The 56,999-nt window shown below is 69.0% G+C and carries 53 protein-coding genes (1 of these 53 running past the window's edge); 25 read left to right on the top strand and 28 right to left on the bottom strand.

Features of this window, described 5'->3' with window-relative positions:
- Positions 1–153: 153 nt before the first annotated feature.
- Positions 154–930 (bottom strand): hypothetical protein, encoded by a 777-nt coding sequence (locus DMC64_RS43025; RefSeq protein WP_233629870.1) that lies wholly within the window; start codon positions 928–930, stop codon positions 154–156.
- Positions 931–1,332: 402 nt separating this feature from the next.
- On the opposite strand from DMC64_RS43025, the gene DMC64_RS30045 reads away from it, so the two are divergent.
- On the top strand, positions 1,333–2,292 hold the full coding sequence (locus DMC64_RS30045) for a pseudouridine synthase (protein ID WP_125736290.1): 960 nt from the start codon (positions 1,333–1,335) through the stop codon (positions 2,290–2,292).
- Between the two features lie 32 nt (positions 2,293–2,324).
- Here DMC64_RS30045 and DMC64_RS30050 read toward each other — a convergent pair whose 3' ends face one another.
- On the bottom strand, positions 2,325–2,930 hold the full coding sequence (locus tag DMC64_RS30050) for a hypothetical protein (protein WP_125736291.1): 606 nt from the start codon (positions 2,928–2,930) through the stop codon (positions 2,325–2,327).
- 30 nt (positions 2,931–2,960) lie between these two features.
- Between DMC64_RS30050 and DMC64_RS30055 the strand changes: the two genes are divergently transcribed.
- On the top strand, positions 2,961–3,644 hold the full coding sequence (locus tag DMC64_RS30055) for a hypothetical protein (protein ID WP_233629871.1): 684 nt from the start codon (positions 2,961–2,963) through the stop codon (positions 3,642–3,644).
- Here the strand turns inward: DMC64_RS30055 and DMC64_RS30060 are convergent.
- Entirely contained in the window at positions 3,616–4,395 is a 780-nt protein-coding gene (locus DMC64_RS30060) for an alpha/beta fold hydrolase (protein WP_233629872.1), read from the bottom strand. The genes DMC64_RS30055 and DMC64_RS30060 overlap by 29 nt on opposite strands.
- Before the next feature lie 100 nt (positions 4,396–4,495).
- On the opposite strand from DMC64_RS30060, the gene DMC64_RS30065 reads away from it, so the two are divergent.
- Positions 4,496–5,122 (top strand): alpha-ketoglutarate-dependent dioxygenase AlkB, encoded by a 627-nt coding sequence (locus DMC64_RS30065; RefSeq protein ID WP_125736293.1) that lies wholly within the window; start codon positions 4,496–4,498, stop codon positions 5,120–5,122.
- A 4-nt stretch (positions 5,123–5,126) separates the two neighbouring features.
- On the opposite strand, the gene DMC64_RS30070 is transcribed toward DMC64_RS30065, so the two are convergent.
- Positions 5,127–6,401: a cytochrome P450 gene (locus DMC64_RS30070; protein ID WP_199755149.1), complete on the bottom strand. Its 1,275-nt coding sequence runs from the start codon at positions 6,399–6,401 to the stop codon at positions 5,127–5,129.
- Between the two features lie 256 nt (positions 6,402–6,657).
- Here DMC64_RS30070 and DMC64_RS30075 point away from each other — a divergent pair, with 256 nt between their 5' ends.
- The gene (locus tag DMC64_RS30075) at positions 6,658–9,783 is read left to right on the top strand and encodes an AAA family ATPase (RefSeq protein WP_125736294.1); all 3,126 of its coding nucleotides are present in this window, start codon (positions 6,658–6,660) and stop codon (positions 9,781–9,783) included.
- Positions 9,784–9,807: 24 nt separating this feature from the next.
- Here DMC64_RS30075 and DMC64_RS30080 read toward each other — a convergent pair whose 3' ends face one another.
- The 5 genes from DMC64_RS30080 to DMC64_RS30100 all read right to left on the bottom strand — a co-directional run bounded on the left by DMC64_RS30080 (position 9,808) and on the right by DMC64_RS30100 (position 14,621).
- Positions 9,808–10,659: an ABC transporter permease gene (locus tag DMC64_RS30080; RefSeq protein ID WP_125736295.1), complete on the bottom strand. Its 852-nt coding sequence runs from the start codon at positions 10,657–10,659 to the stop codon at positions 9,808–9,810.
- Positions 10,656–11,636 carry a daunorubicin resistance protein DrrA family ABC transporter ATP-binding protein gene (locus tag DMC64_RS30085; protein WP_037344160.1) on the bottom strand — a complete coding sequence of 327 codons (981 nt, stop codon included), beginning with the start codon at positions 11,634–11,636 and terminating at the stop codon, positions 10,656–10,658. The genes DMC64_RS30080 and DMC64_RS30085 overlap by 4 nt, the downstream gene beginning before the upstream one ends.
- 23 nt (positions 11,637–11,659) lie before the next feature.
- Positions 11,660–12,214, bottom strand: coding sequence for an NADPH-dependent FMN reductase (locus DMC64_RS30090; RefSeq protein ID WP_125736296.1), 555 nt, complete (start codon positions 12,212–12,214; stop codon positions 11,660–11,662).
- Positions 12,215–12,315: 101 nt separating this feature from the next.
- On the bottom strand, positions 12,316–13,215 hold the full coding sequence (locus tag DMC64_RS30095; protein ID WP_125736297.1) for an ROK family protein: 900 nt from the start codon (positions 13,213–13,215) through the stop codon (positions 12,316–12,318).
- Entirely contained in the window at positions 13,212–14,621 is a 1,410-nt protein-coding gene (locus DMC64_RS30100; RefSeq protein ID WP_125736298.1) for an APC family permease, read from the bottom strand. Before DMC64_RS30100 ends, DMC64_RS30095 begins: the two co-directional genes overlap by 4 nt.
- A gap of 217 nt (positions 14,622–14,838) precedes the next feature.
- On the opposite strand from DMC64_RS30100, the gene DMC64_RS30105 reads away from it, so the two are divergent.
- Both DMC64_RS30105 and DMC64_RS30110 read left to right on the top strand, forming a co-directional pair.
- Complete coding sequence (locus DMC64_RS30105) at positions 14,839–15,336, top strand: hypothetical protein (protein ID WP_125736299.1); 498 nt, start codon at positions 14,839–14,841, stop codon at positions 15,334–15,336.
- Positions 15,333–16,256 carry a hypothetical protein gene (locus DMC64_RS30110; RefSeq protein WP_125736300.1) on the top strand — a complete coding sequence of 308 codons (924 nt, stop codon included), beginning with the start codon at positions 15,333–15,335 and terminating at the stop codon, positions 16,254–16,256. Before DMC64_RS30105 ends, DMC64_RS30110 begins: the two co-directional genes overlap by 4 nt.
- Positions 16,257–16,262: 6 nt before the next feature.
- Here DMC64_RS30110 and DMC64_RS30115 read toward each other — a convergent pair whose 3' ends face one another.
- Complete coding sequence (locus DMC64_RS30115; RefSeq protein ID WP_233629873.1) at positions 16,263–17,096, bottom strand: S9 family peptidase; 834 nt, start codon at positions 17,094–17,096, stop codon at positions 16,263–16,265.
- Positions 17,097–17,280: 184 nt separating this feature from the next.
- On the opposite strand from DMC64_RS30115, the gene DMC64_RS30120 reads away from it, so the two are divergent.
- Positions 17,281–18,360: a DnaJ domain-containing protein gene (locus tag DMC64_RS30120; RefSeq protein WP_037344146.1), complete on the top strand. Its 1,080-nt coding sequence runs from the start codon at positions 17,281–17,283 to the stop codon at positions 18,358–18,360.
- 331 nt (positions 18,361–18,691) lie between these two features.
- Here DMC64_RS30120 and DMC64_RS30125 read toward each other — a convergent pair whose 3' ends face one another.
- Entirely contained in the window at positions 18,692–21,190 is a 2,499-nt protein-coding gene (locus DMC64_RS30125; protein WP_125736302.1) for a M14 family zinc carboxypeptidase, read from the bottom strand.
- A gap of 235 nt (positions 21,191–21,425) precedes the next feature.
- Here DMC64_RS30125 and DMC64_RS30130 point away from each other — a divergent pair, with 235 nt between their 5' ends.
- Both DMC64_RS30130 and DMC64_RS30135 read left to right on the top strand, forming a co-directional pair.
- Entirely contained in the window at positions 21,426–22,115 is a 690-nt protein-coding gene (locus DMC64_RS30130) for a DUF998 domain-containing protein (RefSeq protein ID WP_125736303.1), read from the top strand.
- 92 nt (positions 22,116–22,207) lie between these two features.
- Complete coding sequence (locus tag DMC64_RS30135) at positions 22,208–22,873, top strand: trans-aconitate 2-methyltransferase (protein WP_199755151.1); 666 nt, start codon at positions 22,208–22,210, stop codon at positions 22,871–22,873.
- Here the strand turns inward: DMC64_RS30135 and DMC64_RS30140 are convergent.
- Entirely contained in the window at positions 22,779–23,423 is a 645-nt protein-coding gene (locus DMC64_RS30140; protein WP_125736304.1) for a hypothetical protein, read from the bottom strand. The two genes, DMC64_RS30135 and DMC64_RS30140, sit on opposite strands and share 95 nt — an antisense overlap.
- 692 nt (positions 23,424–24,115) lie before the next feature.
- Here DMC64_RS30140 and DMC64_RS30150 point away from each other — a divergent pair.
- The 10 genes from DMC64_RS30150 (at position 24,116) to DMC64_RS30195 (ending at position 33,873) form a co-directional block, all read left to right on the top strand.
- Entirely contained in the window at positions 24,116–25,429 is a 1,314-nt protein-coding gene (locus DMC64_RS30150) for a helix-turn-helix transcriptional regulator (protein ID WP_125736306.1), read from the top strand.
- Positions 25,426–26,130, top strand: coding sequence for a hypothetical protein (locus tag DMC64_RS30155; protein WP_125736307.1), 705 nt, complete (start codon positions 25,426–25,428; stop codon positions 26,128–26,130). The genes DMC64_RS30150 and DMC64_RS30155 overlap by 4 nt, the downstream gene beginning before the upstream one ends.
- A complete protein-coding gene (dcd, locus tag DMC64_RS30160) occupies positions 26,121–26,717 on the top strand; it encodes a dCTP deaminase (RefSeq protein ID WP_125736308.1) in 597 nt (198 codons plus the stop codon). Before DMC64_RS30155 ends, dcd begins: the two co-directional genes overlap by 10 nt.
- Positions 26,701–27,783 carry a thiamine-monophosphate kinase gene (locus tag DMC64_RS30165; RefSeq protein WP_125736309.1) on the top strand — a complete coding sequence of 361 codons (1,083 nt, stop codon included), beginning with the start codon at positions 26,701–26,703 and terminating at the stop codon, positions 27,781–27,783. Before dcd ends, DMC64_RS30165 begins: the two co-directional genes overlap by 17 nt.
- A gap of 239 nt (positions 27,784–28,022) precedes the next feature.
- Positions 28,023–28,784: a 3-oxoacyl-ACP reductase FabG gene (fabG, locus tag DMC64_RS30170; RefSeq protein ID WP_037344135.1), complete on the top strand. Its 762-nt coding sequence runs from the start codon at positions 28,023–28,025 to the stop codon at positions 28,782–28,784.
- Positions 28,785–28,787: 3 nt separating this feature from the next.
- A complete protein-coding gene (locus DMC64_RS30175) occupies positions 28,788–29,240 on the top strand; it encodes a MaoC family dehydratase (protein WP_038515372.1) in 453 nt (150 codons plus the stop codon).
- 91 nt (positions 29,241–29,331) lie between these two features.
- Positions 29,332–30,357 (top strand): phosphotransferase family protein, encoded by a 1,026-nt coding sequence (locus DMC64_RS30180; protein WP_037344132.1) that lies wholly within the window; start codon positions 29,332–29,334, stop codon positions 30,355–30,357.
- Positions 30,358–30,359: 2 nt separating this feature from the next.
- Entirely contained in the window at positions 30,360–31,583 is a 1,224-nt protein-coding gene (locus tag DMC64_RS30185; RefSeq protein ID WP_016333240.1) for an acyl-CoA dehydrogenase family protein, read from the top strand.
- Positions 31,580–32,761: an acyl-CoA dehydrogenase family protein gene (locus tag DMC64_RS30190; RefSeq protein ID WP_125736310.1), complete on the top strand. Its 1,182-nt coding sequence runs from the start codon at positions 31,580–31,582 to the stop codon at positions 32,759–32,761. Before DMC64_RS30185 ends, DMC64_RS30190 begins: the two co-directional genes overlap by 4 nt.
- Positions 32,758–33,873, top strand: coding sequence for an acyl-CoA dehydrogenase family protein (locus DMC64_RS30195; RefSeq protein ID WP_125736311.1), 1,116 nt, complete (start codon positions 32,758–32,760; stop codon positions 33,871–33,873). Before DMC64_RS30190 ends, DMC64_RS30195 begins: the two co-directional genes overlap by 4 nt.
- Before the next feature lie 55 nt (positions 33,874–33,928).
- On the opposite strand, the gene DMC64_RS30200 is transcribed toward DMC64_RS30195, so the two are convergent.
- The 3 genes from DMC64_RS30200 to DMC64_RS30210 all read right to left on the bottom strand — a co-directional run bounded on the left by DMC64_RS30200 (position 33,929) and on the right by DMC64_RS30210 (position 37,706).
- Positions 33,929–34,546: a TetR/AcrR family transcriptional regulator gene (locus DMC64_RS30200; protein ID WP_016333237.1), complete on the bottom strand. Its 618-nt coding sequence runs from the start codon at positions 34,544–34,546 to the stop codon at positions 33,929–33,931.
- Between the two features lie 515 nt (positions 34,547–35,061).
- The gene (locus DMC64_RS30205; RefSeq protein WP_125736312.1) at positions 35,062–36,045 is read right to left on the bottom strand and encodes a phosphotriesterase; all 984 of its coding nucleotides are present in this window, start codon (positions 36,043–36,045) and stop codon (positions 35,062–35,064) included.
- 5 nt (positions 36,046–36,050) lie between these two features.
- Complete coding sequence (locus tag DMC64_RS30210) at positions 36,051–37,706, bottom strand: AMP-binding protein (protein ID WP_125736313.1); 1,656 nt, start codon at positions 37,704–37,706, stop codon at positions 36,051–36,053.
- 76 nt (positions 37,707–37,782) lie between these two features.
- Between DMC64_RS30210 and DMC64_RS30215 the strand changes: the two genes are divergently transcribed.
- A complete protein-coding gene (locus tag DMC64_RS30215) occupies positions 37,783–38,604 on the top strand; it encodes an enoyl-CoA hydratase-related protein (protein WP_233629874.1) in 822 nt (273 codons plus the stop codon).
- A gap of 37 nt (positions 38,605–38,641) precedes the next feature.
- On the opposite strand, the gene DMC64_RS30220 is transcribed toward DMC64_RS30215, so the two are convergent.
- Positions 38,642–38,977 (bottom strand): hypothetical protein, encoded by a 336-nt coding sequence (locus tag DMC64_RS30220; RefSeq protein ID WP_073847049.1) that lies wholly within the window; start codon positions 38,975–38,977, stop codon positions 38,642–38,644.
- Between the two features lie 188 nt (positions 38,978–39,165).
- Between DMC64_RS30220 and DMC64_RS30225 the strand changes: the two genes are divergently transcribed.
- Positions 39,166–39,654 carry a carbonic anhydrase gene (locus DMC64_RS30225; protein WP_125736314.1) on the top strand — a complete coding sequence of 163 codons (489 nt, stop codon included), beginning with the start codon at positions 39,166–39,168 and terminating at the stop codon, positions 39,652–39,654.
- A 45-nt stretch (positions 39,655–39,699) separates the two neighbouring features.
- Here the strand turns inward: DMC64_RS30225 and DMC64_RS30230 are convergent, their stop codons facing one another.
- Together DMC64_RS30230 and DMC64_RS30235 are read right to left on the bottom strand one after the other, a co-directional pair.
- On the bottom strand, positions 39,700–40,485 hold the full coding sequence (locus DMC64_RS30230; RefSeq protein ID WP_125736315.1) for an SDR family oxidoreductase: 786 nt from the start codon (positions 40,483–40,485) through the stop codon (positions 39,700–39,702).
- Complete coding sequence (locus DMC64_RS30235; RefSeq protein WP_037344122.1) at positions 40,482–41,237, bottom strand: SDR family oxidoreductase; 756 nt, start codon at positions 41,235–41,237, stop codon at positions 40,482–40,484. Before DMC64_RS30235 ends, DMC64_RS30230 begins: the two co-directional genes overlap by 4 nt.
- Positions 41,238–41,345: 108 nt before the next feature.
- Here DMC64_RS30235 and DMC64_RS30240 point away from each other — a divergent pair, with 108 nt between their 5' ends.
- Positions 41,346–41,960, top strand: a complete 615-nt coding sequence (locus DMC64_RS30240; protein WP_016333230.1) for a TetR/AcrR family transcriptional regulator — start codon at positions 41,346–41,348, stop codon at positions 41,958–41,960.
- A gap of 158 nt (positions 41,961–42,118) precedes the next feature.
- Positions 42,119–43,492, top strand: a complete 1,374-nt coding sequence (locus DMC64_RS30245) for an MFS transporter (protein WP_125736316.1) — start codon at positions 42,119–42,121, stop codon at positions 43,490–43,492.
- On the opposite strand, the gene DMC64_RS30250 is transcribed toward DMC64_RS30245, so the two are convergent.
- The gene (locus tag DMC64_RS30250; protein ID WP_125736317.1) at positions 43,451–44,410 is read right to left on the bottom strand and encodes a YafY family protein; all 960 of its coding nucleotides are present in this window, start codon (positions 44,408–44,410) and stop codon (positions 43,451–43,453) included. The two genes, DMC64_RS30245 and DMC64_RS30250, sit on opposite strands and share 42 nt — an antisense overlap.
- Positions 44,411–44,649: 239 nt before the next feature.
- Between DMC64_RS30250 and DMC64_RS30255 the strand changes: the two genes are divergently transcribed.
- Positions 44,650–45,105: a nucleoside deaminase gene (locus tag DMC64_RS30255; protein ID WP_125736318.1), complete on the top strand. Its 456-nt coding sequence runs from the start codon at positions 44,650–44,652 to the stop codon at positions 45,103–45,105.
- Here the strand turns inward: DMC64_RS30255 and DMC64_RS30260 are convergent.
- A complete protein-coding gene (locus DMC64_RS30260; RefSeq protein ID WP_233629875.1) occupies positions 45,102–46,361 on the bottom strand; it encodes a GGDEF domain-containing protein in 1,260 nt (419 codons plus the stop codon). The genes DMC64_RS30255 and DMC64_RS30260 overlap by 4 nt on opposite strands.
- Positions 46,362–46,585: 224 nt before the next feature.
- Between DMC64_RS30260 and DMC64_RS30265 the strand changes: the two genes are divergently transcribed.
- Entirely contained in the window at positions 46,586–47,536 is a 951-nt protein-coding gene (locus DMC64_RS30265) for a chitinase (protein ID WP_125736319.1), read from the top strand.
- 91 nt (positions 47,537–47,627) lie between these two features.
- On the opposite strand, the gene DMC64_RS30270 is transcribed toward DMC64_RS30265, so the two are convergent.
- From DMC64_RS30270 to DMC64_RS30305, 8 genes are all read right to left on the bottom strand, one after another.
- Positions 47,628–49,196, bottom strand: coding sequence for an ABC transporter substrate-binding protein (locus DMC64_RS30270; protein WP_233629876.1), 1,569 nt, complete (start codon positions 49,194–49,196; stop codon positions 47,628–47,630).
- 19 nt (positions 49,197–49,215) lie between these two features.
- Entirely contained in the window at positions 49,216–51,240 is a 2,025-nt protein-coding gene (locus tag DMC64_RS30275; protein WP_125736320.1) for a hypothetical protein, read from the bottom strand.
- Positions 51,241–51,421: 181 nt separating this feature from the next.
- Positions 51,422–51,883, bottom strand: coding sequence for a hypothetical protein (locus DMC64_RS30280; protein WP_233629877.1), 462 nt, complete (start codon positions 51,881–51,883; stop codon positions 51,422–51,424).
- A 204-nt stretch (positions 51,884–52,087) separates the two neighbouring features.
- Positions 52,088–52,357: a hypothetical protein gene (locus DMC64_RS30285; RefSeq protein ID WP_037344114.1), complete on the bottom strand. Its 270-nt coding sequence runs from the start codon at positions 52,355–52,357 to the stop codon at positions 52,088–52,090.
- A 117-nt stretch (positions 52,358–52,474) separates the two neighbouring features.
- Positions 52,475–53,077, bottom strand: a complete 603-nt coding sequence (locus DMC64_RS30290) for a TetR/AcrR family transcriptional regulator (protein WP_037344111.1) — start codon at positions 53,075–53,077, stop codon at positions 52,475–52,477.
- A complete protein-coding gene (locus DMC64_RS30295) occupies positions 53,074–53,925 on the bottom strand; it encodes an NAD(P)-dependent oxidoreductase (RefSeq protein WP_125736321.1) in 852 nt (283 codons plus the stop codon). The genes DMC64_RS30290 and DMC64_RS30295 overlap by 4 nt, the downstream gene beginning before the upstream one ends.
- A gap of 10 nt (positions 53,926–53,935) precedes the next feature.
- Positions 53,936–55,102 carry an acyl-CoA dehydrogenase family protein gene (locus DMC64_RS30300; protein ID WP_016333218.1) on the bottom strand — a complete coding sequence of 389 codons (1,167 nt, stop codon included), beginning with the start codon at positions 55,100–55,102 and terminating at the stop codon, positions 53,936–53,938.
- On the bottom strand, positions 55,099–56,999 hold the 3' portion of the coding sequence (locus DMC64_RS30305) for a biotin carboxylase N-terminal domain-containing protein (RefSeq protein WP_125736322.1). Its footprint extends 52 nt past the window's final position; the window shows 1,901 of its 1,953 coding nt (coding positions 53–1,953); its start codon lies beyond the right edge, outside the window — the gene reads right to left on this strand; the stop codon is at positions 55,099–55,101. Before DMC64_RS30305 ends, DMC64_RS30300 begins: the two co-directional genes overlap by 4 nt.

A 56,999-nucleotide genomic window follows, 5' to 3' on the forward strand; every position in this document is an offset into this window, starting at 1 on the left:
AACAGAGACCCAGCACAAGCCGGCAGATCTTTCGCAAGACAACCCAACCAGGGCGTCAGTGGCTTTCCGAGCCAGACCCCGCCAGAACTCCATCCACACACATCATCATCACTGTGGCTTTCGCGACACTGAAAGAGACGCGACCCCGTCCGATCAAGCGGCGCGACGTATGCGGGCCTCGGCGGCACGGTACGCGGCCACGAGTTCCGCGGCGACACGCTTCGGCTCCGTTCGCAAACGGCTGGGCAAGGTCTGAAGAACCACGATGCCGGCGGCCGCGTACCTGGCGTTTCTAGCCACCGTCGCGGCGTACTGCTGCTTGCCGAAATGGAAGTCGTACGAATCGATCTCCCATGCCAGACCCGCCGCCACGAAGTAGCCGTCTGCGGTCGCGATGTATTCGCCGTTCTCGTCGCGCAACTCGTGATTCCACAAGGGTTCCGGCAAGCCGGTCAGCCGCCACACCTTCATCGCGTCGACCTCCGCCGCCGACCGTGCTCCGTCGGCGATCCGATGCAGCACCTCGCGCGGGATCGCCGTGCCACGGCTGCTCCCGGCGTCGAGTTCGGCGAACAGCTCCGCGAGGCTCACACCCCGCTGCACCGCCTCGGCCAGCAAAGCGGAAGCCTCTCGTCTCGAGCCAAGCCGACGACTCTCGTCGAGCACCGATCTCACCAGAGGTGCCAGCGGAACACCGCTGGACACGACAGCCTGCGGCAGCCGAGTCGTTCGTTCGATGATCACATGCCCCGAACTGCCTACCTTGTGTTCGAGTGGCACCAGGAGATGAACGCGGAAAGCGCCGTCCGGCAGCATTTTCAGCCCGTGCCGACGGCACGAGGCAGCTCCGGTCACCACCGCATCCGGTCCGGCATACAGCAGGGCCGCCTCGACCAGCTGGCGACGGGTCGGCTCGCCGGAATTCAGCATCAAGACTCCCGGCAGCAGCCGACGCCACTGCTTTCCCGGACGGCACCGGCGATAACACGTCCTCGACGGAACTCCGAGTTCCGTCAACCGGGCGACGGTGATCACGCCCCCACGGCTGTGCTGGTAGAGCCCCTCGGGATCACGAGCCCACTCTCCGGATTTCACCCCATGATCGTCGGCTCCCGGCTCCTCGGTCGCCAGTACCTTTCGCCTGCCCTGTGGACAACTCGCCACACCAGCCCCACTGTGGACAAGTCCTGCGGCGTCAGATGACCTGCGGTGTCGCGAAAGCCACTTTCGCGACGTCTGATGTCCCGAAAGTGGCTTTCGCGACACCGGCGAGCACCCGCAGAAGACCACGGCGGCAGCTCTCGACCAGGAGCGCGGCTAGAGTGCGCGGTGATGAGACGCAAGCTCCGCCCGCCGCTCCCGCCCCGCCACGGGCTCGATCCCGCGAGGCTCAAGATGCCCGCCGAGGGGCCGTGGACGACGTTGCGGGAGCACCTCGTCGAGCGGCTTCCCCGCGTCGCGCCCGAACGGATCGAGGAGATGCTTCGCGAGGAGCGCATCGTCGGACTCGACGGGCCGCTGGGCGTCGATTCGCCGTTCGTGCCGGACTCGTTCATCTGGTTCCATCGCGACCTGCCCGACGAGGTCGAGGTGCCGTTCGAGGTTTCCGTACTGCACCGCGACGAGCATTTCCTCATCGCCGACAAACCGCATTTCCTCGCGACGATCCCGCGTGGACGGCACATCCTGCAGACCGCGCTGGTCCGGCTGCGCCGCGACCTCGATCTCCCGCGGCTCACCCCCGCGCACCGGCTCGACCGGGTCACCGCGGGGCTCATCCTGTTCGTGATCACCCCCGAAGTCCGCGGCAAATACCAGACGATGTTCCGGGACCGCTTGGTGCACAAGGAATACGAGGCGATCGCGCGCCACGATCCTGCCGTCGCGATGCCGCGCGAGATCAGCAGCCGCATCGTCAAGGAACGCGGGGTGATCGCCGCACAGGAGATCGACGGGCCGCCCAATGCCGAGACCCGCGTCGAGCTGATCGAGCACCGCGACGGTCTCGGCCGCTACCGGCTGATCCCCGCGACCGGCCGCACCCACCAGCTCAGGCTGCACATGAGCGGCCTCGGGTTGCCGATTCTCGGCGACGACTTCTACCCGGAGCTGACCGAAACCCCGCTCGACGACTTCACCGAACCCTTGCAGCTGCTGGCGAAAGTCCTCGAGTTCACCGATCCGGTCACCGGGGAACGCCGCCGGTTCGAGAGCAGGCGGACGCTCCAGGCGTGGACGGACCTCGACGCGTGGCGCCGCGGCCCGAGCCTCGTGAGTGGCGAGGACGGTTAGAACCGTCCTCGCCACTCACGAGGCGACCCGGCTCACTTACGCCAGAACTTGATCCCGCTCCAAGTCACCTTGACGGGCCCGGCCCCACTGGCCGTCCGGTAGGCGCCGAACTTGTCGTAGTAGCTCCCGCTACTGCTGCTCACGGTCTGCTTCAGCGAACCGTTGATGTACACCTTGTGCGTGCTCCCGACCTGGTGCACGGTGTTGACCCGCACCGACGTCCCGACGGTCGCGCCGCTTCCCAGGGTGTCCCCGCCGTGCACGGCGTAGAGCCGCCCGCCGCGTTCGACCGCGAGCATGAAGTACGGGCCGGCGGTCGGCGCGTCGCGGAAGGTCTGCTTCAGGCTGATCCGGCTGCCCGCCATGCTGGTGATCCGGAACGAGCCCTCGAACTGCCGGGTCCCGCCGGTGTAGGTCACGTAGCGTCGTTCCGCCCGTTGGTCCCCGCTTCCGGTGGAGCAGGTCAGCTCGAAGTTCAGCCCGTCGACCTGGCCGCATCCGCGTTCTTGCACGTTGAACGAGGGGTTCTCCGCCGTCCACGGCCCCGTTCCGACCTGGGCGTTCGCCGGCATCGCCGACGCGATCAGGCCGAGGACGGCCGCCGCGACCACCCCGGCGGTCCGAAGTCGTCTCCGCATCCTGCCTCCTGCGCACTCAGGGCGGCGGTGATGGTCCAGACCAGGACCAGGCTGCGACTGTACGAGCACGAACCGTCGTCGGACAAGAAGTTGACGCTCCGGCGTCCCGCTGATTGGGTAACGACGGTGATCCTCTCCTTGACGGTCCTCGAAGGACTGGCGGCCGGGACGATCGACCTGGCCTTCCGGCGCTGGTCGAAACAGAACGTCCGCGCCGGCGACGTCATGCGACTGGAGGCCGGGGTGATCGAGGTCGTCTCGGTCGAGATCGTCGACCCCGACGACATCACCGAGGCCGAGGCCCGCCGCTCCGGCGCGGAGTCCGCGAACGCGGTCCGCGGGACACTGCGCGGCCCCGCCGACGCCCCGGTCTACCGGGTCCACCTGCGGCACCTCGGCCCCGATCCCCGGCACGCGCTCAGCGCGGACGCCGAACTGTCCGAAAAGGACGCCGAGACCATCGGCAAACGCTTGTCCAAGATGGACAGACGTCGTCCGTGGACGCACGAGACCCTGCGGCTCATAGCCGAAAATCCCGGCCGCCGCGCGCAGGACCTCGCCGAACTCCTCGGCCGCGAGAAGGAACCGCTGAAAGTCGACATCCGCAAGCTGAAGAACCTGGGCCTGACGCTCAGCCTCGAAGTCGGCTACCGGATCTCCCCTCGCGGCGCGGCCTACCTGCGCCTCATCGAGGATCCCGGTAGAACGCGCTGAGCTCCGGCGCGAGCCGCTCCGGCGCGACACTGTGGAACTCGCCGTCCAGCTCGACCCGACGCGCCCCCGGAACCGTCTTCGCCGCGGCGAGGGCGGCGGCCTTCAGCCAGTCGGTGCTGCCGTTGCTGTTCACGACGAGCACGGGCGTCGCGATCGACGCCAGTTCGCCGGGCACCTTGGAATCCCTCATCACGAAGGCGTCGTAGACGAGCGTGGGCGCGAACGAGCGCAGCTCCGCCCACATCGGCGTCGCCTTGGCCGCGGTGACGGCCTCCGCCGGGGTGCCGACCGCGGACATCGTGAACAGCGCGACGGCGTCGTCCCACCGGTCCGCCGCGACCAGCTCGCGCATCTCGTCGGCATACCCCACGGGAACTTCTTCCGTCTCGCCGCGATACGGCGGCTCGAAGACCGACAGGCGCGTCATCGGCACTCCCGCCGCGGCCGCGAGCAGCGCCAGCGCGCCCCCGGAGGAGATGCCGTGCACGATCACCGGCTCATCGAGCGCGGCGACCACCGCGGCCAGGTCTTCGATCTCACGCTCGACCGCGTACGGCGCGGTGTCGCCGCTGTCACCCCGGCCCCGGCGGTCGTAGGTCACCACGGAGAACTCGGCCGTCAGCTCCGCGACCAGCGGTTCGTCACCGTGCCGGTCGTTGCCCGCGCCCGCGACGACGACCAGCGCCTGCCCCTTGCCGCGCCGTTCGAACGCGATCGGCGTCCCGTCCGCGGACCTCACTGTGTGGATCATGCGGACCATCGTGCCCGACCCCACCGACAGAATCAGGTCATTTACGCCCACTCGAACACCCGTTCGACAAATGGTCGGAACCGGGGTAGGTTCGGATGCCATGACCCCCGCCCTTCAAGCCTCGCTGTTCGACGAGTGCGCCGCGCTCGGGCTCGGCTCGCTCGACGGGCTCCGGCGCACCGAGCTGACCCGTGGCGCCTGGATCGACGTGCTGCCCGGCTGGCTCTCCGGCGCCGACGAGCTGTTCACCCGGCTCGCCGAAGACGTGCCGTGGCACGCCGAACGACGGCAGATGTACGACCGCGTCGTCGCCGTTCCCCGGTTATTGAGCTACTACCGCGAAGGCATGCCGCTCCCCCACCCGATCCTCACGGAGGCGCGGGAGACGCTCTCGGCGCACTACGCGGAAGAGCTCGGCGAGCCGTTCGTGACCTCCGGTCTGTGCTTCTACCGGGACGGGCGCGACAGTGTCGCCTGGCACGGCGACGACACCGGCCGCTCCCGCACCGAGGACACCATGGTCGCGATCGTCTCGGTCGGCGCCGCCCGGCAGCTGGCACTGCGCCCGCGTGGCGGCGGCGAGACGATCCGGCACGCCCTCGGCCACGGCGACCTGATCGTCATGGGCGGCAGCTGCCAGCGCACCTGGGAACACGCCGTCCCCAAAACCGCCAAACCGGTCGGCCCGAGGATCAGCATCCAGTTCCGTCCGAGAGGAGTCGCCTGAAAGATCAGTCCAGCAGCACGGGCAACGCGTCGACGCCGTAGACGATGGAGACCTTCCGGAAGCCGACCTCTTCCGGTTCGACCGCCAGCCGCATCTCCGGGAACCGGCGGATCAGCGCGGGATACGCGGTGCGCAGTTCCATCCTGGCCAGTTCGGCACCGATGCAGCGGTGGATGCCCCAGCCGAAGGCAAGGTGCGACGTCGGCTCGCGGGTCGCGTCGAACTTCTCCATGTCCTCGCCGAGGACGCCGTCGCGGTTCGCGACGCTGAGCGACACCAGCACGATGTCGCCCTTCGCGATCCGGACCCCGGCGATCTCCATGTCCTCCTTGGCGAACCGCGGGAAGGCCATCTGCACCACGGTCAGATACCGCAGCAGTTCCTCGACGAACCTGTGGACGGCCTCGTCGTCGCCGCGAACGGTTTCGAACAGCTCGCGATCCTTGAGCAGCACGAGCGCGCCGAGCGCGAGCATGCTCGCCGTGGTCTCCAGCCCGCCGGTGAGCACACCGTCGGCGAGGCCCGCCAGCTCGCGGTCGTCGATCTCGTCGCCGTGCTCCTTGATGAGCATGCCGAGCAGACCGTCGCCCGGCTTCTCGCGCTGCTTCTTGACGATCTCGTCCAGATAGGACAGCGACTCGGTCATCGCACCGAGTGACGCCCCCGCGCCACCGAAGAGATCGAACCGCGCGGTGCTCAGCCGCTGGAAGTCGTCGCGATCCTCGTACGGGACACCCAGCAGCTCACAGATCGTCAGCGACGGGATCGGCAGCGCGAAGGCCTCCCACAGATCGACGGGGCCGTCCGCCTTCTCCATCGCGTCGAGCTGCTCGGCGACGATCTCGTCGATCCGCGGCGTCAGGCGCGACAGCCGCCGCATGGTGAACTCCGGCGTGAGCAGCCGCCGCAGCCGGGTGTGCACCGGCGGATCGGCGAACCCGAGCCCGCCGGGGTTCTGGTCCTCGGTCACGCCGGCGTTCCCGACCAGGTTCGTGAAGTCGCTGCTGAACTCGCCGACCTTGCCCAGCACGGCCTTGGCCTCGTCGTAGCCGGTGACCAGCCAGCCGTTCATCCCGAACGGCAGGTCGAGCTTGCTGATCGGCTCCGCCGCGCGGATCCGGCCCAGCTCGGCCACCGGGTCGAGGCCGTCGCGCTTGAGCGGCAGCAGCGCGTTGTCCGGGATGACCGACATCTTGGACAGGTCGAAACCGTTCTTCTGCTGACGCGCGAGGTAACGGCGGCCGATCCACGCCAGCACGCGCGAGCGAATGCTCCCCATACTCTGCACCCTACTCCAGCCCGCGACCAGCTGACCTGGCACAACAGGCCGCCTTCGCCCGCCGGGGCAGGAATTTCGACGGCTGTTCACCCGCCGTCCCACTCGATTACTCACGTCCAGAAAGTCGGATTTCCCCCGCCGGGGGTTCCCGGCGACCGGGAGACGTCGGTCACCGTCGGTCACGACGGACCGGGGGTAACGCCTGACAGCGGGCGCACGTCGTGAGATTGTCAGACCCTACTGGGAGGATTCGGACATGTCAGCCGCCCTCATCGGACGTGACCATCCCGCGGGGGTGCTCCGCGCGGAGATCGCCCGCGCCGCCGAAAGCCACGGCGGGCTGGTGCTGGTCACCGGGGAAGCCGGAATCGGCAAGACCACGCTCGTCACCGGCGCCGCCGAAGAGGCGAAGCGTCTCGGCGCCCTCGTGCTCAACGGATCCTGCTGGGACTCCGCGAGCGCCCCGGGCTACTGGCCGTGGACACAGGTGGTCCGCGGGCTGCGGCGCGCGGTCGGCGAGCGCTGCTGGGCCGCGATGGCCGACAGCGCGCTGGACGTCCTGCTCGGCGAGGCGCGCGGTGACGGCGCGGCCGACGGGTTCCGCTTGTACGACGCGGTGACGAGTGTGCTGGTGGCCGCCTCACAGGACCAGCCGGTCGTCGTGGTGCTCGACGACCTGCACTGGGCCGACGCCGCCTCGCTGCGGCTGCTGGAGTTCGCCGCCCAGCACACCTGGTTCGAACGGCTGCTGCTGGTCGGCACATACCGGGATGTCGAGGTCGAAGCGACCGATCATCCGCTTCGCTCGCTCATGCTGCCGTTGCTCGCGAAGGCCACTTCGGTCACTCTCACCGGCCTCGAACCCGACGAGGTCGGCACGCTCATGGCCAGGACGGCGGGCGCGGAGCCCGACGACGCGCTGGTCGCCGAGGTCCACCGCCGCACCGGCGGGAATCCGTTCTTCGTCGAGCAGACGGCCCGGCTGTGGCACAGCGGCGGTTCCGCGGAGACCATCGCCCCCGGCGTGGCCGACGCCCTGCAGAGACGGCTTTCCCTGCTCCCCCAGCCGGTCCTCGGTCTGCTCACCACCGCGTCCGTGCTCGGCAGGGAATTCCACCGGCGGCTGCTCGCGGGGGTGGCGTCGGCACCCGTACCCCAGGTGGACCGCCTGCTCGACCAGGCCGTCGCGGCGCGGCTGGTCGTGGTGCACGGGCAGGGCCGGTTCGCCTTCGCCCACGACCTCGTCCGCGAGACGCTGTACGCGAGCCTGTCCGAACCGGATCGCCGCAAGCATCACGCCGCCGTCGTCGCGGCGGCCCGCGAGACGCCGTCGTCCTCGGACCGGCTCTTCCCCGCGGACATGGCCCGCCACGCGCTGCTCGCGGGGCGTGAACTCGATCCGGACGAGGCCGTCGATCTGCTGCTCGCCGCCGCGATCGACGCCACCGGCCGGATGGCGATCGAGGAGACGACCACGCACTACCGGCGGGCGATGGAGATCGTCGAAGACCGGCGGCGGCAGGCGGTCATCGCGCTCGAACTGGGCGCGCATCTGACCCGCCACCAGGAAACCGAGGAGGGCAGGCAAGTCCTCGACGACGTCTCCGTGCTCATCCGCGAACTCGACGACGACGATCTCCTCGCCCGGCTCGCGTTGACCCTGATCCGCGCCGACCACAAAGGCCTGCGGGTCGACGAGACGGTCAAGGTGCTCACCGAAGCTCACGGACGACTGTGCGGCCGCGAGCCCGGCCGGGACGTCACCGTCGAGGAGATGACGCAGGAACTGACCGCGCACATCATGATCACCGCCCGCGACGACCAGGACGATTCCGCCCTGTTGTTCGGTCTGTGGGCCCGGCACGACGCGATCTGGGGTCCGGGCAGTGCCGCGGAACGTGAGCGGCTCACCGACGAACTGGTCCTCGTCGGCCGCCGCACCTCGAACCCGGAATTGGAGCACTACGCGGCGTCGTTCAAGTGGGTGGCGCTGCTCGAACAGGGCGATCCCCGGTATTTCGAGCAATACCAGGAGTTCCTCGCCCTGGCGGCCACCGGCAGGGCGCCGAGTTCACAGCTGGCGTCCCGGATCGACCAGAGCATCATCGCCACGCTCCAGGGCCGGTTCTCCGAAGCCGAGGCGTTCATCCAGCAGGTGGTCTCGTGCCACGGAGGAGACGAGCATCCCCATTTCGGTGACCTGAACCAGTTGCAGCGATGGGCCCGGTGGTGCCTGGAGGGACGGTTCGACGACCTCGTCGGGCTGCACCGCGAAATCTCCCGCAGCGGGTACGCCTACGGCCGGTTGCTGGAGGCGATCACCGCCGCCCAGCGCGAGGACGTCGGGGAAGCCGTCCGGCTCACCGATCTCGCGGCCGACGCGAAGCCGTATCCGCGTGACCTGGAAGCGTTGTGGTTGCGTTGTCAGGCGCATACGGCGGCGGTCTCACGCGATCCCGAACGCTGTGAAGCGGCCCGCGCGCTCCTTCTGCCGTACAGCGGGGAGTGGCTGGTTTCCCTGTACGGCTGCGAGATCTCCGGCCCGGTCGACCTCTGGCTCGGCAGGCTCGATCTCGCGCAGGAACGGTGGAACGAAGCGGTGGACCGGCTGCGCGGTGCCGTCGTCTCCGCGGATCGTCTCAGGGCGACGGTCTGGGCGGCCGAAGCCAAGTCCTGGCTGGCGATCGCCCTTTCCGGCCGTAACCTCGACGGCGACGCGACGGCCGCGATGAGCCTACTGTCCGAAGTGGACGAAGAAGCCACAGCGCTCGGTATGCGACAGGTCGCGGCCAGGGTGACACGGGCGCGGCAGGAGGCGCGGACCCCGACGGCGCCGATGGCCGAGTTCCGCCGCGACGAAACCGTGTGGACCTTGCGCTTCGACGGCGTCACCACCCACCTTCCGGACTCGAAAGGCTTGCGGGATCTGCATTTCCTGCTCGGCAGGCCGGGCTCGGAGGTGACGGCGGTGCGGTTGCTCGATCCCGAAGGCGGCGAGGTGGTCGTCGCCGCGAAGAGTCTCGGCGGGGACGCCGTCCTCGACGCCGAGGCGAAGGCCCGGTACCGCGCGCGGCTGGACGAACTCGACGAACTGATCGACACCGCGACCGGCCTCGGCCAGGACGCGCGCGCCGCAGCGCTGGACCGGGAACGGGACGCGCTGCTCGCCGAACTGCGGTCCGCGGCCGGGCTCGGCGGCCGCACCCGGCGACTCGGCGACGAGGCCGAACGCGCCCGCAAGACGGTGACCGCCCGGATCCGCGACACCCTGCGCAAACTCGACGAGCAGCATCCGGCGCTGGCCGCGCACCTGCGCGCGTCGGTCACCACCGGCTCTTCGTGCCGTTACGCACCAGAGGAAAAAGTCCCCTGGCGGCTGTGAGCCGCCAGGGGACCTACCCCCGGTTCACTTGCGGTTGTAGAGCCGCATCGTCAAGGTGCCGAAGATCGCGAGGATGATCGCGCCGGCGATCAGCACCCAGCTGATCTCGCCGCCGTCCCAGTTCCCGTCCATCATCGAGCGCACCGCCGCGACCACGTGGGTCACCGGGTTCACGTCGACGAAGGCCTGCAGCCAGCCCGGCATCGTCTCCGGATCGACGTAAATGTTGCTGAGGAAGGTCAGCGGGAACAGCACCATCATGCTGACGCCCATCACCGACTTCTCGCTGCGCAGCAACAGGCCGAACATCGTCCAGATCCACGAGAACGCGAACGAGAACGCCAGCAGCAGCAGGATCGCCGCGGCCACGCCCCCGACTCCCCCGGCGGGCCGGAAGCCCATGATCAGCCCGACGCCGAGGATCACCACCGAGGCGATGAGGTAGCGCAGCATGTCGCCGAGCAGGTAGCCGACCATCGCCGACGGCCGCCAGATCGGCAGCGTGCGGAACCGGTCGAAGACACCCTTCTCGATGTCGGTGTTGACCGAAATCCCGGTGTACATGGTGATCATCAGGATGCTGCTCGCCATGATGCCCGGCAGCACGAACTGCAGGTACTGCGTCGGCGAGCCGGACAGCGCGCCGCCGAACAGGTAGGTGAACATCAGCGTCATCATGATCGGGAACGCCGTGACGTCGAACAACTGCTCGGGCACGTGCTTGATCTTCAGCATCGCGCGCCACCCGAAGGTGACCGAAGTGGAGAGCGCGCTCGGGCGCTGTGGGCGGTTCTTCGCGATCAGGACGGCGGCGAGATCCTCCGCCTTCGGTGCCGCGAGAACGGGTTCGTTGTCTTTGACTGCCGTGGTGCTCAAGCTGCACTCTCCTCAGGCGTTGCGGTGCGGTCGGTGAGGGCCAGGAAGACCTCGTCGAGGCTCGGCTGGCCGAGGGAGAAGGTGTCGACGACGATGCCGGCGCGGGCGAGTTCGGCCAGTGCGCGCGCGGCGTGCTCGGCGGCACCCTGTTCGGTGCTCTCGCCCGAAAGCCGGGCGGTCAGCGCGACGGGGTCCGCCTCCAGGAGCACCTGCGCCTCCAGGGTGCGGACGAGCAGTGCCTCGGCCTCGGACCGCTGGCCGGCCTCGCGCAGCCGGACGTGGACGGCGCCCGCGCCGACCGACGCCTTCAGCTGCCCCTTGGTGCCTTCGGCGATCACCTTGCCGTGGTCGATGACCGCGATCCGCGAAGCCAGCTGGTCTGCTTCGTCGAGGTACTGCGTGGTCAGCAGGACGGTGGTGCCGTGCTTCACGATCGCGCGCACGATGTCCCAGACCTGGTTGCGGCTGCGGGGATCCAGCCCGGTCGTCGGCTCGTCGAGGAAGAGCACGTCCGGGGTGTTGAGGATGCTCGCGGCGATGTCGATCCGCCGCCGCATCCCGCCGGAGTAGTTCTTCACCTGCCGTCCCGCGGCCTCGGTGAGGCCGAACGCCGCCAGCAGCTCCGCCGCCCGTGCGCGGGCGGCCGGTTTGCGGTGCCCGGTCAGCCTGCCGATCAGCACCAGGTTCTCGGTGCCGGTCAGGTCTTCGTCGACCGAGGCGTACTGCCCGGTCAGGCTCACCATGGACCGCACCGCGTCGGCGTCGCGGACGACGTCCTTGCCGAAGATGCGCGCTTCACCGCCGTCGGGGCGGAGCAGGGTCGCGAGCATCTTCACCGCGGTGGTCTTGCCGGCGCCGTTCGGCCCGAGGACGCCGTACACGGTGCCGGCTGGGACCTTCAGGTCGATCCCGTCGACCGCCCGGTTCTCGCCGAACACCTTGACCAGCCCCGAGGCTTCGATGGCCAGTTCACTCATTTTCCGTTTCCTTTCAGAAGCTTTCAGCAGACGTAGGGGCGGGCGGCGCGTGCGTCGCGCAGGGCGAGGCCCCACCAGGCGAGCGCGTCGAGCAAGGTGGTCACGGCCTGCACTTGCCCGTCGGAGTCGAAGAGCGTGCCGTCGAGGAGGTTGAAGGCCACCGTGTCGCGCATGGTCACCGTGTGCAGCTCGGTGAAGATCGTGCGCAGCTGCTCCACGGCGTAGAGACCCTGCGAGCGGTAGCCGTAGGAGACGAAGCCGACCGGTTTCGCGCGCCACTCGTCGTAGGCGCAGTCGATCGCCTGCTTGAGCGACGCGGGGAAACTGCGGTTGTACTCGGGGGTGACGACGACGAACGCCTCCGCCTCGTCGACCAGCCGCGCGAACCGCTTCATGTCGGGCGTCGGATGCTCCGGAAGCCCGGAGGGCAGGTCGAAGTCGACCAGGTCGAGCACGTCGGTGACGAGATCGTCCCGGTGTTCCGCCTGGCCGGTGAACCATTTGCCGACGGTGTCCCCCACCCGTCCTTCGCGGGTGCTGCCGACGATCACCGCGACCCGCAGCGGACTGACGTCCATGACCGACCTCCTCTCGCCTCACCCCTCAGGCGCGAGAAAGCCGCCGGGCTTCCGCTAGATCGGATCTAGCGGAAGCCCGGCGGCTTCGGTCGGTGATCTCGCTACGCGTCCAGCGCGATCGCGATCGCGCCCAGCAGGGACGCGTCCTGGTCGAATTTCGCCGACACCAGTTCCGGCGGGAACGGCACGGCCCGCGCCAGCCGCTCGCGCAGCGCGGGCAGCAGGATGTCGGCCGAGCGCACCAGTCCCCCGCCGACGGCGATGCGCTGTGGGTCGAGCGCGATCGCGAGGTTCGCGACGTGCATCGACAGTTCGTCGAGCGCGGCGCCGACGAGTTCCTTCGCCTGCGCGTTCTCCCTGGCGAGGCCGAACAGTTCGCCCGCGGTTACCGGGCGGCCGAGCAGCACACTCGCCCGGCCGCCCAGCCCACGCCCACCGACGGCCTCCTCCAGCGGCGCCGCTCCGCTGGCGAAACCGTCGGTGTCCTGCGGCGAGAGGAGGTTGTACCCGATCTCTCCCGCAGCGCCGTTGGCGCCGGCCAGCAGCCGGCCGCCGACCAGGACCGCCGCGGCGATCCCGGTCCCCAGCGAGAGGAACACCGCCGGATCGGTGTCCGCCAGTGCCCCCCAACGCCATTCCGCGAGCGCCGCCGCCTTGGCGTCGGTGCCCACCTCGATCGGGACGCCCTCGAACTCGGCCGCGACGAGTTCGCGCAGCCGCAGTTCCTCCCAGCCCGGCACGTTCGGCGCGAGCAGGATGCGGTCCTCCAGCACGATGCCCGGGCTGACCACGCCGATCGCGACGAGCCGGTCCGCGGCGCCTTCGTCGGCGAGCAGTTTCCGCGCCGCGGCGAGCGCGCGGCTCACCACCTGTTCGGCGCCCGCTTGCGCGTCGGTGTCGAGCCTCCGGGTGACCAGCAGGCTCCCGGCTCTGTCCGCCAGCCCGATGGCGACCTTCGTCCCGCCGAAGTCGATCCCCAGGATCAGTTCTTCCCCCGTCACTTCCCGTTCCCCTCTGCCGCCCCCGCGAACGATTCCTGAATCCCCTTGGGCCCGAACGGCCACACGCGCTCCGCCTTCGCGTAGGCGAGGAACGCCGCCACGCCCAGCACGATCCAGCCCACCGAAAGCCCGATCGACAGCCAGGTGGCGGAGAAGTAGATGTAGACCCAGCCGAGCAGCGCGATGATCGTCGGGATCGGGTAGAGCCATTGGCGGTACGGCCGCTCCAGCTCCGGCCGTCGCCGCCGCAGCACCACGATCGCCGCGACCTGCGCGAGCGACTGGATGAGCACCAGCACCGTCACCGCCGCGTTGATCACCGCGGTCAGGGTGAACAGCGAGCCGATCGCGGCGATGGCGCCCATCGTCAGCACACCGGCGGTGGGCAGGTTCAGTTTCGGGTGCAGTTTGGCGAACACCGGCAGGAAAACCTTGTCGCGCGCGGCTTCGAACGGGACCCGCGAACCGCCGAGCAGGCCCGCGAACACCGAACCGATCGCGGCGATCACGATGAACACGGTGATGACCTTGGCCGCGCCCGTGCCCCACGCCTGTTCGAGCACGGTGGAGGCGACCGACGTGGCGGTCTTCAGCTCCTCCAGCGGGACCGAGCCCAGGACGCCGAGCTGCAGCAGAAAGTACAGGCTCATGATGCCGAGGATCGACAGGATGATCGAGCGCGGCAGCGTCCGGCCCGGGTCGCGCACCTCACCGCCGAGGTAGGCGCTGGTGTTGTAGCCGAGGTAGTCGTAGATGGCGATGATCAGGCCCGCGCCGAGCCCGGCCCAGAACGCGCCGCCGTCGAACGAGAACGCGCCCGGCGTGAAGGCGAACGCTTGCGCGCCGTCGAAATGCGTGAAGGCCGCGACGATCACCGAGAGCGCGGCGAACAGCATGATCCCGAACAGGACGGTGGTCAGCTTCCCGATCTCGCCGATCTTGCGGAACAGCGCCAGCACGATCAGGGCGATGATCCCGAGACCGATCACCTTGCCGAGCGTCGTCGTCCCGCCGTCGTCGGCGACACCGGGGATCAGGTACCCGAGGTACTGGACGAGGCCGATGATGCCGGTGGACATGATCAGCGGGATGAACAGCACCGCGCTCCAGGCGAAGAGGAACGGCATGAGCCTGCCGGTGCGGACGCCGAACGCCTCGCGCAGGTAGACGTAGGTGCCGCCGGCACCGGGGAGGGCGGCGCCGAGTTCCGCCCAGATGAGGCCGTCGGCCAGCGCGATGACCGCGCCGATGAGCCAGCCGAACATGGCCTGCGGGCCGCCGAGGGTCACCACCATCGCGGGGATGGTGACGAACGGGCCGATGCCGCACATCTGGGTCATGTTGATGGCGGTCGCCTGGAGCGGCCCGATCTTCCGCTCGAGCCCCGGCCGCGGGGATGAACTCAAAACGCGCCTCCCTGTTAGTTAGTAAAGTTTCTTAACATAATTTCGGGCGTGTCGGAAGGCCACGCGGCGAAGTTGTCGCGCACCGGTCCACCCGGGATTGCCCGAAAGGGCGGAATCCCGGGTAATACGCCCGAATGGACCAGCGCGGGACGTATCAGGGGCTCCTCGTTCCGCGTCCTTACCCAGAAGGACGTCTTTTCCGAGGACGGTGAGGTCCATGAAACGGCTGTTCAGCGTGGCGATGGCGATCGCCGCACTCGGGTTCGCGACGGCCTGCGGCGGGACGTCCGCGCCCCGCGACACGGCGCCGGGCGATCTGACGACCGACAGCGGGATCACCACGGAGACGGCCCCGACGGCGTCGTCCGACGCGCCGCCGACGGGACCGGGCCCGACGAAGGACTCCCCTCCGCCCGGTGTCGTGCCCGGAAGCCCGATCAGATACAACAGCGACCTGCTCGGCACCGACCCCGCCACCGCCAAGGACGCGATCGAGCAGAACCTCGAACGCCTCTGCAAGAGCTCCCGGCGATGCGGTGTCTCGGTCGTGGTGGTGGGCGAGGGGAACTGCATCCGCAGTATCGGCCCGAATCCGGTCTACCCCGGCAAGACGATCACGATCCGGGCGAGGGCCTGCGAAACCGAGACCACGGAGGAAAGCTCGGCACCGCCGAAGCCGGAAAGCTCCCAGCCGACCGAAACCACCGGCGGATGAGCACCCGGCGGCCACTACGCCGGGGCCTGCGCGCCCCCACGCCGCCGGAGCCCGAACCCACGGCGGGCCCGTCGCACGCGCTCAAGCTGGTCGGCACCGTGCTGGCCAACACGACCCTGCTCACCGCGTTGCTCTACTACTTCGGGCTCGTCTACACCCAGACGTACTTCATCTACTTCCGCGTGCACTACACCCTGCTCGGCCAGACACCGGACGAGATCTTCGGGCGCGGCGTCGACGGGGTCCTCCTGCCACTGACCGCCGCCGCGGGCGCCGCGTTGCTGTTCCTCGTCCTGACCCGGTTCCTGAAGATCCGCCTCGGCGAGGGTTCCTGGGCGCGGTTGCTGCGGATCTGCTCGCCCGTCGCGGGTGTCCTCGGCCTCACGCTGCTCGCCGTCACGACCGCGATCGCCCTCGACCCGGAACCGTTCCGCGACCGGCCTGGTGCGCCGGGGATCGGCTTCGCGATCGGGGTCCTGATGGTGCTCTTCTCCTGGCGGCACTGGACCGCGCACAAAACGGGAAGCACCCGGTCGAGCGTCGCGGAACTGGTGACCGGCTACGTCCTGGTGAGCATCGGCCTCTTCTGGGCGGTCGGCGACTACTCGGGAGCCGTCGGCACGAGCCGTGCCTTCGAGGCCTCCGGGGTGATCGCGACCAGACCGGCCGCGACCCTGTACAGCGCGGAAAGCCTCAACCTCACCGCGAACGGTGTCCTGCAGGTGAAATGCGCCGACCCCGAATCGGCCTACAAGTACCGGTACACCGGGCTGAAGCTGCTGCTCCAGTCCAGCGGCCAGTACGTCTTCCTCCCGGCGAACTGGCGGGCCTCGACCGGTGTCGCGTTCGTGATCCCGAAAACCGACAAGCTGCGCCTCGAATTCGGCCCGCCCCGCTCGGCGCCGCCACCCGGTTGCTGACGTGCGTCAGCCCAGGTGGCGCACCAGCCACTCGGCGACCGTGTCGTCCACCAGTTTCGCGATCGGCAGCTGCGGCGCGGGCTCGATGCCCGGATCTTCGGCCAGCGGATGGGCGAGACCGGGCACCCTGGCCAACTGGACGTCGTCCGGCCGGGCGTACCGCTCGCGCAGCGCGGCGACCAGATCGTCGGCGTCGGTGCGCAACGACGGATAGTCGTCCTCGCCGGAGACGAGCATCAGCGGAACTTGGGTTTCCCGCGCCGATATTTCACCCGATCGTGCGACGAAGTCGAGCTGATCCGCGGCTTGTTCCGCCTCGTCGTTCCACGGATACGGCTGGTCCAGCAGGCCTTCCACCAAGCCGACCACCGAACGCGCTCGCACGGCGGGGTTGATCAGGGCCGCCGCGCGGACCGGGATCTCCCGCGTGGCCAGGATCGTCAGCGCCACCGCACCACCGAGCGACCCGCCGACGACCGCCGTGCGGGACGTGTCGAAGCCGAAGCGTTCGCGCAGTTCGGCCAGCGCGGCGGGGAATTCCAGCGCCGCCTGGCGGACGAACGGGTCGACGTAGGCGAGCATCGCGTCCCGCCGGGCTCGTTCGACCACGGCGTCCATGCCGCCGTCGACCATTCTCGCGCCGCACAACGGCATTCCGAGATACACCCGCCACGCCGGCACCCCGGCCAGCGGCAACGCGGCCGCGAACGCCGCGTCGGAGCGGGGCGCGTCGATCATGTGCCAGGCGACCACCACCGGCGCGGGTCCGCTGACCTCGGCAGATGGCGGTAAGACGGTGAACGGCACCCCAGCAGCCGTGCCCGTGACCGGTTCTCCCACCGCGATCCTTCCTCGTACGCTGTCGATCTCCACGATATCCAGGACGCGGCGGAGGCGGACCTCGTTCCGCCACAAGCGAAACAGTATGCCCGCGACGTCACCCCGACGCGCCGCGGAGGTGGTTGCGACCCGGCGACGGCGGCCGAATAGTGTTGCGGCCCGGCCCTTTGGAGGTGAACCGCCCGTGCCCGACGTCGACTATTACGAGGTGCTCGGCGTGGGCAAGGCGGCCTCGGTCAACGAGATCAAGACCGCGTACCGGCGGCTGGCGAAGTCGCATCACCCGGACACCGGCGGATCCGCCCTCACGTTCCAGCTGGTCCGCGAGGCCTACGACACGCTCAGCGATCCGATGCGGCGTGCGGGCTACGACGCGGGCGGGCGCTCGGTGCGCGCCCCGATCCGGCCGCGACCGCGGCGCCGTTTCGGCGAAGAACCCGGCTATGAGCCCGAGCCGGTCGTGATCGACCCGGACGACCTCGAATGGTGGGAATTCGCCGCGCAGGACGAGCGGGTGCGCCACGGCCGCCGTCGCGGCCCCGGGCACACTCCCGTGGTGGCGGCGGTCGGCGGGATGGTACTGGTCCTGCTGCCGGTGCTGACCGGCGTCGGCTTCTCGGCCCCCACGCTGATCGTCTGGCTGATCCTGACCGCCGGAACCGCCCTGCTGGTGCAACGGCTCGCGCGCGGCTATCTGGCCGCCTCCCGCGCCAAGAACCGCTTCGCCGCGGAGTTCGGCGGGAAACGCGTGTTCGGCACCCCCGGCGTCGAGACCGACGAGCTCGCCGAGCGCCTCACCGCCGACATGCTCGAGCGCTACCTGACCCGGTTGCCCGGCGCGCGGATCTTCCACGGCCTCTCGTGGCCGGACTCGGTGTTCGCCGACGTCGACCACGCGGTGCTGTGCGGGAAGCGGCTCGTGCTCGTGGAATCGAAGCTGTGGCTGCCGGGTCACTACGAGACCGATGACGACGACCGTCTGCTGCGCAACGGCCGCGCCTTCCGCGGCGGCGGGAGCAGACTGACCGAAAGCCTCGCCGAATTCCGGCGGGTGCTGCCCGGTGTCACGCTGCGCGGGGCGATGGTCGTGTACCCGAGCCGGACCGGTGAGATCACCACGGATCCCGACGATCCCTCCCCCGCGCCGCCGATGACGCCGGAGCAGTTCCTGCACGAGATCGGCGGCTGGCTGGCGGCGGAGCCGTCCACTGTGGACACGGCGACGATGCGAGTCGTACGGGACCGAGTGGTCGGCACCGTCTAGCCCCGCATTTCGTCCTCTGAATGCGGACGCGCTGACGGCGCGACGTTGCCAAAGCCACTTTCGCAACGTTGAAGGTTACGGAAGTGGCTTTGGCAACGCGTGCGCCGACGCGTGCTGGTCCTGTCAGCGCTCCCGTGTCGCGAAAGCCACTTTCGAGACATCAGGTGTCCTGAAAGTGGCTTTCGCGACATTCCGTACCGGAGCAACCTCGCGAACGCGGCTCCGGGGCCCTCTCTCATGCAATGAACGGTCCTTTCCTTGCAGAATTTGCAAGGAAAGGACCGTTCCTGGCCCGGTCGGTGCCGGCACCGACCGTACGCGAAACGAGGAACTACCGGCCCGAGCGCTCCTTCTTGGCGCGCGCCGACCGGGTGCAGACCTCACCGACGTCGACCGTCTGGCCGCGGTCGATGTAGACGTCCGCCAGCCCGACGAGCTTGCCCTTCGGCGACGTACAGGTCAGCTGGTACGCCTCCTTGGGACCGTAGGTCGGCGGGATGGGCGACTGGAACGACACACCGCCGGTCCAATCGTCCACAGTGGACGGGTTCGCCTGCGAGTAGTTGACCAGCACGGCCCGGTAGTCCCCGGCGGGCGGGTCGTACAGGATCGCGTGCTCTTCCGTGGTCCCGCCGTTCGCCGACGACGACACCATGTTGCCCGCGGCGTCGAAGACGTACAGGTCCCAGTCGGTGTCCTGGCTGGCCCACTTGACGTCGACGCTGAACTTCCCGTTGTCGACCTTGGGGAGCCCGTCCACGTGGAACGTGAAGCTCTCCGAAGCCGGGTCGGTCGGGTAGTTCGTGTTGATCGCCGGGACCCCGGGCGGGTTGGCGACCTGGATCGCCGCCTGCGCCGGTCCCTGCGGCTCGCGGCCGTAGCGGCCCGCGACGTAGGGACGGGTCGACGGGTTGATCGACCACGCGAACCGGCCACCGGTCGACGACAGCGACGAGTTCAGGTCATCGGTCACGTAGATCGGCGGCTTCGTCGAGCCGTCCGGCTGCACCACCGGGGAGGTCGGCGTCTGGAAGGTCTTGTGCAGCTTCAGCTGGTAGCCCTTCGGCGCCGTGCCGATCAGCGTCGAATGCGCCGCCGGGTCGGCGGCGTTGGCCATCATGTCGATGAAGGCCGCACGGTTACCGCCCTTGCCGGCACCGGCCGCGGGGGCGACGCCGGTGTACTCGGCGACGACACCGGCCTCGAACGGCGGGTGGAACTCCGTGTTGCCGATCTCGAAGGTGAAGCCCCAGCCACCGGTGGCCCAGTACGACCAGTCCTCGGTCGAGCCGGTCGTGTCGTAGAGCGCCCACGACGGCTGGCTGGTGTATCCGTTGCGCGAGGCCATCTTGTCGCCGAGCGCCTTGTACGCCGGCTCGTCGAGCGGCGGACGGACGGCGGCGACACCCGGGACACGCAGCACCAGGTTCGAGAAGGTGTGCAGCGTGATCAGGTTGGTCACCTGGCGGTTCGACACGATCGAGCGGATGTTCTGCGTCTCGGGCTCGGAGAACGGGCCGGAGCCGCGGAACGTGTCGCTGCGCCACAGGGTCGACGCGCCGGCGCCGCCCCAGAAGCCCGCGTAGTTGCGGTTCGGGTCGGTGCCGCGTTCACGGCCGCCGGGGTTGGCCTTGCAGACGCCGGTCGCGAACTCCTTGGGCGAGTCGTTGACGTTGCAGTTCTTGCGCTTCATCTCGTAGTCGAAGCGCGAGAAGTCGCCCTTGGGCTCGGCCTCACGGGAGATTTCGAAGCCGTCGGGGTTGACGATCGGCACGATGATGTTGCGCGTCCGGCCGACCAGACCGCGGATCTCGGGGTTGTTGCCGGTGTAGCCCTTGACCAGTTCGTGGGCCCATTCCATGGCGTGCTCGCCCGCCGGCCACTCCCGGGCGTGGTGCACGCCCATGGTGAAGTTGACGGGTTTGCCGTCGGCGATGTTCTTGACGTCGGTCGCGATCTCGAGACCGACGACGTCACGGCCTTCCCAGGTCGGCTGCGGCAGCGTGAACGCCGTGGCGATCTTGGGATTCTTGCGGGCCAGTTCCTTGACCTCGAACTGGTAGTCGTAGAGGTGCCGGTAGCTCGTGCGCCCGGACGGCAGGGTGGAGCCCGGCGTCTTCGCGGCGTACTCGCGGTCGGTTTTGGCGTTCTGGATCGACCGCGCCGAAAGGTCGCCGTCGACCACCTTCGACTTGAAGCCGTTGTCCGCCAGTGTCTTGCGGTCGGCGTCGTTGGCGAGGACGACCTCGACGCCGGTGGCGTCGGCCTTCTCCGTGACGTCCAGCCCGAGCCGGAGGAGCTTGTCCTTGTCCTGCTTGGCGGGCGTCTCGACCCGGACCAGTTCGGCGCGCTGCGGCGCGGGCGCGGCGCCGGTCGGGGTCCCCTGCGGCGTGAGCGCGAGGAAATCGACCCCCAGAACCGCGTCGCGCGTCCGGCCGTCGTACCGGCAGGTCTGCACGACCAGTTTCTGGTCCTTCTTCACGAAGCCTTCGGCGAGCTCGTGGCTGCGCAACGCGGCGGACGCGGCGACCACGGCGCCGGTGGCCTTGTCGAAGACCGCGAGGTCCCAGTCGCCTTCGGTGCCGCCGCGCGGCGCCAGGCGCGCCTGCAGCAGACCGTCTACTGTGGACGTGAACTCGCGCCGATCGGTGCCGGACGTACCCGGCTTCTGCAGCGCGGCGAAACAGGAACGCGGCACGGCCTGATCGGCCCGCACCACGTTGTCCGCGGCCCCCGCCGTCGTGGCCGACGGAAGTGCCACGAAGGCCCCGGCGAGTACCAGGGTCGCCGCGGTCCATCCCGCTCTTCGCCGGTTTGGTGAATACCCCACAGACTGACCTCCTTGGACAGTCCGGTGACCGGGTGAGGTCACCGGTAGCGAGACCCTAGACCCGCGACCCCGCCGGAGGGACCCGCCACAAGTCGTCTACACCTCTTTCGGCCCAACGATCTCACCGTCCGTGCCGGAACGATCACCGGCACGCGCGCCGTAGAATGGGACTTTCCTGTCGATTCCGACAGGTCGGCCTAAGAAAACCTTCAGGTTGGGTGGTTACCTTTCAACCATGACGACGCCCCAGGTCACCGCCAGGTCACCGCTGGCCCTGCTGGCCGCCGTGGTCTCCGTCGCCGGCGGAGCGCTGCTGATCCTGTTGCTGCAGGTCCTTCCCGCCACCAGCGACATCAGCCCGGTCCGCCGCACCATCAGCGAGTACGCGCTCAGCGAGAACAAGTGGATCTTCGACGTCGCGGTCCTGCTGGTCGCGTTCGGCTCGGCGATCGGCTTCGGCGCGCTGATCCGCCGCAAGCACCTTCCCGCGCTGTCCGCGGCATCGGTCTTCTGCGCGCTCTGGACGGTGAGCCTGGTGGTGATCGTGGCGTTCCCCAAGAACAACTGGGCGATCGGGCCGAGCACCGGCGGGACGGTGCACCGGATCGCGAGCGTCGTCGCCTTCGTCTGCCTGCCGCTGGCCGTGTGGTTCGCGGCGAAGGCCGTCTTCCCCTCCTCCCCCGCGCGGCGCGCCGTGACCCTGGTGCTCGCGGTGGCCGCCCTGGCCTGGTTCGGCGTGATCCTCGGGGCGATCGTGGTCTCGATGAACGGCGGCGAGCCCTGGTGGCGGGCGATCCCCCTCGGGCTGGTCGAACGCGCGATGGCACTGACCGGGCTGGTCGCGCTGGCGTCACTGCTCATCCCCGCGCGCTCGGTCACCGCGCCGGTGACCGAGCAGGCCGAAGCCCTGGAGATCGCGTCCTGACCGCCGAACGTCTCGCCCGCGCCTGGGACGAAGCCGCCGACGGCTACGAGGCCTACTACGTCCCGCGGTTCGCGCCCTGGGTTTCGGCGGCGGTGCACGCCCTGCCCCAGGCACTGCCCGAGGGCCCTGTCGTCGTCCCCTGCTGCGGGACCTTCCCGGAACTCGACGTGCTCACCGGGCAGCTGCCCGGCCGCGAGATCGTCGGCATCGACCTGTCCGCGGGGATGGCCGCGAGGGCCAGGAACCGGGCCGCGGGCAACCCGCTCGTCCGTGTCGTCGAGGGCGACGCCTCGGAACTCGACCAGGGCTCGGCCGCCGCGATCGTCTCGGTCTTCGGCCTCCAGCAACTCCCGGAACCCGACACCGCTCTCCGGTCCTGGACCCGCGCCCTGCGCCCCGGCGGGGTGCTTTCGGTCGTCTATTGGCCGCACAGCACCGAATCGGGCGGGGCCTTCACGGTGCTGTCCGAGGTGCTCCGGGAACACGTCCCGGCCGGTGACCGCTCTTGGGAAGAACGGCTCGTCCCCGCGTTGGAGGGCGCCACGCTCGAACGGGACGAGCCCCTGTCGTTCCCGATGATCCACCCCGACGCGGACACGTTCTTCACCGCGCACACCCGTTCAGGGCCGATGCGGCCGCTCGCGGACGCGCGCGGTGAAGAGTTTATCGCCGTGCTGCGCGAGGAATTCCTGCGAAGGGCGCCGGAAGGGGAATGGCGGCACCGTCCGTCTGCCCGGCATATCGTGGCGCGGGCGTGATCTCGACGGCGTCGTCGTCGGCGTCCTTGCGCAACCGCGCCGTGCACACCGAAAGGTGCACCACGTTGGCACGTTTGTGGTGGCGGTACACGTGGACGTCGGTGGCGAAGCACGCTGCGGCCAGCAGCGCCCGCCGCTGCTCGATGCGCTCGTAACCGACCCCCGCCGGGCAGAACACCGTGACCTCGACCTCGTCGCCGCGCGGTTTGGTCCACAGGATCACCGGCAGCTTGCCGTCGAGGGTGCACACCCGGGCGCGGGCGAATCCGGTCCGCAACCGGTGCTGCACGACGATCGAGCGCAGCCGGTCGCGGAGGAACCGCCGCGCCGATTTCCAGTAGAACAGCCAATTCGCGACGCCGAACAGCACGACCGCGCCCCAGATCGGGCCGGCCGCCTGGAAAAGCGAGAACAGCGCGTACGGGAGGACGAGGAGCGCGCCGATCTCGTACCGCCAGTGGTAAAGGGCGGTGATCGGGTTGGGCCTCCTGACCACCGTGATCTCCCTGGCCAGCTCGGCGATCGCCTGGGGTTCCTGCCAACGGCTCATGACCTTCCTCCTGTCCGTCCGGCGGTTTGCTCGGCGGCCACGGCCGCCGCGGGAATGGAGCGGACGACACCGGCACCGGCGCAGTCCGGGCAAACGGCGTCCTCGTAGGGCCACCACCCCGTGCCTCCGCACGGTTCGCACGCGTGCACGGTGTCCCAGCGGGGATCGCGGTAGACGCGGCGCCTGCTGTTCGGCACCCGGGTCACCTGCCAGCCACGAGCGGCCGCTCTCGAGTCCTCGCCGGACGCGTAAAGCCATTCGTGGAAGCGTTCGAGAAGTCGATCGAACCAAGATCGGGGCGCTGCCGTGTGGTTCTCGTGGTGGGACATGAGGTTCACCCCCGATGCGGCGAAGCACTGACGCGGATCGGCACACACGACGCCTACTCCGGCATTCGTGTGGCCCGCAGGCGACGCGAACCGAAACGGATGCACAGCGTTACGATCAGATGGCTGACAGCATCCGCTCTTCGGTCGTGCCCTGTCCGGACCGGCCCTCGCGGCCGGGCGGGTCACGCACCCCAGGACCAGGTAGAACAGGCCCGGATCCGGCTACTCGCACGTTGTGACACGACATTGACCGACGCGCCAGCGCGGTCCGATTCGCTTGCTGTACTCTCCCCGTTGTGTGCACGTTCAGTCACCGCCCTACTTTGCCTACTAAAGGTAGGTAAGCCTGTGTCTAGTGCCTACATGAAGCCTACATCGGCCGGACGGCGGCCGGTAAGCCCCGATGCGGAAACCGTTACCGCGTCGGGTGTCGGCCGTGAGCTACGGCGGCTGCGCAAGGCCGCCGGGGAAACCCAGGCGGAAACCGCCCGGATCATCGGGGTGACCAGGGCGAACCTGACCCAGTGGGAGACCGGCAAATACCTGCCGTCGACCCATAACGCCCGCCAGCTCGACGACCACTTCCGCGCCGCGAACGCGCTGTTCACCCTGGTCGAGACGGCCCGTTCGCCACAGGAACACACCGCCCCGCCCCTCGTCGCCGACGCCGGCGTGGTCGACACTTCGCGGTCGCTGCTGCAGGTGTTCCACACCGTCGGCGCCAAACTCGCCGAGCGCCTGATCCGCGACGAGCACGGGAAACCGCTGGGCTGGCGGCACAATCTGCAGAAGAGCACCGGGCCGAAGGCGCTCAGCACCGCCTACGGGATCAACACCATGCTGGTGGTAGGCGATCCCTACATCGACCTACATACGCTCGCCGAAGATCTCTACCGGCTCCAGTCGGCGCACGGCTGGCGGGGCCGCGCGGGCGGCAGGCGGCCGGAGACCACCGCCTCGGTGGTGGACGCGCTTTTCCGCACCAGCACCATGTCCGCGGACGACGGGCTGAAACAACTCGAAGGGTCGCTCCTGATCGGAGACGAAATCGACCCGTACAGCCGGACCCGTCCGTACCTGTTGTCCGCCGTGCTGCACACGGCGGTCCGGCTGCGGCCGGACGCCCCGCTGACCGACCGGCTGATCGACGCCCTCCTGGCGGCCCGGCTCGACTTCGACGGCTCACTCCTGTGGCCGGAGAAGAACGAGGCCGGGCTCGTCGCCCCGGAGGCTTCGGTCGTGCACACCGCGCGGTCGGTCGTCGCCCTGCGGGACGTCCTGCGCAGCCGTGAAGATCGCACTGACGTCCGTGAGGCGGCCGACGAAGCCACACAATGGCTCATCGATCGGTCCCATTCGGACGATGGCGTGGCAGAGGATCTAGAGAGGCCTCGCCCCGACGGTGAAGGAACGACCCGGATCATCATCCGGCACTTCACCTCCGCCTGGGTCGTCCAAGCGCTCGCCACCGCCCCCTTCCTGCCACTCCCCCGGCTCAACCGGGCGCTCGGAACCCTTTGGGAGCGCTACGACGCCGATCAAGGGCTCTGGGCGTGGGAGAGCGGAGATCTACCCATTTGGCAGACCTTGGACGCAGTCACCGCGCTCCGCGCGGCCGCCTTCGCCGCCGCGGCGCCCCCGCTCAGCCCTCCAGGAACTCCAGGTACAACTCCATGATCGACACCCCGCCATCGACCCTCGCCGCCGTTCCGGCGGACGGTGACGCCGACCTTCCCTGGCTGCGCACGGTCGCGCGCCGGGTCCAGGACTCCCCCGACGTTTTCCTTTCGTGGCTCGAAGAAATCCTCGGTGACGAAGAAGCCGTCCGCGCCGCGGCGAAGCGTTCCTACTGGCACCCCAACGGTTTCGCCAAAATGGTGCTCCACGCCTCGCCCGATTTCCGGATCCGGCTCCACGTCTGGCCGGAATCCGCGGAACCGTCGCGCGGCGAGTCCAATCCGCACAGTCATCGGTGGGAATTCGCCTCGGCCATCGTCGCGGGCGAGGGCCTGCACATGGTCGAGTTCCACGAAACGGCCGACGGCGGGAAGCCGTACACCCGGTACCGCTACGGCGCCGACCCGGCGAACCCGGCCGCGTTGCTCGCGGACGGCGAAGCCCGGCTCGAAGTGGACAAGACCCCGCACGTCCGGCTCGGCGAGGTCTACTCGTGCGACACCGGAATCGTGCACACCGTGCGGCCGATCGCGGCCGAATTGACCGCGACGGTGGTGATCCAGGGGCCGCATCGCACCAGCACCACCGTCGTCTACTGCGAGCCGGGCGAATCCGACGACCAGCCCAACGGCGAACTGACCGAGGCCGATTTCCGCGACCTGGTCGGCGCCGTCGCGGAAGCGGTGGCGTCATGCCGCTGAACTGGCCCGCGCCACGTCGCGGCATCCTGACCGACAGGGCCATCAGGCGGGCGCACCGCAGCGGGGAGCTCACGATCACCCCGTTCGAACCCACCCTCGTCCGCCCCGCCGCGATCAGCCTGCGGCTCGGGCACGAGGCGTTCGCGCTGGAATCGACCGGGACCGTCGACATCGCCGACCGGAGCACCTATCCGGAACTCCGGCCGAAGGAACCCGACGCCGAGGGACGGCTGTGCGTCGAACCCGGCGAAGTCGTCCTCGCGCCGACGCTGGAGAAGATCGGGCTTTCGGAGAAGCTCGCCGGGCTCGTCGACGGGACGAGCGACTACGCGCGGCTCGGCATCAGCGTCGTCCTTTGTGGACAGGTCAGCCCCGGTTTCGGCAGTGAGAAAGGCGCCGTGCTGACCTTGGAGATCGTGAACCATCTGCGGCATCCGGTGCTGCTGCACCCCGGAGCGCGGATCTGCAACCTCATGCTGTTCGCCTCGACCGGAAGCGAACAGCCCTACGGCGCGCTGCCGCACAACTATTCCAGCGACCACAACGTGGCCCCGTCCCGATTGGCGGATCATGTCGGCCGTAACTGAACTCTCGCCGGTCGGCGACGACGTCCGCCTCGGCGACCTCGGCGAGCACGCGATCCTGGAGCACATCCTGCGGCCGCGTTACGGCGGTGTCCGCGGGTTCGGTGACGACTGCGCCGTCCTCGACGCCGAAGAGGGGCTTCGCGGCGATCTGGTCGCCACCACCGACAGCTGTCCCACGCCGCTGGTCACCATCCTGGGCGAAACGGATCCGTATCACGCCGGGTGGCTGCTGGCGACGATCAACCTGTCCGATCTGGCGGCGGCCGGGGCGACGCCGCTCGGCCTGGTCGTCAACTACACCCTGCCGAAGACGACCACGGCGGGCGAATTCCGGCGGCTTCTCGACGGCGTGGACGACTGCACGAAGAAGCACGGGACCAAGGTCGTCGGCGGCGATCTCCGGGACGGTCCGGTCCGGCAGCTCACCGCCACCGCGATCGGCCGCTGCGTCCCCGGCGGCAGGCTCGGGCGGCTCGGCGCCGAGGTCGGCGACCGTCTGCTGCTGGTCGGTTCGCCCGGTTACCTGTGGTCGTACGCGTTGCTCGTCGAACAGCAGGCGCGGCTCTCCGATTCGGCCGTCGCCGAGATCCGCGAGCGTGCGTGTAAACCGATGGCGCAGGTGGCCGCCGGGAACGCGCTCGCCACGGCGGGGCTGGCACGCGCCGCGATGGACGTCTCGGACGGTCTTTTCCCGACCGTGCGGACCCTGTGCGGGGCCAACGGCCTCGGCGCGCGGATCACGACGGCCATCCGGCTGGACGAGCCGCTCGCCGACGTCTGCGCGCAGTCGGGACTCGGGCGGTTCGAGCTCGCGCAGGCTTGGGGCGACTGGACGCTCGTGGTCGCCGTGCGGCCGGAGGACGTCGAGCTCGCCAAGAAGACGCTCGCCGGCGAAGGTGTCGCGGCGCAGGAGATCGGGGTGCTCGTTCCCCGCGAGGAAGGCATCTCGCTGGACGGCGACGAGCCGTGGGAGGGGATCGCGCAGGAGCGGTTCTCGCCCAGTTCGTGGCACGGCGGCGAGCTGCCGCGGCTGATCACCGAGGTGCTGGGCAAACGGGCGAGCTGACCTCCGCTCACCCCTGAAGTACGTGAAGGCCCCCTTCATTGCGCTAGACGCAATGAAGGGGGCCTTCACGTACTTGGCACGGCCACAGTGCAGGTCGGGACGATCAGCTCGCCGGGAGTGGCCGTCCGGGCGCCCGTGATTACGATCACAGCGAGACTTCTGGCCTGACATCTCTGCATACCGACCGCTCAGTACGGCAGACTCGACGGCACTTCCACTCGACGACGAGGAGAACACCCGTGACCGAACACCCCTCCCGTGTAGCGATCGTCACCGGCGCCGGCCGCGGCATCGGGGCGGCCGTGGCCAAACGGCTCGCTTCCGACGGATTCGCCGTCGGCCTGCTGGACCTCGACGAGGCCGGTGTCAAGCAAGGGGCGGAAGCGATCGTCGCCGAGGGCGGCAAGGCCGTCGGTGTCGCGCTGGACGTCAACGACGCCGCGCAGGTCGAAGCCGCGGTGACCCGGGTGGCCGAGGAACTCGGCGCGCCGACCGTGCTGATCAACAACGCCGGCATCACCCGCGACAACCTGCTGTTCAAGATGACCGAACAGGACTGGGACTCGGTGCTGGGCGTGCACCTCAAGGGTTCGTTCCTGATGACCCGCGAGGTGCAGAAGTACCAGACGCAGGAGAAGTGGGGCCGCATCGTCAACCTGTCCAGCACCTCGGCGCTGGGCAACCGCGGCCAGGTCAACTACTCCGCCGCCAAGGCCGGTATGCAGGGCTTCACCAAGACCCTCGCGATCGAACTGGGCAAGTTCAACGTCACCGCGAACGCCATCGCCCCCGGGTTCATCGCCACCGACATGACCGCGGCGACCGCCGAGCGGCTCGGCATGTCGTTCGAGGACTTCAAGGCGGCGGCCGCGTCGCAGATCCCGGTGCAGCGCGTCGGCACCCCCGACGACATCGCCAACCTCGCGTCGTTCCTGGTGAGCGACGGCGCCGGATTCATCTCCGGTCAGGTCATCTACGTCGCCGGCGGACCGAAGGACTGAGCCATGCGCGAATTCGCCTCCCTGCAGGAGTTCGAGAACGCCGTCGGCGAGCACTTCGGCTACAGCGACTGGCTGACGCTCACCCAGGAACGAGTGAATCTGTTCGCCGACGCCACCGACGACCACCAGTGGATCCACGTCGACGTCGAGAAGGCCGCCGAAGGCCCGTTCGGGGCGCCGATCGCCCACGGTTTCCTGACGCTGTCGCTCATTTCGGGCTTCGTCGGCAAGCTCTACCGGGTCGACGGGCTCAAGATGGGCATCAACTACGGCCTGAACAAGGTCCGGTTCCCCCAACCGGTCAAGGTCGGCGCGAAGATCCGGGCGGGTGCCGAACTGGTCGAGGTCACAGACGTCGCCGGCGGCAAGCAGGCCGTCGTCCGGTGGACGATCGAGATCGACGGCGAGCCCAAACCGGCGTGCGTCGCGGAAATGGTCGTCCGCCTGATCGCCTGAGAGAGTGACCTCCGGCACCTCGCCGGACCAGCCCTACCTGACATACCGACTGGTCGGTACTGTTACCGGAAAGCGAGACGCTGGAGGCACCATGAACCAGTCCGACCTGCCGGGCCTCGACCTGGCCAGGCTCAAGGCTCATCTGGACGAGCACCGGCCGGGTCTCGTCCAGGGCGACCTGAGCGGCCAGGTCGTGGAAGGGGGCCGGTCGAACCTCACCTACATCGTGGGTGACGGCCGGTCCCGCTGGGTGGTCCGCCGCCCGCCGCTGGGCCACGTCCTGCCGACGGCGCACGACATGGGCCGCGAGTACCGGGTGATCTCCGGCCTGCACGGCACGGCGGTCCCAGTGCCGGAAACCGTGCTGCTGTGCGAGGACACCGACGTCATCGGCTCGCGCTTCTACGTGATGGAGTTCGTGGAGGGCACGCCCTTCCGTTCGGACACCGAGCTGGCCGCGCTGGGTCCCGCCCGCACCAAGGCGATCGCGGACGAGCTGGTCGACACCCTGGTCGCGCTGCACGCCGTCGAGCCGGAATCGGTGGGACTGGGTGATTTCGGCCGTCCCGAGGGCTTCCTCGAACGCCAGTTGCGGCGCTGGAAGAAGCAGCTCGACGGCAATCGCAGCCGCGACCTGCCGGGTGTCGACGAACTGCACGACCGGCTCGCCTCGTCGGTGCCGGAATCGGGCGAACCGTCGATCGTCCACGGCGACTACCGGCTGGACAACGTGCTGGTGAACGCCGACGACCGGATCACCGCGGTGCTGGACTGGGAGATGTCCACCCTCGGCGACCCGCTGACCGACCTCGCGCTGCTGGTGGCCTACGCCGAACGCGACAAGGTCTCCCTGCAGTTCGTGTCCAACGCCAGTTCGGCGCCGGGCTACCCGCGCAACGACGAGGTCATCGCGCGGTACGCCGAACGTTCCGGCCGCGATGTCTCCCGGCTCGACTGGTACGTGAGCTTCGCGTTCTTCAAGCTCGCGGTGATCCTGGAAGGCATCCACCTCCGCTACAGCAAGGGACAGACCGTCGGCGCCGGATTCGACGGCATCGGCTCGGGCGTCGTTCCCCTGATCGCGCACGGCATCGAAACGCTCAAGGAAGAGGGATAGGGATGGACTTCGCCTTCGACGCGAAAACCGAGGAACTGCGGGGAAAACTCCTCGAGTTCATGGATTCGCACATCTATCCGGCCGAGGCCGTCTTCGAGCGGCAGCTGGCCGAGCGCGACAGCGAGTGGTCGCAGCCGCCGATCGTCGAGGAACTCAAGGCCGAAGCCCGCAAACGCGGGCTGTGGAACTTCTTCCTCCCCGGTGACCACGGCGCTGGCCTGACGAACCTGCAGTACGCGCCGCTGGCCGAGATCACCGGCCGCAGTCTCCGGCTCGCGCCGACCGCGGTGAACTGCGCGGCGCCGGACACCGGGAACATGGAAGTACTCACCATGTTCGGCACCGACCAGCAGAAGAAGCAGTGGCTGCAACCGTTGCTGGACGGCGAGATCCGGTCCGCGTTCGCGATGACCGAGCCCGACGTCGCCTCTTCCGACGCGCGCAACATCGCCACCAGCATCCGGCGTGACGGCGACGAGTACGTCATCAACGGCCGCAAGTGGTACATCTCCGGCGCGATGAACCCGAACTGCAAGATCTTCATCGTGATGGGCAAAACCGATCCGGACGCGCCCGCGCACAAGCAGCAGAGCATGATCCTGGTCCCCCGCGACACCCCCGGCATGACCGTGAAACGCGGTATGCACGTGTTCGGCTACACCGACGGGGACCACGGCGGCCACGCCGAAGTGCTCTTCGAGGACGTCCGCGTTCCGGCGGAGAACCTCATCGCCGGCGAGGGCGACGGGTTCGCCATCGCGCAGGCGCGCCTCGGGCCCGGGCGGATCCACCACTGCATGCGCGCCATCGGCATGGCCGAACGCGCGCTGGAACTGATGTGCCGCCGGGCGCTCTCGCGCGAGACCTTCGGCAAGCCGATCGCCGAACAGGGCGTGGTGCAGGACTGGATCGCCGAGGCGCGGGTCAAGATCGAGCAGCAGCGACTGCTGGTGCTGAAGACCGCGTGGCTGATGGACACGGTCGGCAACCAGGGCGCGCACACCGAGATCCAGGCGATCAAGATCTCCACCCCGATCACCGTCGAGTGGATCCTCGACAAGGCCGTGCAGCTGTTCGGCGCGGGCGGGGTCAGCCAGGACTTCCCGGTCGCCGAGATGTGGGCGCAGGTGCGGACGCTGCGCCTGGCCGACGGCCCGGACGAGGTGCACAAGCGTTCGCTGGCGCACCGTGAGCTGAAGAAGTACCGCGGGGAGGCTTCGAAGTGACCACTGTGGACGATCTCAAACGGCGCGTGGCCGAGCTGCTGGCCGCGTATCCGCCGGAAAGCACGCCGCGCCAGGACTTCCTCGACGCGCGGTTCGACGCCGGGCTGGCGTGGATCCACTTCCCCGAAGGCCTTGGCGGGCTGAACGCGCCCCGCTCCCTTCAGTCCGTTGTCGACAAAGAGCTCGCCGCGGCGGGCGCGCCGGACAACGACAAACGGCGGATCGGCATCGGTCTCGGCATGGCCGCGCCGACGATCCTCGCCTTCGGCACGCCGGAACAGCACCAGCGTTTCTTGCGTCCACTGTGGACCGAACGCGAGGTGTGGTGCCAGCTGTTCAGCGAGCCCGGCGCCGGCTCCGACCTGGCCGCGCTGGGCACCCGCGCGGTACGCGACGGCGACGACTGGGTGGTCACCGGCCAGAAGGTCTGGACGTCGGGCGCGCACAAGTCGCAGTGGGCCATCCTGGTCACCCGCACCGATCCCGATGTGCCGAAACACCGTGGCATGACGTACTTCCTGTGCGACATGACCGCGCCGGGCGTCGAGGTCCGGCCGCTGCGGCAGATCACCGGGGAGGCCGAATTCAACGAGGTCTTCCTCAGCGAGGTCCGCATTCCCGACGCGCATCGCCTCGGCGCGGTCGGTGAGGGCTGGAAGGTCGCGCAGACCACGCTGATGAACGAGCGGGTCGCGATCGGCGGGACCGAATTCCCGCGTGACGGCGGCATGGTCGGCGTCGTCACGGAAGTCTGGCGGGAGCGCCCGGAACTGCGGACCTCCGAACTGCACGACAGGCTGCTGAAGCTGTGGGTGGAAGGCGAAAGCCTGCGCCTGGTGAGTTCGCGGCTGCGACAGCAGCTCGCCGCGGGCGCGCCGGGGCCGGAGGGTTCCGCGGTCAAGGTCGCGTTCTCCGAGCTGAACCAGGCCGCGTCCGGGCTGGAGATCGAACTGCTCGGCGACGAGGGTCTGCGCTACGACGACTGGACGATGCGCCGTCCCGACGGCGTGAACTTCCTCGGCCGCGAAGCCGGCTATCGCTATCTGCGCGCGAAGGGGAACTCCATCGAGGGCGGCACCTCGGAGGTCCTGCGCAACATCATCGCCGAGCGTGTGCTGGGGCTGCCGTCCGAGCCGCGGATCGACAAGGACGTCGCCTGGAAGGACCTGCCCCGATGAGCGACCTGCTGTACTCCGAGGTCGAAGTGGACCTTCGCGCGAGCGTCCGCGACCTGTTCAAGGACCGCGCGGAACCGGCGGCCCTGATCACCAGGACCGAGACGGCGGAACCGTACGACCTGAAGCTGTGGCGCACGCTCGCCGCCGACCTCGGCGCGGCGGGTCTCGCCGTTCCCGAGGCGCTGGGCGGGCACGGCGCTTCGGCGCGGGAAGTCGCCGTCGTGATGGAGGAACTCGGGCGCAGCGTCGCCCCGGTCCCTTACCTCGGCAGCGCCGTCCTGGCGACGTCGGCCCTGCTGGCGACCGACACGTCGCAGGCGGAAGTGGCCGAACGGCTCGGGAAACTGGCCGCGGGCACGCTCATCGGCGCGCTGGCCGTGCCGCTGTCGACCGCGCCCGGCGCCGAGTTCCCCTCGGCGGTCACCGCGGCGGCCGACGGCACGCTCAGCGGCGAAGTCCGCAGCGTCGCCGACGCTTCGGTGGCCGAACTGCTCGTCGTCCCGGCGGTGGGACCCGACGGTCCCGGCCTGTACACGGTCGACGCGGCGTCGGCGGGGGTGACCGTCACCGAGGCGATCTCCCTCGACCTCACCCGGCGCATCGCCGACGTGACCTTGGAGAACGCGGCCGCGAAACGCGTCGCCGACGCCTCGACGGCGGCGTCCGCGCTGGACACGGCACTCGTGACCGCGGCGGGACTGCTCGCCTCGGAACAACTCGGGATCGCCGAGTGGGCGCTCACCGAAACGGTGCGCTACCTCAAGGAGCGCTACCAGTTCGGCCGTCAGGTCGGCTCCTTCCAGTCGCTGAAGCACCGGCTGGCGAACCTGTACACGGATCTCGTCAATGCCAGGGCGACCGCGCGGTACGCCGCCGACTGCCTGACCTCCGGTGACGACATCGCGATCGCCGTCGCGGTGGCGCAGGCCCGCAACTCCCCCATCGCCGTCCACGCGGCCGAAGAGGCGATCCAGCTGCACGGCGGGATCGGCATGACCTGGGAGCACCCCGCGCACCTGTACCTGAAGCGCGCGAAGAGCGACGAGATCGCCTTGGGCACTCCTGGACGGCATCGCGCGGCTCTCGCGCCGCTGATCGACCTGCCGGCCTGATCCACCCGGCGGGGTCCGTCCCGGAAACGGTCGGACCCCGCCGAGCGGCTGAGCGCTACTCGGGCCGCAATGCGGCCAGCAGGAGATCGGCGAAGTGGTCGCCGATCTGCCGGGCCGAAAGCGCGCCGCCACGCCGGTACCACGAACCGAGGTGGTGCACCGAGCCGAAGAAGAAGTCGACGATCACGTCGGCCGGTTTGTCCCCGCGGAATTCGCCGGACTCCTGGCCTTCCTCGATCAGCGTGCGGAACCGCTCGTGGTACTTGCGGCGTTCCGCGCGGACGGCCTTCTGCTTCTCCACGCTGAGCTGGTGCATGGACTGCATGAAGATCGTGTTGTCGTCGAGGTTGTCGATCGTGCTGACGATGACGTCGGACGCGGCGGAACGCAGCCGCTCCCGCAGCGGCGCCTCGCTCGAGGCCACCTTTTCCAGCTGCTCGGTCTGCGAGCGCAGCACCCGGGCGTAGATCTCGTAGAGCAGGTCGTCCTTGGAGCCGAAGTAGTGGTACATCGCGCCCTTGGTGACGCCGGCCGCCTCGACGATCTCCTGCACGGAGGTGCGGTCGAAACCCTTCTTGGCGAAGAGCTTCGTGGCGTGCGACAGCAGACGGCGCGGGACGGCGGCCTGGTCCTCGCCGCCTGCCTCGGCCTTCCGGGTGGTCGCTCGTGTCATGACCGGCTCCTTCTCGTGCGGACACTCAGCATACCGGCCGGTTTGTCGACGCACGGGAAAAGGGGACTCGAGATCGCGTGATCAGGCACGTGACTCGTCTCGTCCGTGAAGGCCTCTTTCACTACCTTCAGGGTAAGCAAGGAGGCCTTCACGGACTACGTGATCACCGCCTGCGGCTCAGGCGAGAAACTCGACCTTCGCGCCTTCCCCAAGTACGTGAAGGGCGGCGGTGGCGTGGTGGGGGCGCGTCTCGTGAGTGGCGATTCGGGTTTTATTGAGGGGTAAGTCAAATGTGGCGCGTTGTGCCACCCGATGCCTTTGGTGTCCACAGCGGTCACTTTCCGGGCAGCATACGCCTGCTTTATGCCTGTAAGTCCGATTTCGCGCGAAGTCGTGAGTGGCAAAGAAGGTTAGAACGACCATCGCCACTCACGACCCCCGAGCAATACTGCGCAAAGTGCTCAAAACGGGCGCGTCGATCTCGAAGTGTGTCCTTTGGACACTCCAAGGGCGCACTAATACCCGCCCGCATGCTCGAAGAACCGCCGCGGATTGTCGACCAGCATCGTCGTTATGTCCTTTTCGGAAACCCCCGACTCCCGCAAAGCGGGCAGCACATCACGGGTGATGTGGAGGAAATGCCAGTTGGGCGCCACGGCGGCCATCTTGTCCTGCTCGAACCAGTCGATGAAGCAGGAGGCGTCATGGGAGAGGACCATGCTTTCGGCGTAACCGCGCTCGCACAGCGCCGCGACCGTGGCGACCCGTTCGTCGAACGACAGCAGCGGGTCGAGCCCGAACCGGTCCATCCCCAGCAGCGATCCCTTGTCGGCGATCTCGGTGAGGTAGTCGAGGTCGGTGGTGTCGCCGCTGTGGCCGATGAGGACCCTGCTCAAGTCGACGCCTTCGGAGGCGAAGACGGCCTGCTGTTCGAGGCCGCGCCGGGTGGGCGCGTGGGTGTGGGTCATGATCGGCGCGCCGGTCTCCCGGTGCGCCTTCGCGACCGCGCGCAGGACACGTTCGACGCCGGGGGTGACGCCGGGTTCGTCGGTCGCGCATTTCAGCAGGGCCGCCTTCACCCCGGTGCCGGCGATCCCGTCCACGATGTCGCCGGTGAAGAGGCCGACCAGCGGATCCTCGCCGTCGTCGAAGATGAGGCCCGGTCCACGATGGTGCAGGTAGTGCGGAACGTCGTTGTAGGTGTAGAGCCCCGTCGCGACGATGATCCGGAGGTCGGTTTCGGCCGCGACCCGCTGAACACGCGGGATGTAGCGACCGAGTCCGATCACGGTGGGGTCGACGATGGTGTCGATCCCGGCGGCCTTCAGTTCGTCGAGCCGCCGGATCGCGTCGGCGACGTGTTCGTCTTCTCGGAACCCGTCGTGTTCGGGGTGGTTCGCCATAAACTCGGGACTGAGCACGAACAGGTGCTCGTGCATGAGCACCCGCCCCAGCTCGCCGGTGTCGACGGGCCCGCGGACGGTTTCGACCTGCGCCATGCCACTCAGCCCCTCTCCCGGAGTTCGCGGCGGAGGATCTTGCCGCTCACCGTCTTCGGCAGTTCGTCGAGCACCTCGATCACCCGCGGGTACTTGTACGCGGCGAGGCGTTCCTTGCAGTACGCGACGAGGTCCTGGGGATCGGGCGTGGTGCCCGGCGCCGGGCTGATGTAGGCCTTCACGGTCTCGCCGCGGTATTCGTCCGGAACGCCGACGACGGCCGCTTCACGCACCGCCGGATGCGTGTACAGGACGTCCTCGACCTCACGCGGCCAGACCTTGAACCCGGAGGCGTTGATCATGTCCTTCTTGCGATCGACGACGTAGACCCAGCCACTCGGCTCCATGAATCCGATGTCGCCGGTCAGGAGCCGGCCGCCGGGCAGCGCGGCTTCGGTCGCCTCCGGCCGGTTCCAGTAGCCGGGGATCACCATGGGACCTTCGACGGCGATCTCACCCGCCGTCCCGAACGGCTGTTCCTCGCCGTTCTCACCCAGGATGCGCACGATGGTCCCCGGCACGGGCAGGCCGATCGAGATCGTTCCGGACGCTTCGTCGATGGGCGCTTCGAGGCTGCTCGGCACGACGATGCAGCCCGCGGTCGTCTCGGTGAGCCCGTAGCCGTTGTGGATGTAGTGGCCGAACCGTTCGCGGAACGTGCCGACCACGGCGGGCGGCAGCGCGGCACCACCGGAGTACAGCAGCTGGAAGGAGTCGAAGTGCTCGCGGCTCACGCCGGGATGGGCCATCAACGCCATGTACGCCGTGGACGGGCCGACCGTGTACACGGGCTTGTGCTCCAGGAAGGCGTCGAGCACCACGCCGGGCTCGAACCGGTACGCGAGCGCGAGCGTGCCGCCGATGTCGATCGCGGAGGCGATCTCGCACACCATGCCGGTGATGTGGAACAGCGGGGCCAGACCGAACAGGGTGGCGCCCTCGCCGAGACCGCTGAAGGTGCTGAGCACGGCCGCGTTCGCGCCGAGGTTGCCGTGGGTGTTCATCGCCCCCTTCGGTGTCCCGCTGGTGCCCGAGGTGTAGCTGATCAGCGCGACGTCGTCGGGGCCGAGGCCCGGGTCGGCGGGCGGCTCCCCCGCCGCGGCCCGCGCCGCCGTCAGCAGATCGTCGGCACCGGGGGTCGGCTCCCGCACGGTCTTGCCGAACACCCGCGGGTCGTCGCGGCCCTGCAGGTCGAGTTCGCTGGTGGTCAGCGCGATCGTCACGTCGCTGCCGGGCACGAGCGGGCGGATGCGGCGGTTCCATCCGCTCTGCGAGCAGACGACCGCGCGCACCCCCGCGTCGTCGAAGACGTGCTGGAGTTCCCGCTCGCGGTACATCGGGTTCACCGGGACGACGATCCCGCCCGCCTTCCACGCGCCGAGCAACGCCAGCACGAACTGCGGGATGTTCTGCAGGACCAGGGCGAGCCGGTCGCCCGGCGCGAAACCGGAGGCCAGCAGATGACGCGCGACGCCGTCGGAGAGCTCGTCGACCTCGCGGTAGCTCATCGTGGCGTCGAAGTAGGCGATCGCCGTGGCCTGCGGAGAGCGCTGGACCGCCCGCCGGAAGGACGCCAGGACCGTGGTCGCTTTCGGTGCCTCCGCCGCCTTCATCCGATCCTCGTAGGCGGCCAGCCATGGCTTCGCTTCGTACCGGCTCATGCAGGTTTCCTCCCTGACAAGTCTCGACGATCCCGTAAGCATCCGCTTAGTATGTCGATGACGCAAGGAGGTCGACGTGACCGATCAGCTCTCACCGTCCGAAGTGGACACTGCGGAGACGGTCCGCTACGCCGTGGACGGCGCCGTCGCCACGATCACCTTCGACAAACCCGGCCGCGGCAACGCGATGGACCAGCCGATGCAGATCCGCTACGGCCGGCTGCTGGGCGAGGCGTCGGCCGATCCCGGCGTCCGTGCCGTCGTCGTCACCGGCAGCGGGCGCTCCTTCTGCCCCGGCGCGGACCTGGGACTGCTGGAGAACATCTCCGTCAGCGGCACGGGCGCGCCGGAACGAGAAGGGTTCCGCGACGTCCTCGCCGCCGCGTATGCCGACGTACCGGTGGTCGCGGCGATCAACGGCGGCTGCGCCGGGCTCGGCTTCGTGATCGCCTGCGCCGCCGACGTCCGGTTCGCCGCGGCGGGCGCGAAGTTCACCACCGCGTTCGCGCGGCGGGGCCTCATCGCCGAATACGGGGTGGCGAAGCTGCTGCCCGAACTCGTCGGCCGCGGCCGGGCACTCGATCTGTTGCTCTCCGGCCGGACCTTCACCGCCGAAGATGCCTACGAGTACGGCCTGGTGCAGGAAGTCGTGCCGCCGGAAGAGCTTTCGGCGCGGGCGATGGCCTATGCCTCCGAGCTCGCGACCTACAGCGCGCCGCGCTCCATGGCGCTCGTCAAACGGCAGGTCCTTCGCGAAGCCGGGCTCTCCCTGGAGGATTCCGCCCGCGAAGCCACCGCCCTGATGCTCGAATCCTTCGGTCACCCGGAACTTCCCGAAGGCCTGGCGAGCTGGAACGAACGCCGTCCGCCGGATTTCCCGCCGTATAAAGGAGATTAGGTCGCCCCGGACACGCGTCCGGGGCGACAGAGGCGAATCAGACGGTTTCGCGCGTGGTCACCGCGTCCTTCTCCGCCGCCAAAGCGGTGCAGGTGCGCACCCACAGCTCCCAGCCGCGCAGCGCCTGGTTGCAGTTCCAGCCGGTCCAGCGTCCCGCCTGCGCGCCCTCGTTGCCGGCGCGGTTGCAGGCGGTTTTGCTGCTCCAGCCCTCACTCACCTTGCGATACGGCGTGCAGGAAGCCGCCGCGACGTCTCCCGACGCCCCGGCCGCGCACGGTTCCGCAGTGCTCGCCATCGCCGATCCCGCGGTCAGCATCGACCCGGCCACGGCCGCGGCAAGCACGAACCCACGGACCACGAAACGCTTGTTCATCGTGTTTCCTCACCGCGAGCAGGACCCCCTCCCCACAGTGGCCGATTCCGCGGCGAAGATCAACCGCCGGGTGGATCCACGCCGTGGTGGCCGGATTCAGCCGGTCCGATCCCAGGTCATGGGCGTGGTTGCGCATGCGTGCATCCGAGCGGTCCACTCGGTCGTACTCCACCCGGAAGGGGACGACCATGTCGGTCACCGATGAACTCCTGGCCAACAACGCCGGTTACGCCGCGCGCTTTTCCGGACCACTGCCCTTGCCGCCCGCCAAACACGTGGCCGTGCTCGCCTGTATGGACGCCCGTATCAACGTCTACGGCGTTCTCGGCCTTCAGGAAGGTGAAGCGCACGTCATCCGCAACGCGGGCGGCGTCGTCACCGAGGACGAGATCCGTTCCCTCGCGATCAGCCAGCGCCTGCTCGGCACCGAGGAGATCATCCTCATCCACCACACCGACTGCGGAATGCTCACCTTCACCGACGACGATTTCAAGAAATCCATTCAGGAGGAGGTCGGCGTCAAACCGGCGTGGGCCGCCGAGTCGTTCGGCGACGTCGACGCGGACGTCCGTCAGTCGATCGCGCGAATCAAGAACAGCCCGTTCATTCCCAAGAAGGATTCCATCCGCGGTTTCGTGTTCGACGTCGCGACGGGGAAGCTGAACGAAGTCGTCTGAAACAGAAGGGACCGCGCAGGGCGAAACCGTGCGCGGCCCCGGGGGTCATTCGCCGGTGACCTGCTCCACCTTGCGCTGCAGCTTGTTCATCCCGCCGAGCCAGCGGTCGGTCTGCGTGGCCCGCGCGGCGTAGTAGTCCGCGACCTCGGGATGCGGCAGCACCAGGAACCGGTCGGCGGCGATGGCCTCGAACAACGCGTCCGCGACCTGTTCCGGCTGGATCGCCGACGCGCCCATCAGCAGTTCGCCCGCGGGGCCGGTGTTCTCCAGCATCGCCGTCCGCACGCCCTGCGGGCAGATGGCCTGCACGGTGAGCCCGCGGTGCCGGTACGTCGCCGACAGCCATTCGGCGAAGGCCAGCGCGCCGTGTTTGGTCACCGAGTACGACGCCGAACCGAGGCTGGTCAGCAATCCCGCGGCCGACACCGTCGAGATGAAATGCCCGCGGCCGCGTTCGAGCCACGGCGGCAGGAGCAGCCGCGCGGCGCGCACGTGCGCCATGACGTTGACGTCCCAGATCCGCGCCCAGTCCTCCTCGGGCGCGTCCACGCCGCCCATCGGCGCGATCCCCGCATTGGCACAGAAGACGTCGATCTCGCCGAGGGTTTCGCGGGCCGCCTCGATCAGCGACGCGACACCCGCTTCGCTCGCGGCGTCACCGGCGACGGCGGTCCCGCCGATCTCCTTCGCGACCTCGGCCGCGGCATCACCGTTCAGGTCTCCGACGACCACGCGCGCGCCCTCGGCGGCGAAGCGGCGGGCGAGGACGGCACCGATCCCGCCGCCCCCGCCGGTGACGACGACACCGGATCCGGTGAAGGACGGGGTCACAGGCCACCAGCCAGCGTCACGCCGCCGTCGAGGACCATCGTCTGCCCGGTGATCCAGCCCGCCTCTTCCGAAAGCAGGAACGACACGGCGCTCGCGATGTCCGCCGGGACGCCGAGGCGCTTCATCGGGTACGGCGCCGAGACCTCTTCTTCGCGGCCTTCGTACAGCGCGGTCGCGAACTTGGTCTTGACCACGGCCGGCGCGACGGCGTTGACGCGGATCTTCGGGCCCAGTTCGAAACCGAGTTCCTTGGTGAGCCGGATCAGCGCGGCCTTGCTGACGCCGTACATCCCGATCCCGGGCGACGCGCCGAGCCCGGCGATGGACGCGACGTTCACCACCGCGCCGCCGTGCTCCCCCATCCACGCGTCCCGCGCCCGGCGGGTCCACGAAAGCGGGGCGAGCACGTTGACGGCGAAGATCTTCGCGGCGGCGCCGGGGTCGACGTCCAGCGTCGGCCCGAACACCGGGTTGATACCGGTGTTGTTGACCAGCATGTCGAGCCGTCCGAACGTCTCGATGGTCTTGGCGACGGCCTCGGCCTGGTGTTCGTCGTCGTCGGCCTTGCCGGGCACGGCGATGGCGACCGCCTCGCCGCCCAGTTCGGCGACCGCCTCGGCCAGCGGCTCCGGCTTGCGCGCGGTGATGCACACCTTCGCGCCGCGCTCGACGAGGTCCTTGGCGATCCCGAGGCCGATACCCCGGCTGGCCCCGGTGACGATCGCGACGCGATCCTTGAAGGAGTGGTTCACTCTGTCGATCTCCTCTTCATTAACTAAGCGAGCGCTCACTTACAATGGGAAGGTCCGGAGGCGCTGTCAAGCCCACTCTCCGGTTCGAGCGTCTGGGAGGATCTGCGGATGACCATGTCGCTGTCGGCCGAACTGTGGCCCGACGTCCAGCCGGAGACGGCACGGCGCCTGATGCTGGCCGGGGTCGAATCCTTCGCGCGGCGCGGCTATCACGCGACCACCACCAGGGACATCGCCTCGGCGGCGGGGATGAGCCCCGCGGCGCTGTACGTGCACTTCCCGTCCAAGGCCGCGCTGCTGTTCGCGATCTCGAAGTACGGCCACGAGCAGACACTCTCCCTCGTCGAGAGCGTCGTGGCACGGGAGACCGATCCGGTCGAGCGGATCCGGCTGCTGGTGGAGGACTTCGTGGCCTGGCACGCGCGGCGGCACACCGTGGCCCGCGTGGTGCAGTACGAACTGCAGGCGTTGCCCGACGAGGAGTTCGAGATCGTCGCGAAACTGCGCCGCCGCATCGAGCAGGTCGTGCGCGAGGTCATCACCGAAGGCGCCCAGGCGGGCGTGTTCACCGTCGGCGACCCGCACACCGCGGCCCGCGCCGTGCTCTCGCTCGGCGTCGACGTCTCCCGCTGGTACAGCGAACGGGCCCGCCAGACCCCCAAGAAGCTGGGCCAGGAGTACAGCGAGCTGGTGCTGCGCATGCTCGGCACGAAACTCTCCTGACCAGTACTGATCGACCTCTCGCGGCGATACCGCCACCAGAGTGACATACCAACTGGTCGGTATCTAGAATTACCCGTTGAGACGTTGACCACATACTAAGCGGTTGTTAACTTGCCCGGACTGCATCGCCGCAGCAGCGCCGAGCGAAGGGCATCCAGATGGCCGACACCGCACCGAACGCCCCCGGAACCGCCGCCGAACCGACGATCACCGTCTCCCAGCGCAGGAGGGCCGCGACCGCGGCGGCACTCGCCTCATCGGTCGAGTGGTACGACTACTTCGTCTTCGGGATCGCCGCCGCCCTGGTGTTCGGGAAGACCTTCTTCCCCACCACCAACGCGGCGGCCGGCGTCCTCGCCTCGTTCGCCACCTTCGCGGTCGGCTTCCTCGCCAGGCCCCTCGGCGGGATCATCGCGGGCAGCCTCGGCGACAAACGCGGCCGGAAACCCGTGCTGGTACTGGCGATCGCGCTGATGGGCGCGGCGACCACGCTGATCGGCCTGCTGCCGACCTACGACTCGATCGGGATCGCCGCGCCGCTCCTGCTGGTGCTGCTCCGGCTCGTGCAGGGGGTTGCCGTCGGTGCCCAGTGGGGTGGCGCGATGCTGCTCGCCACCGAGTACGCGCCGCCCGGCAAACGCGGTCTCTACGGCAGTCTCGTCCAGCTCGGCGTCCCGATCGGGGTGGTGCTGGCGAACACGGTGTTCCTGGTCGCCGCGCAGGTGGCGCCGCCGTCGGACTTCCTCGTGTGGGCGTGGCGGATCCCGTTCCTGGTCGGCGTCCTCGTGCTCGGACTGGCCTGGTACATGCACGTCAAGATCGACGAGACGCCCGAATACCGCCGCGCGGAAGCGAAACTCGCCGCCGAGGAACGCGGCCGGGCCAAGTCGCCGCTGCGTGACGTCCTGCGTCACCACAAGGGCACGGTGCTGCTGGCCGGCGGTTCGTTCATGGTCAACACCGCCACCTTCTACATCCTGCTGAACGGCGTCCTCGACTACGCCACCCGTCATCTGGGCATGTCGCGGACCACCGTGCTCGTGGCGACCCTGCTGATCAGCACGTTGCAGCTGGCGATCATCCCGCTGTCGGCGAAACTGTCCGACCGGATCGGCAGGCTCAAGATCTACACCTTCGGCGCGGCGGGGGTCGCGCTCTGGGCGATCCCGATGTTCCTGCTGATCGACACGGCGTCCTTGCCGCTGTTCGTGATCGCCTCGTTCGTCGGGTCGCTGTTCCTCGGCATCATGTACGGCCCGCAGGCGGCGCTGTTCGCCGAACTGTTCACCGCCGAGATGCGCTACACGGGCGCCTCGCTCGGCTATCAGATCAGCGCGGTCGTCGGCGGCGGGCTCGCGCCGTTCATCATGGTGCTGTTGCTGGAATCCACCGGGACGTCGATGTCGGTTTCGCTCTACATCATCGTGCTGGCCCTGATCTCGCTCGGTTCGATCGGCCTGCTCGCCAAACGCGCACGGTCCACTTCGGACTCACACGACCGCGCGCGCGAAGCGGTCGGCGACCAGCCGTAGCCGCTCCTTGACCTCGTCCGGCGCCTCCTCGACGACGAAGTCCACGTCCCAGTGGGCGAGGTAGTAGGGCATCACGGAGAGGTCGTTGGAACCGACCCTGACCCGGCAGGTGTGCTCGTCGATGGCCTCGATCGTCCCGGCGGTCGGTGACACGTACTCGGCGAGCGCCTCCGCCGAGGCGCTGACCCGCAGCACCATCTGGTGCGGATACGGCGACGACGTGATCCCGCGGGAGACATAGGCCGCGAGGTCCTCGGCGGGCGGTTCCCTCGGCGTGAACCGGAAGCTGGTCGCCGGGACGCCGTCGATCCGGTCGACGCGGAAGGTCCGCCAGTCGTCCCGATCGAGATCGAAGGCGACCAGGTACCACCGGCGCCCGGTGTGCACCAGGCGCAACGGCTCGATGTAGCGCTCGGTGACGTCGCCGCTGTGGCTGCGATAGCCGAACCGGAGCCGCTGATGGTCGCGGCACGCGGACGCGATGACCGTCAGCGCCGCCGCGTCGATGACCGGGACGACGCCGCCGAGCGGGATCATCGCGGCGTTCAGCGCGGTCACCCGGTGCCGGAGCCGGGCGGGCAGCACCTGCTCCAGTTTCGTGAGCGCGCGTACCGAGGTCTCCTCGATCCCCGACACCGTCCCGTTCGCCGCCGTGCGTAGCCCGACGGCGACCGCGACCGCTTCGTCGTCGTCCAGCAGCAGGGGCGGCAGCGCGGCCCCCGCGCCGAGCCGGTAGCCGCCCGCGACGCCGGGCGTGGCGTGCACCGGGTAACCCAGCTCCCGCAGCCGCTCGACGTCGCGCCGGACCGTGCGGACGTCCACCTGCAGCCGGTCTGCCAGATCGGCGCCCGGCCAGTCGCGCCGCGCCTGCAGCAGGGAGAGGAGCCTCAGCAGCCGGGCCGACGTGCCCGTGGTCATCGGTTCGCTCGCTTCATGGGAGGCAGTCTGGCAGAAATTCAGGACAGGTCCGGTCCGCATTGGCTTCCGAGTCGAGTCGGCGCCTTCACGTGACCCAGTGGACGACACGTGTGATCAGACGGACGACACTCGTGATCAGGCGGACGACACGCTCGCGGCCGGGACGCCATCGCGTGTCGTCCGTCCAGTCACGCGAAACCGCCCGGCCTGACGCCACTTACGAGCCGTAAGGTGGCCAGGTGATCGATCCCGCGCAGCTGCTGTCCGTCGCCCGCGAAGAGGCCGAACTCGGCAAGGCCGAGGGCGGGGTCCCGATCGGCGCCGCCCTCTTCGACACCACCGGCGCCCTGCTCGGCCGCGGCCACAACCGCCGGGTCCAGGACGGCGACCCGTCGATGCACGCCGAGACCTCCGCGTTCCGGAACGCGGGCAGGCGGCCGCACTACCGGGACACGATCATGGTCACCACCCTCTCCCCCTGCTGGTACTGCAGCGGGCTGGTGCGCCAGTTCGGCATCGGGCGGGTGATCATCGGCGAGGCCACCACGTTCGAGGGCGGGCACGGCTGGCTCGAGGAGAACGGCGTCGAGATCACCCTGCTCGACGATCCGGCCTGCACCGCGTTGATGACCGAGTTCATCCGGGATCACCCGGAGTTGTGGTTCGAGGACATCGGCGTCCCCACCGCGGACTAGTTCTCGGCGTCGAAGACGACGGTCCGGTTGCGCCCGGCCCCCTTCGCCGCGCGCATCGCCTGATCCGCCGCGCCGACGAGCCGGTCGAGCGTCTCGCCGCCGGCGGGATGCGACGACACTCCGATCGAGACCGTCACCCCGGCGAACGTCCCATCCAGTGAGACGAACGTCGAGGAGATCCGCAGCCGGATGCGTTCGGCGATCGCGTGCGCGTCGAACCGGCTGGTACCGGGCAGCAGGACGACGAATTCCTCGCCACCGAACCGGCCGACCAGGTCCGCCGCGCGGACCTCGGCCCGCAAAGTGTCCGCCACGGCACGGAGGACGTCGTCCCCGACGTGCCTGCCGTGCCGGTCGTTGAGCCGGGCGAAATGGTCGAGGTCGAGCATCAGCAGCGAAAGATCCGCGCCACGGCCCCGAAGCAGATCGAACTGGGTGCGCGCACCGTCCAACCAGGACGACGCGGTGAGCAGCCCGGTGCCGGAGTCCGTACCCGCGTGGCCGCGCAGGGCGCGCATCGTCCCGGCCCGGTGGAGTACCACGAGCGCCCCGGCGAGTACCACGGTGACATACGGCCATTCCGCCGCCGACCACGCGAGCAGCAAGCCAAACGCGACCATCGCCGCGTCGAAGGCGAACCCCGACGGTTCCGCCCCGAATTCGGCCGCCGGCGCGGCCAAAGCGGCGTCGACGGACAGGAAGATCAGCCCGGTCGCGAAAACCAGGGCGAAACTCTCGAAATCCCTTGCCGCGTCGGCGAACGGCGGCGCGCCGAGCAGGACCGGGATGATCGAGGCACCGAGCGCAGAAAGCATGGTGGCGGCGGCCGCGAACGTCTGACGGTGCGGAATCCCGCGCCGGATCCGGAACCAGCGGTAGCCCGCCGAAGCGGCGACGAGTACCGCGGCCAACGCGGGCGGCAGCAGCAAAGCGCCCGCGAAGATCCAGGCCGCGTCCAGTCCGGCGCCGAGCCGGGTGTCGGCACGGGACCGCTCAACCGGTCGCGAAAGCTCCGAACTGAGGATCATTCCGGCCAGCAGAGCCGAAAACGGAAGCAGGGACGACGGCGCGGGCGGCCGCAACACGAAGAGGTAGGCGGTGGCGGCGAAAGCGGCGAAGTCGACCAGGAGCAGGTACCCGATCAGGCCCCGCCTGGGTAGTTCCCACAGGCTCCAGGACCCCAGTATCCGCCGCGGCGCGGCGAGCCGGTCTCTCCGGCCGCGGCTTCCGGTCGCCATCAGGGAGTCCCCCACCATTTCGGCAAACTAGCCGGTAATCGCGGTGGTGTCGATCCGCTTTCCGGGTCATCACCCCCCTACTAAGGTCGGTCGTTTCCGCCGGGATTCCCGGTGAATTCTTGACAGTCCTCAATGGTCTAGTCCACCGTGAGTGAGCGCACCCTCCCGGTTGATACGCCGCGTCAAGACGGAGGTGCTCCACACCTGCGCGCCTCGCCGCGCGCGTACCAGTTGGAGGACCTATGAAATCGCTACGACGCTGGGCGACACTGGCCACCGCCGCGGGCGCCGCTCTCGCCACGACCGTCGGCCTCGCCCCCGTCGCCTCGGCGGCCCCGGATCCGGTGCTCGCCTCGCCTTATCTGTACCAGTGGTCGGGACAGACGGACCCGATCGCCGCGATGAACGCCACCGGGATCAAGGCCTTCACCCTCGCGTTCGTCCTCTCCGACGGCGGCTGCAACCCGAAATGGGACGGCAGCCGTTCCCTCACCGGCTCCGACGCCACGCTGATCAACAACATCCGGGCCAAGGGCGGCGACGTCATCCCGTCGTTCGGTGGCTGGTCCGGGACGAAGCTCGGCCCGAAATGCGGCACCGCCTCGGCTCTCGCCGGCGCGTATCAGAAGGTCATCGACGCCTACAAGCTCAAGGCGATCGACCTCGACATCGAGAACACCGACGAGTTCGAGAACTACACCGTCCAGGACCGGATCCTGAACGCGGTCAAGATCACGAAGCAGAAGAATCCCGGCCTGCGCGTGGTCATCACCATCCCGACCGAGGTGGGCGGCCCCAACTCGCACGGCAAGCGGCTGATCACCCAGTCGAAGGCGCTCGGCGCGGGGGTCGACGCGTGGTCGGTCATGCCGTTCGACTTCTCCAGCGGCGGTGACATGGCGGGCAAGACCCGCAGTGCCGTGGACGGGCTGAAGAACGTCGTGAAGTCCACCTTCGGCCTGAGCGACGACGCGGCCTACCGGCGCAGCGGGCTTTCGTCGATGAACGGGAAGACCGACGTGGCGGGCGAAACCGTCAGCGTCGCCGACTTCCGCGCGATCCGCGACTACGCGGCGAGCAAACATCTCGCCCGGCTGTCGTTCTGGGCGGTGAACCGCGACTGCAACAACTGCGCGGGAATCTCGCAGGGCAAGTACGACTACACCAAGATCGTCGCGGGTTACACCGGCTGACTTCCGTTCCCCACCGGTGTCAGTCCGTGAAGGCCTCCTTCCCTACTCTCAAGGTAGGGAAGGATGCCTTCACGCTTTCAGGCCGAGGACCTCAGCGACCGCAGTCCGCGTTCGTGTTCAGCGGCCGTCCCCGTGACCACACCAGATCGACCGGATGCACCGAACCGTCCGGATCGATCGACAGGATCGGCAGTGCCTTGTCGAGCTGGTTCCCCGTCGCCTGATCGAACGCGACGAACCCGGTCGCGCCGGGCACCGGGGAGTTGCAGTCGATACTGCGCAACACGTCCGGCACCGAAACCGGATCCGACGACACGTTCTGCACCGCGGCTTCGACGGCCGCCGCGACCGCGTCGTGCTCGATCATCGCGGCACCGTCCCACAGTTCCGCCTTGGGGAAACCGTGGGTACCGGTGAATTCGGCGACGAAGTTGTCGTAATTCTTCTTGTACGTCGGATGCGCCGGATCGGCGGTGAACATATCCCACTGGTCGGGATACGCGAGCGCCGTGTAGCGGAGCCGGACGCTGATGTCCTTGTTCAGCTGCAAGGGTTTCCCGGCGAGCGTGCTCGCGTCGTCGCCGGTCATCACGGTCACCGTGTCGAGCCCTTCGCAGGCGCCGTCACCCGCCAGCGACGCCACGAGGGCACCGAGGTCCAGTCCACGGCCCGCGAAGTAGATCAGGTCGGGTCTCGCACCGCAGATGTCGTTGTGCCACCTGCTGAACAGCCCCCGCAGATACGCCTCGCGCGAGGTGTCGGTGAGCGGTTTGACGTCGTAGGTCTTCGTGAAGATCACCGGGACCTTCGAGGAACTCTGGAAGGCTTCGGCGAGCGTGGTCGCGTAGGTGTCCTCCTTGCTGACGCCCTGGATCATCATCACGCGCTTGAAACCGTGCGCGGCGATGTATCCGGCGGCGGCGCGGGCTTCGTCGGTGTTGGTCGGGCCCACGCGGAAGAAGTTGTCGATCCGCACGCCCTTCGGGTCGGTGTTCATGTTGTCCGCGGTGACGGTCGCGCCGATCGTGGCGATCCCGTGCCGGGACAGTTCGGCCACCAGCGCCCGGCTGCTCTCCGTGCTGATGCCGATGTCGGTGACCGCCACGATGCGCTGGGCGGCGGCCGCGGCGACGATCTCCTCGGCGACGACCTGCCAGTGCTCGGCGTTGCTCCCGTAGTTGGCCAGCAGGAGTTTGATCCCCGGCGGCCCGTTCTTCGGCCACGCGGCGGTGATCGCGCCCTGGATCTCCCGCCGGACGAACGGGAACGGCTGGCTGTCGACCTTCGGATCGGGCGCGAGGTTCTCCAGCACCACGATGGTCTTGAAGTTCTCGCCCGCCATCTCGTTGCGGCCCTTGATGAGTTTCTCCAACGGGTCGAGCGGATCGTCCTCCCGCATCGGACCCGAGTCGAGGTTCAGCCCGACGCAGACGTACGACGTGCCGATCGACTCCTCGTCCGCGTCCACCGCGCGCAGGCCGGGACCGCAGGACTCCCACGGACTGATCGACACCAGCGCGGCACCCAGCAGCACGACGGCGATCGCGATCAGCAGCACCCGATGGCGGTGCGCCCAGCCGCGCGGCCGCACCGGTGGTCCCGTCGCCGCGCGTTCACGGGCCGCGGACATACGTGTTCTCAACGAATCGAGCCAGGACATGACGGAGTTCCGTTCCGGGTCAGGGGAATTCGCCGCGACGGGCGGCTTCCTTGGCCGACACGAGCGCGCCGACGTCGGGCTGGTGCGAAGTGGTGGCCAGCGCGGCGAAGGCGTTCGCGATCACCTGGTGCTGGGCCTGCCCGCGGACCGCGAACGGGTTGGCGGTCAGCCAGCCCGCCGCGATGAGCCGGGCGACGTTGTTCCGGATCTCGGACCGGCCGGCCGGGCATCGCGCGTTGTCGAGGTTGACGAGTTCTTCGTACAGTTCCGCGTGATCCCGCTCGGGCGGCAGATCGTCCGGCGCGTTCAGCACCAGTTCGAGCTTCGCGATCCACTCCGCGTGCGGGATCCGGTTGAACTCGCGCTCGAAGAACGTGACCACTTCCCCGATGTCGCCCAGCGCGAGATTGCAGTAGGCCAGGCGCACCGGATCCTGTGCGGTGTCCGGATCGTCGCGCAGTGCCTTGAACTGGTCGGTGTAGGTCGGTCCGTCCCCGTCGCCGCGGCGGGCCAGGGCGGACACCAGGTTCGCCGCGATCCACGGGTGCAGGGCGGCCTGGTCGGTCGTCGAACCGGGCGAGTTCTTCGCCGTCACCCACAACGACGTGCGCAGTTCGGTCAGGATCCGCCCGACGTGCGGCTGGTCGATCCGGCTCTGCGCCGCGTCCGGGATCAGCCAGGGTGCGGTCGCGAACGGGGCCGCGGTCACGAAGTCGTCGATGTGGACGTCGTCGAGGTGCTCGGTCAAGGCGAGCTCGGTCAGCCTGCGGTAGCAGGGATCCTGCTCGCCACGCGGATCGGTGGTGAGCAGGTCCCGGTCGCCCTCGCGCGCGTCGCTCGCCCGCAACCGCCCGGCGAGCTGCTCGACCGCCGACGGCAGGCCGCCGGTCGCCCGGTGCGCGAGCGTGACCTTCGGCGTCCGCGCGCCGGAATCGAGGATCCGCGCGATCCGACCGATGGACTGCGGCGAGATCCGGACCGGGTAGTAGGCCGAGTCGAGCGCGCCGTTGGCCGGATTCGCCCAGTCGTCGTAGGAAGCCTCCTCGCAGTCCACCATCGGCCGGACGGCGGGCGGGGCGCCGGACGCGGGTTTCCACGGCGCGAGCCAGGCGGTGCCCCAGTCGTCGTGCCATCGCCCGCTGGTGGCGATCACCAGCAGCGCGTCGTGGGCCTCGCGGTCGTTCGGATGCTGGACGGCGTGCCGTTCCCTGGCCGCGATCAGATCGGCGAGGAACTCGGTCCCGCCGGGGTGGTCGACGTCGTCGAGTACCACCACCCAGTTGTGCCAGTGCCTGCGCTGCAACGAGATGTCGCAGGTACAGGGGCTCTTCTCCTCCGGCTTGGCCATCCGGGGATGGTTCTCCCGGACGTCGCCGAGGAACGCCGCCATCAGCCATTCGGTGACCGCCTTGGCGTCACGGGCGCTGCCGTGCGCGAGCCGGTTGAGTTCGAGCAGCGCGTCGAACGGGGATCTCCCCTCGGCGTGGGGGAAGTCCGCCAGCGACCGCAGCGCCTTCCCGAGCCGGGGCCGGATGTTCCGGACCAGATGCGGGAACGTCTGGCGGAACAGATCCGCGTACGGGGGCTCGACGAGACCGGTCGCCTTCGCCGTCTCGGTCAGCGTGTCGAGCGTGCTTTCCATCGCCGGTGTCCAGATGATCCGGTCGAGACTGCCGAGCAGCGACTTCAGTTGCGCCAGGTCGTCGTCGCGATTTCGGCCGGAAAGCTCCGCCTGGACTGCGATCAGCGCGATCGTGAAACGAATGAACTGCGGTTTCGGTCGATTCCGCCATTTCCTCGAAAACGAATAGGCCAGTTTCGTGAGCACGTCGATCGTGCCCGCCCTGCCGCCTTGCCCGAAATCGAATCCGGCGTGGACGACACCCCAGCCCAGGTCGCGGCGGATCGCTTCCAGTGCCGTGGTCTTCCCCGAACCGACCGGCCCGAGCAGCAGCGTCACCGGCTGCGGGCGCGACGGATTCCCCGTCTCGCGGTTGATCAGCATTCTCCGGGCGAACTGCACCGCGGGAGAATGTCGGTCCACACTCATTTTCCTGTTCAGCCCCTAGCCGTGCTCCGGGAGGAATGGAGAGTGCGAACCATCGTAGGTATCCGGCCGAAGGCGGGGCACAGGAAAAATGACACCAGACACGAATGGACGAAATCGGGGATGAATCGTGATTCTCGATCGACGGTGAGCGACGACGCCGATCACCCGATCGGCGCTACCGGCCCCATTGCGGCCAGCGACCGCCGCCGTAGTACCAGTCGTAGTACTGGTCGAAATCGTGGTGGCCGGCGCGCGGATCCGGCCGCTCTTCGGGTTCCGGCGTGGGTGTCGGGGACGGGGTCTCCGAACCGTGCATTGACGCGGTCATCGGCGGCGGGGGTGCGACACTGCCGCCCGAGGGTCCCGACGGGACGGGCGAGGAGACCGGGACGTCGATCGCCTGCGGCGCGATGGTCAGCGACGGCGGCAGGAGCGGGGTACCGGGGACGGCGCCGCCCGGGTCGGCAGGAATGAGCACGACGGCCAGCAGCCCGCCGACGAGCACGCCACCCGCCGAAAGCGCCGAGATCCGCCGGATCCTGCCGGTGCCCGGAGCGGCTTCCGGAGCCCGGTGCTTCGGCCCGCGCGGTCCCCGGCGACGGGGCGCCGCGCCGGCTTCCCGCATCAACGTGCTCAATGTCTGTTGATGAACCCGCTGGCGAGTTCGACACAGCGGGTTCAGAGCGTCCTCACCGGTATCGCGGCGAGCCGTGCGTGCCATCGGCACCTCCCAACCCGGTCCGTCGCCCGGCGACGGCCTCATCCCGGGGTGGATCCTAGGAACGCGGGAGGTGCTTGTAAACGGTCGTCGTCCACTGCGGACAGACGATGCGGTGAAAGGTCAGGCGGCTGCGGTGACCGCGATCGCGGCTTCGCCGGCCTCGGTCAGCTCGGCGGGCACCCGGCCGGTGACCGCGGAGGGGCCGGAGGTCTCGGCGGGGCGGATGTACCCGCCGTGGGCCAGCGCGTGCGCGGTCATCTGATCGCAGCAGGCGAACCCGTCGATGAAGAGATCCGGCTCGCAGCTGCACGACATCTGGGCACGGCGCGCCGCGACCGCTCGCAGCATCGCCATCGCGCGATGGGACAGTTCGACCTCTGAACCGGACACCGGACTGGACCTCTCTCGATCAGCCACCTGAATCAGCAGCACTTACACCGTGTTATCGGCCGCTGCTCCATCAGTGTTAACAAGATCTCAGACGTCGGTGGTGACTTTTCGGTTCCGTCAGATCTTCGCCGACGCCAACGTCGGTTCCAGGACCCGCGCCCACTGCGCGACGATCTGCTTGCGCCGCTTCGTGTCGTCGGTCAGCAGGTTCGCCAGGCCCAGGCCGCGGGCAAGATCGAGAGTGGCCTGGACCAGCTCGCGAACGCCCTGGTGGGACTCGTCGACGCCGAGCAGCTCGACGGTCACCCGGTGTGCTTCCCGGCCGACTCTGGCCTCCAGCGGCACCAGCGTCGCCCGCAGCGAGTCGTCGGTCGATGCCGCGACCCACAGGTGGAGCGCGGCACGGAACAGCGGCCCGCTGTAGAGGTTGAGCACCATGTCGACGGCCCGCTCGATCCGCGACCGGCCCGACGGCAGTTCCGCCGCGCGGGCCCGCAGTTCCACGATCTGGATCTCGCCGACGTGCTCGACCGCGGCCGCGACCAGATCCTCCCTGGTCGGGAAGTGGTGCTGGGCGGCGCCGCGCGAGACCCCGGCGCGTTCGGCGATGACCGCGACGGTGGTCCCGTGCCAGCCCAGCTCCCCGATCGTCTCGACGGCGGCCTCGACCAGCCGCCGCCGGGTGGTGCGGCTGCGCTCCTGCTGTGGTTCGCGGATCATGGCCCTGATTCTGGGGTACGCGCTTCGACCCAGAAATCGAGCTGCAGGTCTTCCTCGGTCCCGCCGACGCGGTACTTCGCGAAGTCGGTGACGCCCTCGGCGGACAGCACCTCGTCGTCGAGGTAGAAATTCCCCGTCGCCTCGGTGCTCGGTTTGGTGAGGATCGCGTGCGCGGCGTCGGCCATGATCTCCGGCGTCCGCGATTTGGCCGCCAGTTCCGCGCCGACGACGTTGCGGATCGCCGCGGTGTCGATCGTCGTACGCGGCCACAGCGAGTTCGCCGCGATGCCGTACTGCCGCAGCTCCGCGGCGAGCCCGACGGTCACCAGGCTCATCGAGTACTTCGCGATGCTGTACGCGAGATGCCCAGCCTGGAACCACTTCTCGTCCAGGCTGATCGGCGGCGACAGCGTGAGGATGTGCGCGTTCTCCGCGAGCTTCAGATACGGGATGGCGAGCTTCGACAGCAGGAACGACCCGCGCGCGTTGATGTCCTGCATCAGGTCGTAGCGTTTCATGCTGACCGATTCGGTCGGGGTCAGGTCGATCGCGCTCGCGTTGTTGACCACGATGTCGATCCCGCCGAACTGCTCCGCGGTCCGCGCGATCGCGGCTTCCACCGACGTGTCGTCGCGGACGTCGCCGACGATCGGCAGCGCCTGCCCGCCGGCGTCCTCGATCGCCTTGGCCGCGGTGTAGAGCGTGCCCGGCAGCTTCGGATGCGGCTCGGCGGTCTTGGCCAGCAGGGCGATGTTCGCCCCGTCGCGGGCGGCGCGGACCGCGATGGCCTCGCCGATCCCGCGGCTGCCGCCGGAGATGATGATCGTCTTGCCGTGGAGCGTGCTCATGGACGCCTCCTCAGTAGGAGCGGGGCAGGCCGAGGCTGTGCTGGCCGACGAAGTTGAGCACCATCTCGCGGCTCACCGGCGCGATCCGGCCGAGGCGGACGGCCGTGACCAGCGTGCCCAGCCCGTATTCGCTGGCCAGCCCATTGCCGCCGTGGGTCTGCACGGCCTGGTCGACCGCGCGGATGGCGACCTCGGCGGCGGCGTACTTCGCCATGTTCGCCGACTCGCCCGCGCCGAAGTCGTCACCGGAGTCGTAGAGCGACGCCGCCTTCTGCGTCATGAGCTTGGCCAGTTCCAGCTCGATCTTGATCTCGGCCAGCGGATGCGCGAGCCCCTGGTGGGTGCCGATCGGCGCGCCCCACACCTTGCGCTCGTTGGCGTAGCCGACGGCCTTCCCCAGCGCGTAGCGCGCGATGCCGAGCGAGAACGACGCGCCCATGATGCGTTCGGGGTTGAGCCCGGCGAACAGCTGCGCGATCGCCGCGTCCTCCTCGCCGACCAGCGCGTCGGCGGGCAGGTGGACGTCGTCGAGGAACAGGCCGAACTGTTTCTCCGGCGAGACGATGTCCATGTCGATCTGCTTGTACTCGAAACCGGGCGTGTCGGTCGGCACGGTGAACAGCGCGGGCTTGAGCTTGCCGGTCTTGGCGTCCTCGGTGCGGCCGACGACCAGGACGGCGTCCGCCTCGTCGACGCCGGAGATGTAGACCTTCCGTCCACTGAGGACCCAACCGTCGGCGTCCCGCTTCGCGGTGGTGGTGATCTTGTGCGAGTTCGACCCGGCGTCCGGTTCGGTGATCGCGAAGACCATCCGCCTGCTGCCGTCGGCGATACCGGGCAGCCAGCGCTTCTTCTGTTCGTCGGTGCCGAAACGCGAGATGACCGTGCCGCAGATCGCCGGCGAGACGACCATGAGCAGCAGCGGGGAGCCCGCGGCGGCGAGTTCTTCGAGCACCGCGGCGAGATCCGCGATCCCCGCTCCCCCGCCGCCGTACTCCTCGGGCAGGTTCACGCCGAGGTAGCCCAGCCGTCCGGCCTCGGCCCACAGTTCCTCGGTCTTGAGCCCGGCGCGCGCCTGCTTGGCGTAGTACTCGTATCCGTACTTCTTGCCGAGTTCGGCGACCGCGGCCCGCAGCGCGACGCGCTCCTCGGGCTCGGTGAAGTTCATCGCGTTCATTCTTCGTCTCCTACCACCGCGAGGATCGTGCCCACTTCGACCTGTTGTCCGACCACCACCGGGAGTTCGGTCACGACGCCGTCGGCGGGCGCCGCGATCCGGTGTTCCATCTTCATCGCTTCGAGCCACAGCAACGGATCGCCGGTCTTCACGGTGTCGCCCGCCTCGACCGCGAGCCGGACCACCGTGCCCGGCATCGGCGCCACGAGCGAACCGGCGGCGAGCGCCGCGTCGGGGTCGGTGTACCGCGGCACCACGCCCAGTTCGACGGAGCCGTCCGGCGAATCGACGTACACCGTGTCGCCGTACCGGGCGACGGCGAACTTCCGCCGTACCCCGGAGACCTCCAGGACCACACCGCCGTTCTCGGCGGAAACCAGCTCGACGCCTGCGAATCCATCGGCGCGCAGACCGTCCCGGCCGAGGCCGTAGCCGACCTCGATCTCGTCGTCACCGTGACGAAAACGTTTGCGCTGCCCTTGGGAACGGACGTTGCGCCAGCCGCTCGGCAACCGGCGCTGAACCCGGGCCTCCGAGCGATTCGCGGCCGCACCGGCCAAAGCCGCGGCCAGCGCGGAAATCCGTACGGTGTCCACAGTGGCCAGTGGGGCCGCCAGGGTTTCGAGACCGTGCCGGTCGAAGAACGCCGTGTCGGTCTCTCCGGCGAGGAAAGCCTCGTGGCGCAGCACGTTCACCAGCAGGTCGCGGTTGGTCACCACCCCGTGGATCTCCGCGCTTGCCAAGGCTCCGGCCAACGCCCGCGCCGCACTCCGGCGATCCGGGGCGTACGCGATGACCTTGGCGAGCATCGGGTCGTAGTGCACGCCGACGGTCTGTCCGCTGACGAAACCCGAGTCGAGCCGGACCCCCGGGCCGACCTCGAACTCCCGCTGCGCCGCGGGAAGCTCGAAACGATGCAAGGTGCCGCTCTGCGGCTGCCAGCCCGCGGCAGGGTCCTCGGCGTAGAGCCGGACCTCGATGGCGTGACCCCGCGTTTCCGGCTCGTCGATCGGGAGGTGCTCGCCCTCCGCGATCCGCAGCTGCAGCGAGACGAGGTCGAGCCCGGTCGTGGCCTCGGTGACCGGATGCTCGACCTGGAGCCGGGTGTTCATCTCCAGGAAGTAGAAGCGCCCGTCCGGTCCGGCGAGGAACTCGACCGTCCCGGCGCCGACGTAGTCGATCGCCTGCGCGGCCTTGCGCGCGGCGTCGAACAGCGCCTCCCGCATGGCTTCGTCGACGAACGGCGACGGCGCCTCTTCGACGACCTTCTGGTGACGGCGCTGGATCGAGCACTCGCGCTCCCCCACCGCCCACACCGTGCCGTGGGTGTCGGCGAGCACCTGCACCTCGATATGCCTGCCGGTCTCCAGGTACCGCTCGCAGAACACGGTCGGGTCGCCGAACGCCGACGCGGCCTCCGCGCTCGCGCCTTCGACGGCCTCGGCGAGTTCGCCGAGCGTGCGCACGACACGCATACCGCGTCCGCCGCCTCCGGCAGACGCCTTGACCAGCAACGGAAGGTCGGCTTCGGTGACCTCGGCCGGGTCCAATTCGGACAGGATCGGGACACCGGCCTCGGCCATCATCCGCTTGGACTCGACCTTGGAGCCCATGCTCTCGATGGCCTCCGGCGGCGGGCCGACCCAGGTGAGCCCGGCGTCGAGGACGGCGCGGGCGAACGCGGCGTTCTCGGACAGGAACCCGTAGCCGGGGTGGATCGCGTCGGCGCCGGTCTCCACGGCCGCCTTGATCAGCAGCTCGGCCCGTAGATACGTGTCGGCGGGGGCGTTGCCCGGCAGGCGGACGGCGACGTCCGCCTCGGCGGTGTGCGGCGCGTCGGCGTCCGCGTCGGAGAACACCGCGACCGTGCCGATCCCGGCGTCGCGGCAGGTGCGGA

It is taken from the genome of Amycolatopsis sp. WAC 04197 (assembly GCF_003947475.1).
Classification (GTDB): domain Bacteria; phylum Actinomycetota; class Actinomycetes; order Mycobacteriales; family Pseudonocardiaceae; genus Amycolatopsis; species Amycolatopsis japonica.

Bases quoted from the DNA above. Each gene is read 5' to 3' on its own strand.
- DMC64_RS30090 (WP_125736296.1), bottom strand. From the start codon at position 12,214: ATGGACGTCAGTCCGCTGCGGGTCGCGGTGATCGTCGGCAGCACCCGC.
- DMC64_RS30060 (WP_233629872.1), bottom strand. From the start codon at position 4,395: ATGATCCACACAGTGAGGTCCGCGGACGGGACGCCGATCGCGTTCGAA.
- DMC64_RS30110 (WP_125736300.1), top strand. From the start codon at position 15,333: ATGAGCACCCGGCGGCCACTACGCCGGGGCCTGCGCGCCCCCACGCCG.
- DMC64_RS30245 (WP_125736316.1), top strand. From the start codon at position 42,119: ATGGCCGACACCGCACCGAACGCCCCCGGAACCGCCGCCGAACCGACG.
- DMC64_RS30175 (WP_038515372.1), top strand. From the start codon at position 28,788: ATGCGCGAATTCGCCTCCCTGCAGGAGTTCGAGAACGCCGTCGGCGAG.
- DMC64_RS30085 (WP_037344160.1), bottom strand. From the start codon at position 11,636: ATGAGTGAACTGGCCATCGAAGCCTCGGGGCTGGTCAAGGTGTTCGGC.
- DMC64_RS30075 (WP_125736294.1), top strand. From the start codon at position 6,658: ATGTCAGCCGCCCTCATCGGACGTGACCATCCCGCGGGGGTGCTCCGC.
- DMC64_RS30290 (WP_037344111.1), bottom strand. From the start codon at position 53,077: ATGATCCGCGAACCACAGCAGGAGCGCAGCCGCACCACCCGGCGGCGG.
- DMC64_RS30295 (WP_125736321.1), bottom strand. From the start codon at position 53,925: ATGAGCACGCTCCACGGCAAGACGATCATCATCTCCGGCGGCAGCCGC.
- DMC64_RS30195 (WP_125736311.1), top strand. From the start codon at position 32,758: ATGAGCGACCTGCTGTACTCCGAGGTCGAAGTGGACCTTCGCGCGAGC.
- DMC64_RS30270 (WP_233629876.1), bottom strand. From the start codon at position 49,196: ATGTCCTGGCTCGATTCGTTGAGAACACGTATGTCCGCGGCCCGTGAA.
- DMC64_RS30220 (WP_073847049.1), bottom strand. From the start codon at position 38,977: ATGAACAAGCGTTTCGTGGTCCGTGGGTTCGTGCTTGCCGCGGCCGTG.
- DMC64_RS30070 (WP_199755149.1), bottom strand. From the start codon at position 6,401: ATGGGGAGCATTCGCTCGCGCGTGCTGGCGTGGATCGGCCGCCGTTAC.
- DMC64_RS30050 (WP_125736291.1), bottom strand. From the start codon at position 2,930: ATGCGGAGACGACTTCGGACCGCCGGGGTGGTCGCGGCGGCCGTCCTC.
- DMC64_RS30130 (WP_125736303.1), top strand. From the start codon at position 21,426: ATGACGACGCCCCAGGTCACCGCCAGGTCACCGCTGGCCCTGCTGGCC.
- DMC64_RS30055 (WP_233629871.1), top strand. From the start codon at position 2,961: ATGGTCCAGACCAGGACCAGGCTGCGACTGTACGAGCACGAACCGTCG.
- DMC64_RS30265 (WP_125736319.1), top strand. From the start codon at position 46,586: ATGAAATCGCTACGACGCTGGGCGACACTGGCCACCGCCGCGGGCGCC.
- DMC64_RS30250 (WP_125736317.1), bottom strand. From the start codon at position 44,410: ATGACCACGGGCACGTCGGCCCGGCTGCTGAGGCTCCTCTCCCTGCTG.
- DMC64_RS30185 (WP_016333240.1), top strand. From the start codon at position 30,360: ATGGACTTCGCCTTCGACGCGAAAACCGAGGAACTGCGGGGAAAACTC.
- DMC64_RS30210 (WP_125736313.1), bottom strand. From the start codon at position 37,706: ATGAGCCGGTACGAAGCGAAGCCATGGCTGGCCGCCTACGAGGATCGG.
- DMC64_RS30105 (WP_125736299.1), top strand. From the start codon at position 14,839: ATGAAACGGCTGTTCAGCGTGGCGATGGCGATCGCCGCACTCGGGTTC.
- DMC64_RS30140 (WP_125736304.1), bottom strand. From the start codon at position 23,423: ATGAGCCGTTGGCAGGAACCCCAGGCGATCGCCGAGCTGGCCAGGGAG.
- DMC64_RS30045 (WP_125736290.1), top strand. From the start codon at position 1,333: ATGAGACGCAAGCTCCGCCCGCCGCTCCCGCCCCGCCACGGGCTCGAT.
- DMC64_RS30150 (WP_125736306.1), top strand. From the start codon at position 24,116: ATGAAGCCTACATCGGCCGGACGGCGGCCGGTAAGCCCCGATGCGGAA.
- DMC64_RS30155 (WP_125736307.1), top strand. From the start codon at position 25,426: ATGATCGACACCCCGCCATCGACCCTCGCCGCCGTTCCGGCGGACGGT.
- DMC64_RS30165 (WP_125736309.1), top strand. From the start codon at position 26,701: ATGTCGGCCGTAACTGAACTCTCGCCGGTCGGCGACGACGTCCGCCTC.
- DMC64_RS30065 (WP_125736293.1), top strand. From the start codon at position 4,496: ATGACCCCCGCCCTTCAAGCCTCGCTGTTCGACGAGTGCGCCGCGCTC.
- DMC64_RS30225 (WP_125736314.1), top strand. From the start codon at position 39,166: ATGTCGGTCACCGATGAACTCCTGGCCAACAACGCCGGTTACGCCGCG.
- DMC64_RS30240 (WP_016333230.1), top strand. From the start codon at position 41,346: ATGACCATGTCGCTGTCGGCCGAACTGTGGCCCGACGTCCAGCCGGAG.
- DMC64_RS30180 (WP_037344132.1), top strand. From the start codon at position 29,332: ATGAACCAGTCCGACCTGCCGGGCCTCGACCTGGCCAGGCTCAAGGCT.
- dcd (WP_125736308.1), top strand. From the start codon at position 26,121: ATGCCGCTGAACTGGCCCGCGCCACGTCGCGGCATCCTGACCGACAGG.
- DMC64_RS43025 (WP_233629870.1), bottom strand. From the start codon at position 930: ATGCTGAATTCCGGCGAGCCGACCCGTCGCCAGCTGGTCGAGGCGGCC.
- DMC64_RS30300 (WP_016333218.1), bottom strand. From the start codon at position 55,102: ATGAACGCGATGAACTTCACCGAGCCCGAGGAGCGCGTCGCGCTGCGG.
- DMC64_RS30205 (WP_125736312.1), bottom strand. From the start codon at position 36,045: ATGGCGCAGGTCGAAACCGTCCGCGGGCCCGTCGACACCGGCGAGCTG.
- DMC64_RS30260 (WP_233629875.1), bottom strand. From the start codon at position 46,361: ATGGTGGGGGACTCCCTGATGGCGACCGGAAGCCGCGGCCGGAGAGAC.
- DMC64_RS30200 (WP_016333237.1), bottom strand. From the start codon at position 34,546: ATGACACGAGCGACCACCCGGAAGGCCGAGGCAGGCGGCGAGGACCAG.